At 43.1% G+C, this 56,202-nt stretch carries 59 protein-coding genes and 1 pseudogene (1 of these 60 only partly in view); 24 read left to right on the forward strand and 36 right to left on the reverse strand.

All coding sequences use genetic code 11. The features are described 5' to 3' along the window. The 13 genes from PseudUWO311_RS18330 to PseudUWO311_RS18385 form a co-directional block, all read right to left on the reverse strand. Nucleotides 1-2,274 (reverse strand): efflux RND transporter permease subunit (locus PseudUWO311_RS18330; RefSeq protein ID WP_142656679.1); only part of this gene is annotated, 2,274 nt, incomplete at its 3' end. A gap of 12 nt (nucleotides 2,275-2,286) precedes the next feature. Next, the gene (locus PseudUWO311_RS18335; protein ID WP_142656680.1) at nucleotides 2,287-3,621 is read right to left on the reverse strand and encodes an efflux RND transporter periplasmic adaptor subunit; all 1,335 of its coding nucleotides are present in this window, start codon (nucleotides 3,619-3,621) and stop codon (nucleotides 2,287-2,289) included. A 24-nt stretch (nucleotides 3,622-3,645) separates the two neighbouring features. Continuing rightward, nucleotides 3,646-3,957 (reverse strand): rhodanese-like domain-containing protein, encoded by a 312-nt coding sequence (locus PseudUWO311_RS18340; RefSeq protein ID WP_142656681.1) that lies wholly within the window; start codon nucleotides 3,955-3,957, stop codon nucleotides 3,646-3,648. An 84-nt stretch (nucleotides 3,958-4,041) separates the two neighbouring features. Beyond that, on the reverse strand, nucleotides 4,042-4,437 hold the full coding sequence (locus PseudUWO311_RS18345; RefSeq protein ID WP_142656682.1) for an SCP-2 sterol transfer family protein: 396 nt from the start codon (nucleotides 4,435-4,437) through the stop codon (nucleotides 4,042-4,044). A gap of 187 nt (nucleotides 4,438-4,624) precedes the next feature. Beyond that, nucleotides 4,625-4,930: a DUF3122 domain-containing protein gene (locus PseudUWO311_RS24655; RefSeq protein ID WP_263402982.1), complete on the reverse strand. Its 306-nt coding sequence runs from the start codon at nucleotides 4,928-4,930 to the stop codon at nucleotides 4,625-4,627. Further along, on the reverse strand, nucleotides 4,917-5,153 hold the full coding sequence (locus tag PseudUWO311_RS24660) for a DUF3122 domain-containing protein (protein ID WP_263402984.1): 237 nt from the start codon (nucleotides 5,151-5,153) through the stop codon (nucleotides 4,917-4,919). The genes PseudUWO311_RS24655 and PseudUWO311_RS24660 overlap by 14 nt, the downstream gene beginning before the upstream one ends. A 59-nt stretch (nucleotides 5,154-5,212) precedes the next feature. Continuing rightward, the gene (locus tag PseudUWO311_RS18355; protein WP_142656683.1) at nucleotides 5,213-5,509 is read right to left on the reverse strand and encodes an ArsR/SmtB family transcription factor; all 297 of its coding nucleotides are present in this window, start codon (nucleotides 5,507-5,509) and stop codon (nucleotides 5,213-5,215) included. Nucleotides 5,510-5,552: 43 nt separating this feature from the next. Then, complete coding sequence (locus tag PseudUWO311_RS18360) at nucleotides 5,553-6,857, reverse strand: NAD(P)/FAD-dependent oxidoreductase (RefSeq protein ID WP_142656684.1); 1,305 nt, start codon at nucleotides 6,855-6,857, stop codon at nucleotides 5,553-5,555. Between the two features lie 90 nt (nucleotides 6,858-6,947). After that, the gene (locus PseudUWO311_RS18365; protein ID WP_142656685.1) at nucleotides 6,948-7,154 is read right to left on the reverse strand and encodes a DUF2892 domain-containing protein; all 207 of its coding nucleotides are present in this window, start codon (nucleotides 7,152-7,154) and stop codon (nucleotides 6,948-6,950) included. Nucleotides 7,155-7,256: 102 nt separating this feature from the next. Then, nucleotides 7,257-7,667, reverse strand: coding sequence for a NifB/NifX family molybdenum-iron cluster-binding protein (locus PseudUWO311_RS18370; RefSeq protein WP_142656686.1), 411 nt, complete (start codon nucleotides 7,665-7,667; stop codon nucleotides 7,257-7,259). A 181-nt stretch (nucleotides 7,668-7,848) separates the two neighbouring features. Then, nucleotides 7,849-8,922, reverse strand: coding sequence for a Photosystem Q(B) protein 1 (locus PseudUWO311_RS18375; RefSeq protein WP_142656687.1), 1,074 nt, complete (start codon nucleotides 8,920-8,922; stop codon nucleotides 7,849-7,851). 101 nt (nucleotides 8,923-9,023) lie between these two features. Continuing rightward, nucleotides 9,024-9,560, reverse strand: a complete 537-nt coding sequence (gene petC / locus PseudUWO311_RS18380) for a cytochrome b6-f complex iron-sulfur subunit (protein WP_142656688.1) — start codon at nucleotides 9,558-9,560, stop codon at nucleotides 9,024-9,026. Further along, complete coding sequence (locus tag PseudUWO311_RS18385) at nucleotides 9,550-9,771, reverse strand: DUF2892 domain-containing protein (protein ID WP_142656689.1); 222 nt, start codon at nucleotides 9,769-9,771, stop codon at nucleotides 9,550-9,552. Before PseudUWO311_RS18385 ends, petC (PseudUWO311_RS18380) begins: the two co-directional genes overlap by 11 nt. Before the next feature lie 441 nt (nucleotides 9,772-10,212). On the opposite strand from PseudUWO311_RS18385, the gene PseudUWO311_RS18390 reads away from it, so the two are divergent. Both PseudUWO311_RS18390 and PseudUWO311_RS18395 read left to right on the forward strand, forming a co-directional pair. Then, nucleotides 10,213-10,698 (forward strand): DUF4079 domain-containing protein, encoded by a 486-nt coding sequence (locus PseudUWO311_RS18390; protein WP_142656690.1) that lies wholly within the window; start codon nucleotides 10,213-10,215, stop codon nucleotides 10,696-10,698. Between the two features lie 11 nt (nucleotides 10,699-10,709). After that, complete coding sequence (locus PseudUWO311_RS18395; protein WP_142656691.1) at nucleotides 10,710-11,210, forward strand: rhodanese-like domain-containing protein; 501 nt, start codon at nucleotides 10,710-10,712, stop codon at nucleotides 11,208-11,210. A 24-nt stretch (nucleotides 11,211-11,234) separates the two neighbouring features. Here the strand turns inward: PseudUWO311_RS18395 and PseudUWO311_RS18400 are convergent, their stop codons facing one another. The 7 genes from PseudUWO311_RS18400 to PseudUWO311_RS18430 form a co-directional block, all read right to left on the reverse strand. Beyond that, entirely contained in the window at nucleotides 11,235-11,747 is a 513-nt protein-coding gene (locus PseudUWO311_RS18400; protein WP_142656692.1) for a methyltransferase family protein, read from the reverse strand. 38 nt (nucleotides 11,748-11,785) lie between these two features. Next, complete coding sequence (locus PseudUWO311_RS18405) at nucleotides 11,786-12,883, reverse strand: NAD(P)H-dependent flavin oxidoreductase (protein WP_142656693.1); 1,098 nt, start codon at nucleotides 12,881-12,883, stop codon at nucleotides 11,786-11,788. Nucleotides 12,884-13,051: 168 nt separating this feature from the next. After that, complete coding sequence (gene psbA, locus PseudUWO311_RS18410) at nucleotides 13,052-14,134, reverse strand: photosystem II q(b) protein (protein ID WP_142656694.1); 1,083 nt, start codon at nucleotides 14,132-14,134, stop codon at nucleotides 13,052-13,054. Between the two features lie 289 nt (nucleotides 14,135-14,423). After that, nucleotides 14,424-14,984 (reverse strand): NUDIX hydrolase, encoded by a 561-nt coding sequence (locus tag PseudUWO311_RS18415; protein WP_190303559.1) that lies wholly within the window; start codon nucleotides 14,982-14,984, stop codon nucleotides 14,424-14,426. Nucleotides 14,985-15,191: 207 nt separating this feature from the next. Then, nucleotides 15,192-15,587: an ArsR/SmtB family transcription factor gene (locus tag PseudUWO311_RS18420; protein ID WP_142656695.1), complete on the reverse strand. Its 396-nt coding sequence runs from the start codon at nucleotides 15,585-15,587 to the stop codon at nucleotides 15,192-15,194. A gap of 275 nt (nucleotides 15,588-15,862) precedes the next feature. Next, entirely contained in the window at nucleotides 15,863-19,066 is a 3,204-nt protein-coding gene (locus PseudUWO311_RS18425; RefSeq protein WP_142656696.1) for an efflux RND transporter permease subunit, read from the reverse strand. Between the two features lie 62 nt (nucleotides 19,067-19,128). Next, nucleotides 19,129-20,469 carry an efflux RND transporter periplasmic adaptor subunit gene (locus PseudUWO311_RS18430; RefSeq protein ID WP_142656697.1) on the reverse strand — a complete coding sequence of 447 codons (1,341 nt, stop codon included), beginning with the start codon at nucleotides 20,467-20,469 and terminating at the stop codon, nucleotides 19,129-19,131. 268 nt (nucleotides 20,470-20,737) lie between these two features. Here PseudUWO311_RS18430 and PseudUWO311_RS18435 point away from each other — a divergent pair, with 268 nt between their 5' ends. The 3 genes from PseudUWO311_RS18435 (at nucleotide 20,738) to PseudUWO311_RS18445 (ending at nucleotide 22,429) form a co-directional block, all read left to right on the forward strand. Beyond that, nucleotides 20,738-21,577, forward strand: coding sequence for a zinc-dependent peptidase (locus PseudUWO311_RS18435; protein WP_142656698.1), 840 nt, complete (start codon nucleotides 20,738-20,740; stop codon nucleotides 21,575-21,577). A gap of 319 nt (nucleotides 21,578-21,896) precedes the next feature. Beyond that, nucleotides 21,897-22,115, forward strand: coding sequence for a ribbon-helix-helix domain-containing protein (locus PseudUWO311_RS18440; RefSeq protein WP_142656699.1), 219 nt, complete (start codon nucleotides 21,897-21,899; stop codon nucleotides 22,113-22,115). Further along, the gene (locus tag PseudUWO311_RS18445) at nucleotides 22,073-22,429 is read left to right on the forward strand and encodes a type II toxin-antitoxin system PemK/MazF family toxin (RefSeq protein ID WP_190303560.1); all 357 of its coding nucleotides are present in this window, start codon (nucleotides 22,073-22,075) and stop codon (nucleotides 22,427-22,429) included. Before PseudUWO311_RS18440 ends, PseudUWO311_RS18445 begins: the two co-directional genes overlap by 43 nt. Before the next feature lie 13 nt (nucleotides 22,430-22,442). Here the strand turns inward: PseudUWO311_RS18445 and PseudUWO311_RS24135 are convergent, their stop codons facing one another. Then, entirely contained in the window at nucleotides 22,443-22,586 is a 144-nt protein-coding gene (locus tag PseudUWO311_RS24135; protein ID WP_190303561.1) for a hypothetical protein, read from the reverse strand. A gap of 56 nt (nucleotides 22,587-22,642) precedes the next feature. Between PseudUWO311_RS24135 and PseudUWO311_RS18450 the strand changes: the two genes are divergently transcribed. Genes PseudUWO311_RS18450 through PseudUWO311_RS18465 form a run of 4 tightly spaced genes read left to right on the forward strand, consistent with a single transcriptional unit; the run spans nucleotide 22,643 to nucleotide 24,395 of the window. Next, a complete protein-coding gene (locus PseudUWO311_RS18450) occupies nucleotides 22,643-23,458 on the forward strand; it encodes a hypothetical protein (RefSeq protein WP_142656700.1) in 816 nt (271 codons plus the stop codon). Nucleotides 23,459-23,483: 25 nt separating this feature from the next. Beyond that, a complete protein-coding gene (locus tag PseudUWO311_RS18455; protein ID WP_142656701.1) occupies nucleotides 23,484-23,708 on the forward strand; it encodes a DUF433 domain-containing protein in 225 nt (74 codons plus the stop codon). Nucleotides 23,709-23,746: 38 nt separating this feature from the next. Beyond that, nucleotides 23,747-24,157 (forward strand): hypothetical protein, encoded by a 411-nt coding sequence (locus tag PseudUWO311_RS18460; protein ID WP_142656702.1) that lies wholly within the window; start codon nucleotides 23,747-23,749, stop codon nucleotides 24,155-24,157. A 55-nt stretch (nucleotides 24,158-24,212) separates the two neighbouring features. Further along, nucleotides 24,213-24,395, forward strand: coding sequence for a hypothetical protein (locus PseudUWO311_RS18465; RefSeq protein WP_190303562.1), 183 nt, complete (start codon nucleotides 24,213-24,215; stop codon nucleotides 24,393-24,395). Between the two features lie 207 nt (nucleotides 24,396-24,602). On the opposite strand, the gene PseudUWO311_RS18475 is transcribed toward PseudUWO311_RS18465, so the two are convergent. Beyond that, on the reverse strand, nucleotides 24,603-24,851 hold the full coding sequence (locus tag PseudUWO311_RS18475) for a hypothetical protein (RefSeq protein WP_190303564.1): 249 nt from the start codon (nucleotides 24,849-24,851) through the stop codon (nucleotides 24,603-24,605). Nucleotides 24,852-25,124: 273 nt separating this feature from the next. Here PseudUWO311_RS18475 and PseudUWO311_RS18480 point away from each other — a divergent pair, with 273 nt between their 5' ends. The 3 genes from PseudUWO311_RS18480 (at nucleotide 25,125) to ychF (ending at nucleotide 29,578) form a co-directional block, all read left to right on the forward strand. Continuing rightward, on the forward strand, nucleotides 25,125-26,204 hold the full coding sequence (locus tag PseudUWO311_RS18480) for a hypothetical protein (protein WP_142656704.1): 1,080 nt from the start codon (nucleotides 25,125-25,127) through the stop codon (nucleotides 26,202-26,204). A gap of 29 nt (nucleotides 26,205-26,233) precedes the next feature. Continuing rightward, entirely contained in the window at nucleotides 26,234-28,324 is a 2,091-nt protein-coding gene (locus PseudUWO311_RS18485; protein ID WP_142656705.1) for a tetratricopeptide repeat protein, read from the forward strand. A 162-nt stretch (nucleotides 28,325-28,486) separates the two neighbouring features. Next, complete coding sequence (gene ychF, locus PseudUWO311_RS18490) at nucleotides 28,487-29,578, forward strand: redox-regulated ATPase YchF (protein ID WP_142656706.1); 1,092 nt, start codon at nucleotides 28,487-28,489, stop codon at nucleotides 29,576-29,578. A gap of 520 nt (nucleotides 29,579-30,098) precedes the next feature. Here the strand turns inward: ychF and PseudUWO311_RS18495 are convergent. The 9 genes and pseudogenes from PseudUWO311_RS18495 to cobA form a co-directional block, all read right to left on the reverse strand. Then, nucleotides 30,099-32,702: a chloride channel protein gene (locus PseudUWO311_RS18495; RefSeq protein ID WP_142656707.1), complete on the reverse strand. Its 2,604-nt coding sequence runs from the start codon at nucleotides 32,700-32,702 to the stop codon at nucleotides 30,099-30,101. 140 nt (nucleotides 32,703-32,842) lie between these two features. Further along, the gene (locus tag PseudUWO311_RS18500; RefSeq protein WP_142656708.1) at nucleotides 32,843-33,196 is read right to left on the reverse strand and encodes a VOC family protein; all 354 of its coding nucleotides are present in this window, start codon (nucleotides 33,194-33,196) and stop codon (nucleotides 32,843-32,845) included. A gap of 149 nt (nucleotides 33,197-33,345) precedes the next feature. Next, nucleotides 33,346-33,828 carry a hypothetical protein gene (locus tag PseudUWO311_RS18505; RefSeq protein ID WP_142656709.1) on the reverse strand — a complete coding sequence of 161 codons (483 nt, stop codon included), beginning with the start codon at nucleotides 33,826-33,828 and terminating at the stop codon, nucleotides 33,346-33,348. Nucleotides 33,829-33,845: 17 nt separating this feature from the next. Next, complete coding sequence (locus PseudUWO311_RS18510) at nucleotides 33,846-34,358, reverse strand: DUF5958 family protein (protein WP_142656710.1); 513 nt, start codon at nucleotides 34,356-34,358, stop codon at nucleotides 33,846-33,848. 49 nt (nucleotides 34,359-34,407) lie between these two features. Continuing rightward, a complete protein-coding gene (locus tag PseudUWO311_RS18515) occupies nucleotides 34,408-34,623 on the reverse strand; it encodes a hypothetical protein (RefSeq protein ID WP_142656711.1) in 216 nt (71 codons plus the stop codon). Further along, nucleotides 34,613-34,857 (reverse strand): annotated as a pseudogene (locus tag PseudUWO311_RS24950) (BrnT family toxin). Before PseudUWO311_RS24950 ends, PseudUWO311_RS18515 begins: the two are co-directional and overlap by 11 nt. Nucleotides 34,858-35,008: 151 nt before the next feature. Then, nucleotides 35,009-37,099: a M3 family metallopeptidase gene (locus tag PseudUWO311_RS18525; protein ID WP_142656712.1), complete on the reverse strand. Its 2,091-nt coding sequence runs from the start codon at nucleotides 37,097-37,099 to the stop codon at nucleotides 35,009-35,011. Between the two features lie 129 nt (nucleotides 37,100-37,228). After that, entirely contained in the window at nucleotides 37,229-37,609 is a 381-nt protein-coding gene (locus PseudUWO311_RS18530; protein WP_142656713.1) for a DUF86 domain-containing protein, read from the reverse strand. Between the two features lie 52 nt (nucleotides 37,610-37,661). Further along, nucleotides 37,662-38,450 (reverse strand): uroporphyrinogen-III C-methyltransferase, encoded by a 789-nt coding sequence (cobA, locus tag PseudUWO311_RS18535; RefSeq protein WP_142656714.1) that lies wholly within the window; start codon nucleotides 38,448-38,450, stop codon nucleotides 37,662-37,664. A gap of 337 nt (nucleotides 38,451-38,787) precedes the next feature. On the opposite strand from cobA, the gene PseudUWO311_RS18540 reads away from it, so the two are divergent. From PseudUWO311_RS18540 to PseudUWO311_RS18560, 5 genes are all read left to right on the forward strand, one after another. Next, nucleotides 38,788-39,990 carry a pentapeptide repeat-containing protein gene (locus PseudUWO311_RS18540; RefSeq protein WP_142656715.1) on the forward strand — a complete coding sequence of 401 codons (1,203 nt, stop codon included), beginning with the start codon at nucleotides 38,788-38,790 and terminating at the stop codon, nucleotides 39,988-39,990. A 128-nt stretch (nucleotides 39,991-40,118) separates the two neighbouring features. After that, nucleotides 40,119-41,015: a pentapeptide repeat-containing protein gene (locus tag PseudUWO311_RS18545; protein WP_142656716.1), complete on the forward strand. Its 897-nt coding sequence runs from the start codon at nucleotides 40,119-40,121 to the stop codon at nucleotides 41,013-41,015. Between the two features lie 123 nt (nucleotides 41,016-41,138). After that, on the forward strand, nucleotides 41,139-41,921 hold the full coding sequence (gene pyrH, locus PseudUWO311_RS18550; protein ID WP_142656717.1) for a UMP kinase: 783 nt from the start codon (nucleotides 41,139-41,141) through the stop codon (nucleotides 41,919-41,921). Continuing rightward, entirely contained in the window at nucleotides 41,908-42,456 is a 549-nt protein-coding gene (frr, locus tag PseudUWO311_RS18555) for a ribosome recycling factor (RefSeq protein WP_181016087.1), read from the forward strand. Before pyrH ends, frr begins: the two co-directional genes overlap by 14 nt. Nucleotides 42,457-42,534: 78 nt before the next feature. Next, entirely contained in the window at nucleotides 42,535-43,110 is a 576-nt protein-coding gene (locus tag PseudUWO311_RS18560) for a Uma2 family endonuclease (RefSeq protein ID WP_142656718.1), read from the forward strand. Between the two features lie 65 nt (nucleotides 43,111-43,175). Here the strand turns inward: PseudUWO311_RS18560 and PseudUWO311_RS18565 are convergent, their stop codons facing one another. Together PseudUWO311_RS18565 and petC (PseudUWO311_RS18570) are read right to left on the reverse strand one after the other, a co-directional pair. Then, a complete protein-coding gene (locus tag PseudUWO311_RS18565) occupies nucleotides 43,176-44,159 on the reverse strand; it encodes an apocytochrome f (RefSeq protein ID WP_142656719.1) in 984 nt (327 codons plus the stop codon). Between the two features lie 86 nt (nucleotides 44,160-44,245). Next, nucleotides 44,246-44,785: a cytochrome b6-f complex iron-sulfur subunit gene (gene petC, locus PseudUWO311_RS18570; protein WP_142656720.1), complete on the reverse strand. Its 540-nt coding sequence runs from the start codon at nucleotides 44,783-44,785 to the stop codon at nucleotides 44,246-44,248. Between the two features lie 385 nt (nucleotides 44,786-45,170). On the opposite strand from petC (PseudUWO311_RS18570), the gene PseudUWO311_RS18575 reads away from it, so the two are divergent. Then, nucleotides 45,171-46,910 carry a serine/threonine-protein kinase gene (locus tag PseudUWO311_RS18575; RefSeq protein ID WP_142656721.1) on the forward strand — a complete coding sequence of 580 codons (1,740 nt, stop codon included), beginning with the start codon at nucleotides 45,171-45,173 and terminating at the stop codon, nucleotides 46,908-46,910. Between the two features lie 32 nt (nucleotides 46,911-46,942). On the opposite strand, the gene PseudUWO311_RS18580 is transcribed toward PseudUWO311_RS18575, so the two are convergent. Further along, nucleotides 46,943-49,213, reverse strand: coding sequence for an Rne/Rng family ribonuclease (locus PseudUWO311_RS18580; protein ID WP_142656722.1), 2,271 nt, complete (start codon nucleotides 49,211-49,213; stop codon nucleotides 46,943-46,945). Nucleotides 49,214-50,002: 789 nt separating this feature from the next. On the opposite strand from PseudUWO311_RS18580, the gene PseudUWO311_RS18585 reads away from it, so the two are divergent. The 3 genes from PseudUWO311_RS18585 to ribH all read left to right on the forward strand — a co-directional run bounded on the left by PseudUWO311_RS18585 (nucleotide 50,003) and on the right by ribH (nucleotide 52,381). After that, nucleotides 50,003-51,349 carry a histidine phosphatase family protein gene (locus tag PseudUWO311_RS18585; protein WP_142656723.1) on the forward strand — a complete coding sequence of 449 codons (1,347 nt, stop codon included), beginning with the start codon at nucleotides 50,003-50,005 and terminating at the stop codon, nucleotides 51,347-51,349. Between the two features lie 145 nt (nucleotides 51,350-51,494). Then, a complete protein-coding gene (gene psbZ / locus PseudUWO311_RS18590) occupies nucleotides 51,495-51,683 on the forward strand; it encodes a photosystem II reaction center protein PsbZ (RefSeq protein WP_072143510.1) in 189 nt (62 codons plus the stop codon). A 209-nt stretch (nucleotides 51,684-51,892) separates the two neighbouring features. Then, complete coding sequence (ribH, locus tag PseudUWO311_RS18595) at nucleotides 51,893-52,381, forward strand: 6,7-dimethyl-8-ribityllumazine synthase (RefSeq protein WP_142656724.1); 489 nt, start codon at nucleotides 51,893-51,895, stop codon at nucleotides 52,379-52,381. A gap of 23 nt (nucleotides 52,382-52,404) precedes the next feature. On the opposite strand, the gene PseudUWO311_RS18600 is transcribed toward ribH, so the two are convergent. Further along, a complete protein-coding gene (locus tag PseudUWO311_RS18600) occupies nucleotides 52,405-52,848 on the reverse strand; it encodes an RrF2 family transcriptional regulator (RefSeq protein WP_142656725.1) in 444 nt (147 codons plus the stop codon). Between the two features lie 57 nt (nucleotides 52,849-52,905). Further along, nucleotides 52,906-53,067 (reverse strand): hypothetical protein, encoded by a 162-nt coding sequence (locus PseudUWO311_RS24140; protein ID WP_190303563.1) that lies wholly within the window; start codon nucleotides 53,065-53,067, stop codon nucleotides 52,906-52,908. Nucleotides 53,068-53,441: 374 nt separating this feature from the next. Between PseudUWO311_RS24140 and PseudUWO311_RS18605 the strand changes: the two genes are divergently transcribed. The 3 genes from PseudUWO311_RS18605 to PseudUWO311_RS18615 all read left to right on the forward strand — a co-directional run. After that, nucleotides 53,442-54,101, forward strand: coding sequence for a sigma-70 family RNA polymerase sigma factor (locus PseudUWO311_RS18605; RefSeq protein ID WP_142656726.1), 660 nt, complete (start codon nucleotides 53,442-53,444; stop codon nucleotides 54,099-54,101). A 19-nt stretch (nucleotides 54,102-54,120) separates the two neighbouring features. Then, nucleotides 54,121-54,615, forward strand: a complete 495-nt coding sequence (locus PseudUWO311_RS18610) for an anti-sigma factor family protein (RefSeq protein WP_142656727.1) — start codon at nucleotides 54,121-54,123, stop codon at nucleotides 54,613-54,615. A 196-nt stretch (nucleotides 54,616-54,811) separates the two neighbouring features. Further along, nucleotides 54,812-56,202: the 5' portion of an alpha-D-glucose phosphate-specific phosphoglucomutase gene (locus tag PseudUWO311_RS18615; RefSeq protein WP_142656728.1), read on the forward strand. The gene runs 244 nt beyond the window's last position; only the first 1,391 of its 1,635 coding nucleotides appear in the window; it begins with the start codon at nucleotides 54,812-54,814; its stop codon lies beyond the right edge, outside the window.

Here is a 56,202-nt window from a genome sequence, read left to right on the forward strand (position 1 = left end):
ATCGATTTGTCCTTGATAATCAGGCCCATAGACTTCCGTAACTAAATTTTGCAGCACTGGGGGGCCGGGAGGGATTTCGGCGACTTGAATCCTAGCACCGTAGCGATCGCCGATTTCCTTGAGTTTAGGACGAATTGCTTTAGCGATATCATGGCTCTGACGTTTCCGTTCTTCCCTTGGTAAGAAGTTAACTTGAATATCGGCAACATTGGAACCCGATCGCAAGAAGTAATGACGCACTAAACCGTTGAAGTTATAGGGAGAAGCAGTTCCCACATAACTCTGATAGTTCAGCACTTCAGGCACAGAAGCCAGATATTGCCCCATTTCTCTGGTCGCCTTAGCAGTTTGTTCGAGGGTTGTACCTTCAGGCATATTCACTACTACCTGCAACTCGCTTTTATTATCAAAGGGCAGCATCTTCAGGATCACTAATTTAAATCCAGCTAGTCCGACTACGATAACGACTAGGGCGAGTGAGGTGGCAATCAGAAAAGTCGTACCTCTTTTGGGATAATGGATCAGAGGATACATCAAGCGGCGATATAGCTTGGTAAGCGCATCTTCCTCTCCTTCTTGATGTCCGCCATGACTACCGCCCGTGAAGACTTGCATCGTTGTCCAAGGCACGACGATGAAGGCTACTAATGCCGAGAAGATCATCGCTGCCGAAGCACCCAAGGGAATCGGGCGCATATATGGTCCCATCAAGCCGCCCACAAAAGCCATCGGTAAAATCGCGGCAATTACGGCTACGGTTGCCAAAATCGTCGGATTACCCACCTCATCAACGGCTTCGAGGACAATCTGTCTCAAAGTACGCTGACGATTTGGAGAATATTTTAAACGGGTTTTATTTTCAGGCAGTTCCAAATGGCGACCGACATTTTCCACGACCACGATCGCATCATCGACCAGAATCCCAATCGAGAAGATCAGCGCAAAGAAGGTAACGCGATTGAGCGAAAATCCGTAAAAAACAAAACTGGCAAGGGTCAGAGCTAAAGTAACGGGAATCGACACCGCTACCACCATCGCCTCTTTGCGACCCATCGCAAACCACATCAGTAACGTTACCGAACCGACCGCAATTAGCATATGAAATAGCAGTTCGTTGGAGCGTTCGGCGGCGGTTTCGCCATAGTCGCGGGTAACGGTTAAAGTGACGTTTTTAGGAAGATAGTTAGATTTAATTTCTTCTAGTTTGTGTAAGACATGATGCGATACTTGAATGGCATTTGCGCCACCACGTTTGGCGATCGAGATCGTTACGGCTTCAGTTTCACCAGTATGTTTAGGAGTATGTTCCGCCGTTTTCTCTTCTTTTTTGGCGGCTTTAGTACCATGTTCTTGCGCGACATCGCCATAGCCAAACAAGACATAACTGGCGGGTTCTTCCGCACCATCGGTGACAGTGGCGACATCTCGCAAATATACGGGCTGATTATTCGCCACGGCTACGACTAGACTTTTCGCGTCTTCAGGCGATCGCATAAAGCTTTGAGTTCGCACCAAAAATGATTGGTTATTTTGACTTAAAGCACCGCCAGCTAATTCAGAGTTTTGGGATTGAAATGCTTGCGAAATTTCTAGAGGGGTTAATCCATAAGCTTTTAAGCGCGTGGGATCGAGTTCTACGCGCAGTTGGCGCTTTTGACCACCAATAATCGTCGTTTCCGAAACATCAGGAACTTGCTTAATTTGCTCATCTAATTGCGCCGCAATTTGTCGTAATTCCGTACCAGTGCTGCCATCTCCCGACAGAGTCACCGCCAGAATGGGAACATCATCGATCGCCCGTGACTTAATTAGCGGCTGAGAAGCACCAGCAGGAATCTTGTCAAAGTTGGCATAAAGCTTGTTGTAAAGCTGCACGATCGCATCTTCCGTCTTCCTACCAACTAAAAATCTGACAATCACTAAAGATGAACCAGGGCGCGAAGTGGAGTAAACATATTCCACTCCTGGCACTTCCTTAATCAACTTTTCCATCGGTGTCGAGACGCGCTGTTCGACTTCTTTAGCTGAAGCCCCTGGCATTTGCACAAATACATCGGCGATCGGCACGGTAATTTGTGGCTCTTCTTCGCGGGGCAACATTAAGGTTGCGCCAATCCCCAACAGGAGCGCCACAATAATAATTAATGGGGTCAATTTGGAGTCAATGAATTGTTTAGCTAATTGACCGACAAAACCTAACTTATGACGATGCAGTGGTGGCGATTGAAAACCATTTTGACTATTCGGGTTTTGACCATTCGGTGAATCTTGCATGATTTCCTCCTATTACCGCGCTGTAACGGCTTGTCCGTCACTAAGTTGGGCGATATTGCTGGTAACGATGCGATCGCCTGCCTTTAAACCTGACACAATCTCAACCTGTCCATCTTGAGTTTTACCTGTTTTCACCCAACGCATCATGGCGATTGTTTTGGAGATGGCTTTATCTTCAACATTTTCCACCACATACACCCCTTGTAATTGTCCGCGTTGGATGAGAGCAGTTGTGGGAATGAGCAGCGTTTCTTTGGTTGCCCCAATAGGTAAGGCAATTCTCCCAAACATTCCAGAGATTAATTTACCCGAATTGTTTAGAGGAATTTTGACTGAAAAGCTGCGTGATTGAGCATTAGCGGCTGGCACAATTTGTTGAATCGTGGCATTGAGTGATTGATTAACAGCATCAAACTGGACTTTGACCGATTGACCGACCCGCACAAATCGCAAATTCTCTTCAGGCACAGAGATCTCTAGCTCAAGTTTATTGGGATTCTCCACTTTTAGTAATGGTGTCCCAGGAGCCGCCATTTCTCCTTCATAAGCTAGCTTTTGGACAACAACGCCATCAAAAGGCGCGAAGATCGTGCCATAGCTTTCGCTGACATCTGAAGAGATGACGCTCAGTTCGGCGCGACTCACCGCCGCTTGGGTTTGCGCGATCGCCGCCTGTGACTGACGAATACCCGCTTCTGACTGCGCGACCCTCGCTCTAGCCTGTTCGAGATTTGTATTTGCGTCATCTAATACTGATTGCGAAACTGCTCCTTCTGCTTGCAGTCGAGACATTCGCGATTGAGTCACTTGAGCTAATCGCAAAGCCGACTGTGCCTCTAATTTTTGCGATTCTAATTGATTGAGACTAGCTTGAGAGCGAAATACTTCCGCTTGGGCTTGGGCAACGCCTAACTGTGCTTGACCAGTTTGGGCAGTGATATCCATTACATCAATCCGTGTGAGGATATCGCCTTTGCGGAAGCGATCGCCCGTTTCTAGTGACAATTGCGTAATCCGCCCCATCACCCTCGTTGAGAGCGTGGCTTGCTCTACAGGGCGAATTGAACCAGAAAGCTCTAAGGTATTTGCCACGGATTGAGAACGTATAGTTAAGGTGTCAACGCTAAGAGCAGAGGTACTTGCAATTTCTGAAGGTTGGGGCGATCGGTTCTGTGACAGTACAAACCAAGTTCCTCCTGTCAATAAAAGAACACCTCCGACCAATAATCCCCAGCCCTTCCAAGACATTTTGGGTGTATGTGGTTGTTTTGGTTCTTGTTTAACGGCTTCATCAACTGGCGGATCGAGCGGTTCATGAAGTGATTCATCTGAGGTAGTGTGAGTCATGGGATTAAGCCTTATTTTTTGTGTTTAAGGACGAATGCCTCTATGTACGGAATATCCAGCACTTTGCCAAGCCAATAAACCTCCTTTTAAGCTATGGACTTTACTGTAGCCCTGAGCAACTAGCCATTGCGCTGCCATATCGCTGCGATGTCCAGACAGACAAGTAATCGCGATCGCCTGATCTTTGGGAACTTCCTTCAAAATGCGATCGCGGCTCATTTTCTTAGCTCCTGCAATATGCCCGATCAAATATTCCAACCAGCCGCGTACATCAACCACCATTAATTGATTCTGACGTGACTTTAATTGCGAGGGTGAGAGTGGAGAAGGATTCATGGATTGTTTCTGCGCTTGCTTGTTTGTTTGTTGATTTAGCTTTCATTAGTTTTTCCCTTTTTGAATTGACTTGATTTACCTTGCTTAAACCTTGCTCATTACCGCAAATGATTTAATAAATGGAGATGCCATCCGAGGGTCTTTAATCATGGCAGTGTAATCACCAACACGGAATTGTAACTTGCGACTTATATACGCCATGCTCAATCCCATCATGTCCAAGCCTTTTGTTTTCCATTTCTCCCAATGGGTGCGATCGGCGCGTAAATCCCAATTCAGCTTCTGTCCTTCATAGGCTCCCGCAGAGATAACCTTTCCTTCTTCAATCATAAGAACACCTATAGGATTTGGATCGCGCTCAAACCCATAACCGATTACAGAGTTAAAATGAATCTTCGCAAGAGCATCAGCTAGATCAGGTTCTGCATTCCATTGTTCACCAAATTCTTGCATCCATTCTGGGGAAAATAAATCTGTCATTGTTAACTCCAAAGTAATTTGATTTTGATTTTGAGTAGCCTCCTCATACCCTTTGGGAGCTACCGAGTATACACAAGTCTCATAACCCCCTTTAATTCCCCCTTGCAAAGGGGGAAGACTAGAAATCTTGTTCCCTCTCCTTTACAAGGGGAGGGCTAGGAAGGGGTTAAGGAGGGGGGTGAGGGCTTTAGTAATTAGCCACAGTTTGCCATTCTGCAACTAGCGAAGGAGGAACCGATAAACTAATCGCATCACCTTTGATCGTTGGCAAAGAAATCTTTAAAGGAATCTCAGCTTGCAACTCCGACAGCAAAGGTTGAAGATCGTACTGTCCAACATTCGCCTGCGCTCCTTCTTTGAAAATATTGCTAGACATATCGTTAGCAATGAGGGTTTTACCCAACGAGTTAGTTAAAGTCAGAGGCTGAGCATGGTCGATCGCTACCAAATTAGGAAAGCCCACTAAGCGCAGTTCAAAACTAACTATTGCCATCAGGACGAACTCGTTTGAAAGCAATGGTTTGCCAAGTATTACCATGCTGATCCTTGAGAGATTGACGCGCTTGATAAATCATTTGATTAGGAGATTCTTCCAATTGTCGAATAGCCGCCGATGCACTAGGAACATCCAGAAGTCCTAATCCGATCAGAACAAAAATCGTAATTGCACCAATCAACAATAACCAAGAGAAAAATTTGCGAGTTTGACATTTCATAACGTTTGTATCCTAATTAAGTTATGGATGATGCTTAGTGCGAAGCACTAAGCATCATCTCAAGAATTATTCCGAAATTTATGGCTAGAACTACACAGCATCAGTAACTCTGTATCAATGACTCGGTAAAATCGCCACACACTCTCTCTCCGACAGGCTACCACTCCAGCATCTTTCATCAATCGCAAATGCTTCGATACATTGCCTTGATGGAGTCCAGTGCGATCGCAGATATCCTGTACACTGCGCTCTTGGTTACAAATTGCCATCAGGATTTGCAGACGAGTTGGTTCTGCCAAAGCGCGGAATCGATTTGCCAGAATTTCCAATTCGCTAGGATTGAGAGTGATGTCCATACCTGCTCCTACTATTCAAAATTAGGATATTGCTCATTCCCATTCATGCTTTCGCTTGAACTGGATCTGGTTCTAAGCTGGGGATAATTGGTTCCACAAGTGGTAGTCCGATCGCTCTAAAGCCAATCTTCTCAAACCAAGGAATCGTCCAGCCAAAGCGCATTTTCGTGAGAAAATACTTCTCAAATCCAGCCTTCATCCAAGACACCCAGATCCCGTGATAGATAAGGGCACGTTTGCGATCACCTGCCGCATCAGGCAAAAGTGGATCAGCGAGAAATAATGCGCCCGTATTACCGAAATCCGCAAAGCAAATCGCTTGTAAGGTTGGTCTGCATTGATTTCCAGAAGTAACTCCCAACTCTAAGGCAATATTCTGGGCGACTGCTAACGCCATTTCTTCAGACATCAATCCCACCTTGGGAGCACCTGTGGGGATTGGTGTTTGTTCAACCGCTTTGAGTTGCGTAACCACACCGACAGCATAAATGGAATCAAATTCTGGATGACGATAGGTGGGTAATACGGGTACAAATCCCTTAGCATCAGTTAGCCCGACCGCATCACGGAGAAATTTGGGTCCTCGGAAAGGCGGTAGCACCATCGTAAATTTAGAAGGAATCACGCGCCCATCAACTAAATGCACAGCATCAGCTTCAAAATGGGAAATAGCAGTATTTTCCATCAGTTCGATTTCCCGATCAGCCATAAATTTACGCATCAGCCATCTGGAGGTTGCCATGCCGCCGATGCCTAGATGTCCTGCATAGGGTTCAGAAGTAATGAAGGTGATCGGAACCTGCGATCGCAGTCCTTTTCTCTTCAATTGATCATGGATCAAAAAAGCAAACTCATAGGCGGGACCAAAACAACTCGCTCCTGGGGAGGCACCCACCACGATCGGTCCTGGATTCTCTAAGAATTGCTCCCATGCTTCACCAGCTAACACTGCATGATGTGGATTACAAATTGATTGGGTATAGCCACCTTCTGGACCTAATCCCTTCAGAGCATCCAAGGCAAGTTCGGGTCCCGTGGCAATCACCGCATAGTCATAGTCCAATGTGCGATCGTCGTCCATCTTGATCTGACGCAACTTTGGATTGATCGCAGTAACCGCTGCATGAATAAACTCAATGTCATGTTTGATGACGGTTTTGGCTAAATCTAATTGAATGCTATCAAGGGATTTTAATCCTAGCGCCACCCAAGGCAGAGAAGGCACAAAGGTAAATTTTGGTTGATTGGAAATAAGCGTGATCTTATGTTCACGGGGTAATACATGCCTCAACTCGTAAGCAGCAGGTAAACCTCCTAATCCAGCGCCAATCACAACAACACGAGCCATAATCTCGACTCCAAAAAAATAATTTTTTATTAAAAATTTTTATTAAATGCTCCTAGTGTGAGGATGGTGCAAAGCATTATCCTCACACATTCACTCTCTCACTCCTAGTTTTTGCAATACCGCAATCAACGGACACCATTTAGTAAAAGCAGATTGCAGCAAATTCAGTCCGACAAATGCCGTCAAAAATAACCAATTGACTTTAATCAGCGATAGGGACAAGCTGATTAAAACCATACTGCCTGCGACTAAGCGCAACCACTGCGATTGATTCCAAGATCGGTTACTACTAATCATCGGTTTCTGCATTGTGCTTTTAAAATTAATAAAATGATTATATCACTATAAAGTAATTTAGTTAATAAATTGAAATATTTTGAAACTAATTAGTTTTTAGAATTAAATGTAGTACATCCGCACACCTTTGTGGTCATCTTCTCCACCATGTGCATGTTCCACCTCATGATCGCGATCGCGTTCCTCTTGAGTCTTCACAATTAACGAACCCGCAAGATAGTCTGTTACGGCAGTATCGGGATCGGTTTCGGAAGTGACAATTGGTTTGATATCTTTGGCTTCCAGTCGGCAAACTAATCCATTTCCCATACTGCCGCTAATCAGTACCTGCACAACGTCCAATGGATGGGTTTCTTTAGGAGAGCTTTCATTGAAGCTTTCAGCTTTAGTGAGTTGTAACAGTTGTTTATCTTGAATAAATGTGTCGTCCACATCATAGATCCAGAATTTCTGGCAATGTCCGAGATGTCCTGTTACATTGGTTTGATTTTGGCTAGACACGGCAATTTTCATTGAATAGTTCCTATTTTTTGTTTTTTAGTTGATGTTATGTGAAAGTTTCTAAGACCCTCACCCCTAGCCCCTCTCCCAAAAGGGGAGAGGGGAACAAGAGTTGGTCTTACTCCCCCTCGCCCTTCATGGGAGAGGGGGCTGGGGGGTGAGGGCAATCTTCGTTCTACTTAACATGAGTTGTCTAAGCAGAAATATCAGGAGATGTCAGAGCCAATGGAACGGGGAAATTATGTCCATTAGGCGATCGCATGACTTCAATTCCAAGGTCTGCACGATTAAGCAAATCCGCATCAGTGCGAATTGGATGACCAGAATCATCTGAAATCGATTGTTGGAAATTAAACCCATTGAGATTAAAGCTCATTGCGCCAATCCCTAAAGCGGCAAACCAAATGCCGATAGTTGGCAAGGCAGCTAAGAGAAAGTGGGTAGTCCGACTATTCCGTAGTGACAATGTGGGAATCAGCAATCTACCCAGATAACCACTGTGGCTGGCAAGTAAATTATAGGTAGTTTCTTCTTGCCCAAATTTATAGCCAAGGTTAGCTGATTCAATCTCTGTAGTTTCGCGAATTAGGCTCGAAGTAACGAGAGAGCCGTGGAGCGAACTCAAAAGCGCACCACCCAAAATTCCAGCTACTCCAATCATGTGGAACGGATGCATCAAGACATTATGCTTTGCTTGGAGCGAGAGCATGAAGTAGAAAGTACCCGAAATCCCCAAAGGCATTCCTTCAGAAAAGCTTCCCTGTCCGATTGGGTAGATGAACAGTACGGCAGTGGCTGCGGCTACGGGAGCAGAAAAGGCTACGGCGATCCAAGGACGCATTCCTAAGCGGTAGCTCAATTCCCATTGGCGACCGAGATAAGCCCAGATGCCAATCAGAAAATGAAACACGATCATCTGATAAGGCCCGCCATTATATAGCCATTCATCAATGGAGTCAGCTTCCCACACAGGATAAAAGTGCAACCCGATCGCCGCCGAAGTTGGCACGACAGCAGCAGTAATCATATTGTTGTGAGCCATCAGCGATCCCGCAATGGGAGCGCGAATACCCTCCATATCGACAGATGGAGCATTGGCGATCGCTAGTACAAAAACAATCGCTGCCACGAGCAATGTGGGAATTGCGAGAATACCGAACCAACCTATATATAGACGGTTGTTGGTACTTGTGATCCAGCCAGAAAAGACTTGCCAAGAATTTACTGGGTCAAGCTTTGACTGTTTCGGAAAGATATAAGTTGTCATAATTATTACTCTTTGTCAATACAATTCAATAGTGAATAGAATGTAACTGAACTGAGAAGTTTAAAAAGACTGCAATTAGCGATCCTGAATATGGAGATATCCTATACCCACCAAGGCTTATTACCAGTCCGAGGATCGGTTTCTGTCCATGGCGAGATTAAGATTTTGTTGTCAGTTACTGCTACTTTGACAATCTTGAGTGGTAGAGGAGCAGGACCACGCACCACGGTTCCATTGGGGGCATAGCGAGAACCATGACAGGGACATTGAAACTGCTGATCCATTGGGTTCCAAGAAAAAGTGCAACCGAGATGTGTACAGTTATCGACAATGCCGATGTTGTCGAGAGTGCGATCGGCGGTAACAATCAGATAGGTGGGTTCTCCTGCTAAACCTGCCACTAGAGCGCGAGTTTCTGGTGGCTCAGCCAAGAGTTGTGAGGCGGGAATTACTTTGCCTAAGATATCCTTAGCAAGAATAGCGCCACCTTCACCAACGGCTTCTGATGGCGGAACGAAGAAATTACCAAAGGGATAGAGTGCCGAACCTGCGGTCACGGCGATCGCCGATCCAGTGATGAAATTTAGTAATTGCCGCCTTGATAGAGAAGGGCTTTCGAGAGGGAGACTATTTTCCATGAAGAGACCCAGTAAGTTTATTGGTGCGAATTCCTAGAAGCTGATAAAGTCCACAAAAGCCTACTAGAGCAGTTACTAGCATTACGCCACCCACTGCAACTAAAGCAATACCTAATCCAGTACCGCCATAAAGGAAAAAGCCTAAATAGAACAACGCAGAAGCCAATAACAAGCGGATCAAGCGATCGATTGCGCCAACATTTGTATTCATAATGGAAATCTCCAATGTTAAACAAATTGCAAAAACTTGCAGCAATATTGGAAGACTTAATTCTTGAAGTATTGCAATGTTTTTTGTAACCTACTTTAATATAACTTATTAGTAATATAATTAAACAAGATTAATCTTAAGACTAAGTTAAGTTTGTTTTCTAGATGAGTCAACCCTATGCTAAATATAGGCTTTAGCTTTTCCATAAGTCATGAGTAGTTAATCGTTCCTTCGTAAAGAACTATATGGTTTCAGTACAATTTATGTAATTCATACAGGAAGTTATACGTCAGAATGTAATACTGATTTTTGTTCCCATCTATTTTTTTATAGGTTAGACCTAGGTATAGAGTTATAGCGATTTTCTAGCGTTATTTAATGGATGGGAAGTAGAAAAGATATCCAATCACTTTATATGCGATCGCATTGAAAACAATCGTCATGAATTCAGAAACTTTATCGCCTCTCAAGCCCTATCTCAGCTTTTTTCATCCCATTATGATGTGGATATTGCTGGGTATTACTATCTATGCGATGTATCTGGGTGTGCAAGTTCGTCGCACCAGACTAGCAGAAGGTGATATTAAGAAAGAAATGATCAAAGGTAAATTCGCGATTCGTCATCACCAAATTGGTTCTATCGTTCTAGCCATAATGGTATTGGGTGCGATTGGTGGTATTGTGGCGACATATATAAGTAGTGGCAAGATTTTCATTAACGCTCATTTGTTTGCTGGTTTAGGAATGGTAGGTGCGATCGCTGTGTCGGCGGCTCTAGTTCCCTTTATGCAAAAGCATGACTGGGTTCGCAAAGTTCATGTGGCGATCAATATGCTGGTGATGGGGCTGTTTGGTTGGCAAGCTTTTACTGGTGTACAAATTGTGCAGAAGATTTTGAGTTCGATGAATACACCTGCTGCGGGTTAATTGAAGAAATCATGAAGCTTACGAAATCGCTCTCAACTTTACTGCTCGGAATCGTTTTATCATTCTCTCTCTTGTTAGGATTTCAGACCAACGCGATCGCCTCAAAACCAATCGATATACCTAATCTGCTGTCGAGTATTCAAGGATATCCGCGACTGGAAATGGCGTTGGATAAATATCTCATGGCTATTCCATCGGGATACTACACGATCGCTAATGTCGAAGAGTTGAAAAGTTTGATGACAGATCGTCAAGCTCTATTAGTGGATGTCCGCGAACCATCGGAATATCAATCAGGACATATCCCTAGTGCCATTAATATTCCACTGCGGACAATATCGCGTAATTTAAGCAAAATTCCTAGCGATCGCCCTGTAATTTTATACTGTTCCACGGGCTATCGATCTTCGATGGGTGTGATGACCTTACATCTACTGAATTATGACAATGTGCAAGGCTTTCCGCCAAGCTTAGTTGGTTGGCAAAAAGCTGGTGAAGCGATCGCTACGTGAAAATAGGCGATTACTATTTTGACCTTAATAAATCCAAGGAATTAATTTTTTAACTTGTGATCGATATTGATCATAATCAGAGAATTTACTACTCAGCCATGATTCTTCTTTTCTGGCTTTGATGTCAAAAAATAGTAGTAGGGTTATTGCGCCGATCGCATGAACGAAACTCAACTGACAAAAACTATAGGCGATCGCCAAGAAAATCACACCGCTATAAATCGGATGCCTGACCATTCCATAAATGCCACTAGTTACCAATTCTCCATCCTGTTTGGGATGAGGTAAAGGAGTAAGGTTACTTCCTAATTCTCGGCTTCCTGAAAGTAATAATGAGGCAGCGATTAGCCCGAACAGTCCTGCCAATAACCAACCTATGTATTTCCAAAATGGCGGCAAATCATTTAAAGCGGTTTCTGGATACACAGGCAAAAGCACAAATCCAACAGAGAGAATTGTTTGACCGAGTACCCAATACTCGCCCTTCTCACCACGCCACCATTGTGCTGAAAATCCCCATTCTTTAAATTGGTTCATATCTTCCTTCTTGCTTGTGAAATTATATTGTAAGCGTTCTAAGCAACTAACTCAGCCATCAGTTCGGCAACAGGCATAATTCGTTTCGCTCGTCCAGCATTGCTTCCTGAGAAAATAAGTCCATTCTCAATATCACCTCGCGCCGCTTTGTCTAACACCTTAATAATGCAGTAATATTTCTGCTCATCGCGACATTTACAGTTATGCAGACAACTGGCTAAGCAACGTTTATCCAGATTGGCATCTCCTGCGATCGCCTTTTCCACAAAAGAATTCCTCAATGCTCTTCCTGGCATTCCCACAGGGCTAGAGATAATCACCACATCTTCAGGTTGAGCATGGAGGTGAAATTCTTTGTAGCGAATATCCGCATCACATTCATCGGTGGTAATAAATCGCGTACCGATCTGCACACCACTGGCTCCTATTGCGATCATGCGATCAATGTCGTCCCGATCCCATACACCACCTGCGGCGATTACGGGAATGGCTTTACCAAGTTCCTGTTGTAGATATGTCACTAATTCGGGAATTACCTGTTCTGCATCCAACGTGCGATCTCCTAGCTCTTCCAATTTAGCGCCTAGATGTCCACCTGCGGAATTGGGGTTTTCTACAATAAAAGCATCAGGCAACCTTCCATAATTCCGTTCCCATTTACGGCACATAATTCGAGCGGCACGGGTGCTAGAAACGATTGGCACTAATGCGACTTCTGGATAGTCGGCAGTAAATTCTGGTAATTGCATGGGCAATCCTGCACCAGAAATAATTAAATTTATCCCTTGCTCAGCCGATGTACGCACTAAGGTTTCATAATCTTGAGCTGCAACCATAACATTGACAGCCAAAATACCATCGGGGCTAAGTTTACGCGCTTTTTGAATTTCATCAATTAGCGCCAGTCGATTTGCTTCAAAAAACTGCTCTCTTCGTTTACCAACATTAGTCTGAGTAATATCAAAATAGGGTGAATTCAGCCCTAAAGCAACAGCAGAAATTACTCCAATACCACCCGCATTAGCGACCGCCGCCGCCAGATTCGCTCCAGAAATACGAATGCCCATACCTCCTTGAATAATAGGATATCGAGCAAAATAATGACCGATTTGGAGAGAGGGTAATAATATTTGCATCTTCAAAGACCGACTAGGATTTCATACTCTAAGTATACACTTGTTAGTAATTACATAACTATAAGGTTATAAAACAAACCTTAATCATTTGAATCAATTAAACTTTATAAAAAAGCCCTCTTTTCGGAGAGCTTTTTTATTTGGTAAGAGAGTGGGAAATTACAGGGATTATCCGTTGATAGCTGGAGATCTCATCCCAACAGGTGTTACGTCAAGTGCCGCCAAGTCGAGAGGGAAATTGTGAACATTACGCTCATGCATTACTTCAATACCCAAGTTAGCGCGGTTAATTACGTCAGCCCAAGTAGGTATTAAATTTCCTTGGCTGCTGGAAATTGAGTGGTTGAAATTGAAGCCATTCAGATTGAATGCAAAAGAACTTACACCCAAAGCAGCAAACCAGATTCCAACTACTGGCCATAGGGCAAGAAAGAAGTGCAAACTTCGACTGTTATTGAAGGAGGCATATTGGAAAATCAAGCGTCCAAAGTAACCGTGAGCAGCCACGATATTGTAGGTTTCTTCTTCTTGACCAAACTTATAACCAGCATTCTGAGTTTCATTTTCAGTAGTTTCACGAATCAAGCTAGAAGTTACAAGGGAACCATGCATGGCAGCAAATAATGCGCCCCCAAACACACCTGCTACTCCTAACATGTGGAAAGGATGCATCAGCACATTGTGTTCTGCTTGAAGTACAAGCATGAAGTTGAAAGTACCAGAAATCCCCAAAGGTAAGCCGTCAGAGAACGATCCTTGCCCAACGGAGTAGATCAATAGGACTGCGGTTGCTGCTGCGACAGGTGCAGAGTAGGCTACAGCAATCCAAGGACGCATACCGAGGCGGTATGACAATTCCCATTCACGTCCCATATAAGAGTAAATTCCGAGCAAGAAATGAAAGACAATCAGCTGGTAAGGACCACCGTTGTATAACCATTCATCAAGACTATCAGCTTCCCAAATGGGGTAAAAGTGCAGACCGATCGCGTTCGAGGAGGGAACGACGGCGGCGGTAATCAAGTTGTTGCCAGATAGCAAGGAGCCAGAAATAGGCTCACGGATTCCGTCAATATCTACGGCAGGTGCACCGATAAAGGCGATGATGAAACAAATGGTTGCAGTGATCAAGGTGGGGATCATGATAATGCCAAACCAGCCAATGTATAGGCGGTTTTCGGTACTAGTGACCCAATCACAAAACTGATCCCAGACTGACGCATTGTTTCGTCTTTGTGTAGCTGTTGTCATGGTTATTTTATGTGAGATTTGTTAAGCAGATTGGCTGTCTTGAATATCAATATATAGCCAATCAGTTATACGACTATACAATAAATAGGAAGACTGTCAACATAAAGTGGCTCCTAAAATGCTAAGAAAAGATAAAGTAAGATTGTGAAAGAGAAGAATATTTGGTGATTAGAGGGATTTCCTATAAGTCTTGCTAGCAAAGGTATTTAGGTTATATATAGATACAAAGATTGATCTGATATATGGATATAATGTTGGGTACTTCCCGCTCATTAATCCATATGTCAGATCAATATTGATTTAGTAATACCCACTCCAGCAAGACAGCACGGCATTGTAGACAAGTAATCTCCTTAAGTAAGTCCTTTACTCCATCTGAAGTTGCAGGATGAGTAACTGTAACTAATTCAGGGCTTAATTTTACTTTGGGTTCTATATGAGCCACAAATCCAAAAAGCTTTTGATTGGAGAAAGAACTATTCACAGCCCAACCTTCAGCATTTAAAGGAATTAATTGCGCGATCGCTGATGCCTCAATTCCTAACTCGCGCTTGAGCGTAGCGATCGCTGCAAGTTGAGGACTCTCTCCTGCGGGTACACGTCCACCAGAAAAGTCTAAAGTTATCTGCCCAATACCAGCACGATAACTTGGCTTAGGAATTAAGATGCGATCGCCTTGAATTGGCAGAACAATCACTGAATCAGCTTTCTCAATCCGCCAATACTCCAAAATCTCGCCGCGATCATCTTGCAGATATTCGCCAATTAAGGTCATCCAATGCGAATGCATTTCTAGGAAGCGATCTTGGATTTGCCAAATTTGTGGAGAGTTAGACTGTATTTTATCCATAACTGGTGTTACGTGGAACTCAGGGCATGAATTTCTTGCTGCTAGCACAGCAGGGCAACCACGGGGGGATTGCCCCTACCTGAATAATTTAAATTTTTTGTAGGGGCTGTGCCCCCGGGCCAGCCCAGATCCTTCAACATTGCAGGAATTCCTTCCACGTAACATCAGTCCATAACTTACTCCAATGGTATGCCGTTGGATAAGTCTTCAAGCGTAACTTTTAGCTTTAACTTTAGAGTTCTTTTGACTAGCCTTGATAGGTTCAGATCGTCGTAATCCTTCCAGTTGCTTTAGTTGTTGCGACTGTTCTTCCAATCGAATAGAAAGGCGATCGCTCACCAATTCACATAGATCAAAAATGAATGGTTCGATAATCTCGTAATACACGCTGACTCCTTGAGGAGTCCTAGAGACAATCCCTGACTGAGCTAAAATCTTTAGGTGTTTCGAGACATTTGCTTGCCCCAATCCTGTATCTTCCATAATTTCTGTAACATTCTTTGAGCCTGACTTCAAAGAACATAAGACTTGTAGTCGGCTGAGTTCGGATAATACCTTAAAGTAATCGGCGACTTGAGTCAGGGCAGAAGGATTGAAGGTCATGATGGTAGAGGAGAACTTTAATTATTTAATTTAATTCATTATAGCATATTACTATATAGTAATATGCTATATAGTAATATGCTAATTCACAAAAGGTTGATGACACTTCTGTGAATTGAAAAGCAAACCCTGTAGGGTTTTTAAAAACACAAAATGGCGTAGCCATTTTGTGTTTTGGTATAAATTAATGATAATCAAATAGATTAGATTGTGGCGAAAACGTATGCTAAAAAAGAATAGGTAGTACTTGTTTTGATTTTAGAGTACAAAGAGCTTTAATTTCTTGATGATGCTTTTAATGGCACTAACTTACTAACTTTAGCCCAGCTAAACTCATGTAAAAGTACATAGGAGCAGGGAATTAGGAATAAGGTAAGGAGTGTGGCAAGAGCCAACCCAGAAAAAGTGACAATCCCAAGAGGCTGCAAGAACTCGCCGCCATCGCCACCACCCAACGCTAGCGGAAAAGCGCCAATTACAGTAGTAATTGTGGTCATTAAAATGGGACGTAAACGGATTGGTGCAGCTTGCAAAATAGCCTGAATGCGACTACATTTCTGCTCCTCTCGTAATTGGTTGGCGAACTCCACCATGACGATCGCATTGTTTACGACAATACCAACTAGCAAAATTGCCCCGATTACAACAATCACGTTAATTGAGCTACTGGTCACATATAGACCAAAAATACCACCAGCCAGTGCAAGAGGAATCGTCAGCATAATTACTAACGGATCTAGCAGTGAGTTGTATTGCACCGCCATCACCACAAATACCAAGAAAGAAGCTAGTAAACCCAATACTAAAAAAGATTTTGAGAGATTATCGTTAGCTGTCTTGGCAGTACTGGGCAATACCGTTACTCCATCTGGCAACTTAACCTCCGCGATCGCCTGTTCAGTTTGTTGGAGCGCACCACTGAGACTTGCACCACGCTCCATGCTACCGAGAATTAGATAAACTTGACGTTGGTTAATGCGTTGAATTTCCCCTGGGGCGCGACCTTCGCGCAGAGTTGCCACATCCGCAAGGCGGACAGGGCGATTATTGCTGACAAATAGGGGTACTTGCTGCAATTGCGAAGAGTTTTGGCGTAGCTTAGGATCAAGCTGTACCCGCACATCGATCAGGCGATCGCCGCGTTGTAATTGCGTGGGGACTGAACCTGTAATTGCAGTTTGCAGAGTTGAGCCGATCGATTGCGTGGAGAGTCCTAGCGCTTGCAGACGTTCCCAATCAGGAATAATCTGGACTTCAGGCTGACGGGCATCGGTGTCGGGACGAAAGTTCGCGCCTTTAACTGACTTCTCTAAGGCTCCAAGAACTTCTAAACCTGCTTGCGTCAATAGTTCGGGATTACTACCTTGCAAAACGATATCAATATCCGTTCGGGGGACAGGGGAATTATTGACGATAATCCCGCGCACTTGCCCAGGGTTAACCCGAATTCGTATCCCGGCAAGATTTAACTTGGCAATTTCCCGATTCACGCGACTGACAAAACCAGTAAGATCCGCATTTGGCTTGAGCGTAATCGTACTGCCACTGCGTAAGGGATTAGCAGTAACGTTATTGCCAAAGGAACCACCGCCAATAGTGGAGAAAGCATAGGCAGTTTCAGGCTGCTTAATCAGAATTTCATCGACGATTTCCATCACCCTGCGGTTTTCGGCGAGGGTTGTACCTGCGGGGAATTGAGCATTGACGCTGACATCACCTGTTTTAACTTGAGGGATAATTTCTTGCGGCAGTTGTCTTGCCATCAGGAAGCCACCGCCACCAAGCACAGCAAACAGTCCAATCACTACCAACAGACGATAATGGATAATCTTTGCTAAGAAACCTGCATAGCCCAAGGTAGCTGCTTCAAATCGTTGCTGAAATCCACGCATAAACCAAGTTTCACTTAATCCACTTGACCAAGGGACGGCTAATAAACGTGAGGCTAGCATAGGTACTACGGTGATGGCGATCGCGATCGCGGCGATATTCCCAAAGCTAATCGTGAGAATCAGTTGATTGAATAGTAGCGACAGGAATCCACCCAGTAATAAAAACGGAAAAATTACCACAAGGTTGGTACTGGTGGACGCAACCAGTGCTGACTCTATTTCGGCGCTGCTGGCTTGGGATTGAGCGATCGTATCTTGAATTCCATTACTCTTTCGCATTTTCTCAATGCCGATTAGGATATTGTCTAACATCACGATTGAGCAGTCCACGACACCGCCCACACAGAGAGCTAGACCACCTAAACTAAATAGATTAAGTGAAAATCCGAAAATACCCATACAGATAATTGAGGCGAGGGTAGCAAGAGGAATTGCCAGCGTAATAATCAGAGTTTGTCGCACTGAGCCAAGAAATAGCAATACCGCACCTCCCGCGAGGAAGGCTCCCATAATGCCAGAGGATGTAACATTGGCTACTGAAGCTCTGATTAATTTTGACTCATCAATGGTCGCCGTTATCTCAGCGTCATTGGGAATTAAGCCGTTTTCCTGAAGGTTGGCAATCTTTTCCTTGACGCGATCGACGACCTCAATCGTATTAGCATCGGGCTGCTTAGTCACTAGTAACCGCACCGCTTCCTGTCCATTTAGAGTTGTGAAAACCCTCTGTTCTTCAGTACTATCAATAATTTCCGCAAAGTCTCGCAAATAGACTTGTCTAGGCGGAGTTGTAGTCGATGGATTACTAACCACAAAGGATAGATTTTCTAGCTCTTGAGCATTTTTAAACTTGCCGATCGCCCGAGTCAGTGGCTCCACCGTACCATTGCGTAAACGTCCACCTGAAACATCAATATTGCGATCGCGTAAGGCGTTCAAAACTTGATTAACACTTACGCCTGCTGATTGTAAACGGGGCAGATCGAGATTAACCTGTACTTCTTCCTTTACGCCTCCAACTACATCAACACCCGCAACCCCTGGTACGATTGCCAGTTCACGTCCTAACTCTTCATCAGCAAATAGCCGCAACTCTGGCAATGACGAGGAAGGCGATGTGAGCGCAAACTCATAGATGGGAAATTGTGACGGATCAAATTTAAAAATTCTTTCATTCTCGACTACATCAGGTAGACGACTACGACCACGGTTGAAGCTAGCCACTGCGTCATTCAGAGCCTGATCAACATCACTACCTGCATCAAAGAACAAATCAACTCGCACCTGACCTTCGCGAGTACGCGAAAAAAGCTGATTCACACCCTCTGTAATTGCTAGAGCTTCTTCTAGAGGTTTGGTGACTTCGGTAATGGCGACCTCTGGAGAAATCCCTGGAACATCAATCTGTACGCCGATACGGGGATAAACAATCGATGGTAGTAAGTCCACCTGCAATCGACTGATATAAAATGCGCCCATTACAAAAATGGCGATCGTTAGCATCAGCGTGCCAATGTGGCGACGAATGGCTGTGGCGCTAATACTAAATCCTGTCGGCTTCGGACTGGAAGAGTTTTGATTGCTCATAGTTACCTCTTAAAAATAATTTAAAAAAGGTGATGATGTAACGCGCAGAGCGCATTACATCATCACTTAGAAGATTCCGATAACACGCTGAGCTTTACAGAATCACCATCCTGTAATTTGCTACCACTCCTAACGACGATGCGATCGCCTTCTTTTAAGCCAGAGAGAATCACAACTTTACCGTCACGGCGATCGCCAAGGGTAACTTTACGAGCCAACACTTTTGGCTCTTTCTGATCACCCGTAATCACAAAAACTGTGCCAGTTTTGGGCTTGCCTTTGTCAGTAGCACTAGGACTAGACTTAGTATCGGTTTTCGGCTTCGTTTGGGTATTTGTATTTGCATCTTTAGGTGCTGGGGTCGGTCGTCCTGCTACCTCTAGAGCTGTCTCTGCGATGGCGATTTGACGTTCCTGTTTGCCTGAAAACTGAACTCTCGCCAATTGACCGCTACCCAGCTTATTGTCGCGATTTGGCACGATTACTTCGACAGGAATCAATCGCGCCACTGGATCGGCTACTGGCGAAATACGTCTTACTGTCCCTGTGAATTTTTGATCGGGGAATGTGTCAAAACGGATATTCACGGTTTGATTGAGACGGACTTTGCTAATTTCTAATTCTGAAATCAGCACAATTACCTTCACTTGGCTAAAGTCGCCTAATTTTACAACGTCATTCCCTGCGAATAAAAGATTACCCGTTTCACTGACCCGTTCTAGGACAATGCCATTAATCGGCGCAGTAATCGTGGTGTAGGATTGACGTTCCTGCTCTCTTAGTCGAATTGCTTCTTGTGCTAAAACCCTTTGAGAACTTGCGCCCACAGTTTGTTGCTGTAAGCTTACTTGCTGCTCAGCCGATCGCAATGATTGCTCAGCCGATCGCGCACGGGTGATCGCTGTCTCCGCAGTTTGAGAAGATACCGCTCCATCTTTAGCCAATTGGGAGAGGCGATTCGCATCAGCTTGAGCTTGTTGATATTCTAGTCTTGCCCGTTCCACTTGAGCGCGAGCATTGCCAACGGCAGCGCTGGCTTGCGAGACTTCTGCTTCTCTCGCCGCCACTTCCGCTTCGGCTTGTAGCACTGTTGCGGATAGAACTGCATCATCCAATTGAGCGATTGCTTGTCCCGCTTCGACGCGATCGCCAACATCTACATTCAAATCTAGCAAACGCCCTTCTAACCGAGATTTTACCGATACTTCCCTAATTGGGGCAGTCGTACCTGTATATTCGTTCTTGCCTTCAAGAGCCTCCAAGCTAGCGATCGCCACATCTACGGCTATAGCAGGTTTTTGGCTCTGGACTTGAGCTTGAGAGGCATCCTTGTTGCTTTGAGTGCAACTCGCAGTTACACCTGACAAGCTAGCGATCGTTGCTAATATCCAAACAGCTTTCATAGAGGTAAAGAGCGCAAGTATTGAGTTTCCTAAAGTTATTCTAAGTTATGTTCTGTAGTTTTGTGGGATTATTGCTACGGTAAATCTTTTAATTAACAAACACTTGTCTTCATGCCAATAGCAATAAACGCAAGTAGATGAAGTCGTCGCTTCGCGCCGACTTCATCTACTTGCGTTTTGATTTGCTCTAGCTATCTCTTGCATTAATATAGATTTAGGGATTGTCAGAACCCCTTGCAATTCTTTTGTTCCAGCTAGTTTAATCTCTTTGATAACTCCAAACGTTTTAGCAATAATCTTTTCTATTGTGGTCAGTGCGATCGCAATAGGAATCTTGTGCTATCCATTTTTTGTGAAGTGGCAACGCGATCGCCTCATGTTGCAGCAATTCCCTAAGTCATGGTTAAGTATTATCGAAAGTAATCTTTCTATTTACAATAATCTAGATTTTGAGCAGCAAAAAGAATTACAAGGCTATGTACAGGTATTTCTGAAAGAGAAGCAGTTTATTGGCTGTCTAGGTTTACAAATTACGGAGGAGATTAAAGTCACGATCGCGGCGATCGCTTGTTTGTTGTTATTTGGCGATCGCAAAACTTACTTTCCAAATCTGCGATCAATTTTGGTTTATCCTCACGCTTACATCGTCAATGAGATGGTAATGAGCGATCGCTATGTAGTGGAAGAACGTCGTGTGGCTAGATTAGGAGAGTCATGGACAAGAGATCAATTAGTTCTCTCTTGGCAGCAGGTACAGCAGGATATTCGCAATTGGCAAGATGGACATAATGTGGTGCTGCATGAGTTCGCACATCAACTGGATCAGGAAGATGGGCAAGCGGAAGGTGTGCCAATTTTACCGAGAGCATTAGATTATGAGGTATGGAAACAGGTGATGTCGGCGGAATATTTGCAACTATGCGGTCGCGTGGAAAATGGTAAAAAGACTGTCCTTGATGGTTATGGTGCAACTAATCCTGCGGAGTTTTTTGCAGTGGCAACGGAGACATTTTTTGAGAAGCCAAATCAGTTAAGCCAAAAGCATGAAGCTCTCTACGAAATCTTGCGAAGGTTCTATCGCATCGATCCTCGCCAATGGCAGAATTAAAGCTATATCTGTAGTCAGAGAAGTTAGGACAAAAATCAAAACTCAAAGAAGGGTTGCGGCGGCAATGGACTGTTAATGAGTGATGGGTGATGAAACATCTATATCAAGCGCGATCGCTAACAGAGCCTTGTAGACAAAAATAATTGCGGTAAAAGTCAGAATTTGCGCAAGGAAGAAATAGGCGATCACACAAATAATCTCTACAAATAAGGCGATAGCTATTTTTAAAAGGCGATCGCACTAAAATATACTCCACAAACTGCGATCGCTATTCGATGTGTGCTACCATCAGTAGTATTATGAGTAGTACAAAATAGTTATGAAAGTATCTATTTCTCTTCCAGATGAGTTAGTTCGCTACGTTGACGATCGCGTAGAAAATCGTAGTCGGCTCATTGAGAGGTTGTTGCAAGCATGGCGGAAGCAACAGGAAAAGCAGGCGATGGTTGAGGCTTGTTTGTTGTTGGATGATTTGACAAATGATGAGGATGCAGCATGGCAGCAAGCGGCGATTATCGATTGGGAAGTATCTGGATAGTAAGTTTCGATCCTTCGATTGGTACAGAAATTCGCAAAACTCGTCCTGCGGTGATTATCTCTGGTACTAGTTTTAATCGGCGTAGTAAAGTAACTGTGCTACCAATTACTTCTGCTAATCCTAGCGATCGCTTACGTCCAGTGATTGTGCCTTTGGTTCCTTCTGTTACGAATGGGCTGAGCAGTAATAGTTTTGTGGTTTGTGTCGATCCAATGACTTTTGATAAACGCAGGTTGATTCAATGTCTTGGTCAAATAGAGCTGAATCAGTTACAAGAAATACAACAGATTTTGGTTAGGTATTTAGAACTTTAAATTAGAATGATATCTAAAAGGCGATCGCCCTAATCATCTCTACAAATGGAGATCGCCTTTTGTCATCATCAAGCGCGATCGCTAACAGAGTCTTGTAGATAAAAATAATCTCTCCAAAGAAATCATTTTGTATATTACCTTTGATGACAAATCTCACAGCATTGATTGTTAAGGTACAATATTTTTAAAGTTGTGTTCATATAGTAAAACTTTATGCAAGTAGACGATAACGGGAACCTGAAAGATACTGACACAAAATTAAATTTAGGAAATTCGGGTGAAATAGCTTTGTCTGGAAGTGCTCAGGTTTTAACTCTTCTAGGAGCAATCTGTGCTGCACCTTTAGGAGTTGCTCTTACCGCTATTGGAGCAGGCACTACTGTAATACTCAGTGCTCGGCAAATGGAACAACAGAAAAAGTTAATAGAAAAAATTTCACAAGCACTCACGAGTATTGACAAAGCACAATTGAATAAAGAATTTTTGGAGTCTTCTGAATTCAGAGAGATTGTGATGCGTATTTGTAATGAGGCAAGCTTAACAGCATCACCATATAAGCATAGTGCTTTAGCCAAAGGATTGGTTCACTCTGCTATTTACCCACATAATGAGATGACTGGGAAATTGATTTTTATTCGTATAGTTTCTCAGCTGTCTGATGAAGAATTACGAATTCTTGAAGTTATGCAAAATGCTTGGGAAAACAACGTGCCAATTCTTGGCAAAAATGATTTGCAAGAGTCACTTAAAGATTTAGAGTTAGGTCAAATCCAAGTATCATGTGAAGGATTAATTCAGCAACGTGTTTTAGAGCCTATTAATTCTGATGTTTGGAGCCTAAGTATACTTGGTAGAAAATTAGTTGCTTGGTTAAGTGGAAAACAAGAGCAAGAAAGTTTTGAAGGTTTTCAGAAGACATATACATCACAACTTAAAAAAGAAATTGACTCGGCTAGAGAGTCTATACTCTCAGAAGCATTAATTCAGGGATTACGGGAACAAGCTAGAATGGCAGCTAATTATCTATAGAAAAAAGTGTTAGGGAACTCCTCAAATGCCAGAACTACTTAGAAGAATCACCATCAACCCAAAACAATGTGGCGGTCGTCCTTGCATTCGTGGCATGAGAATTCGCGTCTCAGACGTTCTCGACTTATTTGTAGCTGGACTAAGTGCGGAAGAGATTCTAGAAGAAATGCCCGATTTAGAAAGAGATGACCTAAAAGCAGCACTAGCCTACGCATCTCGTAAACTCAATCATCCCGTATTAGTCGCATGACCATCTGGATTGATGCCCATTTATAAATTGATAAAAATATGGCTGAAACAGTTACTTTACAAATACCAGAAGCATTGTACCAACGCTTAGCGATCGCGGCAGGAGCAACCCAGCGATCGCTAGAAGACATAATTTTACAAGCCTTACAAATTGGCAGCCCACCAACATGGAAAGACGTACCCGAAGAATTTCAAACTGACCTTGCCAGCTTAGATCGACTTGACGATGAGTCATTATGGCAAATTGCTCGTAGCCAAAAAACTCAATTAGAAATGGAACGCTACGAATCCCTGTTATCAAAACAACAAGATACAGAACTTACTGATTCCGAAAAACTGGAATTAGATAACCTGCGTAAAGATAGCGATCGCTTTATGTTACGCAAATCCCAAGCCGCCGCAATCCTAAAATGGCGAAAACCTATGCCTTGCCTGTCGAACTTGCAATGAATATAAATCTGACACCACAGAAGCGATCGATCCATTAACAGGCGAATTTGTTGCTTTGTTTAATCCACGCCAACACAATTGGAAAGAGCATTTTCAATGGAATAATGATGCATCTCAAATTGAAAGTTTAACAGCGATTGGACGTACAACAGTTATAGCTTTACGGATGAATAATGCAGTCATTGTCGCTACTCGTAAACGTTGGTTTACGATTGGGTGGCATCCACCAGAAAGTTGAAAACTTATTATTGACGCAGCCAAACAACATGCCGCCGTTGCCATCAATGCTGAAATTACTCTTCTCTATTGGCTAGTCGGCGATCGCTAGATGTAAAAATTTAGCGATCGCATTAACAATATGGTTGAAACGGTTACTTTACAAATACCCGAAGCATTGTAACAACGACTAGAGATCGCATCTTAAGCAACGAGAGCGATCGCTAAGTTAATCCGAATATTCGCTTGATTGTTGGATTAGTTTTGCCACCAACCCTGTCCAGCCAGTTTGATGACTAGCATCAATCCCTGAGCCATTATCACCATGAAAATATTCATAAAACAACACTAAATTCTTCCAGTTAGCATCAGTATCAAATTTTGATTTTTTACCACTTTGCGAATCATTTACAGCGCGATCTCCTTGCTCGGCTCTTACAAAGATATTAATTAATGGGAAAACAAACCCTGATTTCACTAAATTGGGACATGCTATCGTTTCAAATTCTGTAACAGAGAAATAATCTTTGTAGAATGCCCCTTAAGATTATTAGGACTTACGCAAAAGGAAAGTAAGCAATTTAATGTATTGGAATGTATAGAAATGTTACTGAAATCATCATTAAATTCAAAATTGATTGCTTCTAGCTGTGTGACTCTGCTCAGTATCACGGCACTTTTAGCAAGGCCGTTAATTAGTATTGCTTGTTCGAGAGATTCAGGTATACCCAAGCATATTGATCAACTCGTCATGTCAGATACTCAAAAAGCAAAAATCTTAGAGGATTTAAGAACTCGATTAGGATTGCCTAAACCTGCTGGCGAATATCTGAAAATTACTCAAGTCGAAGACATCCTAATTAGCGATTTTGATATTAAGATTGATTCAAAAATGGTAAGCTTTCCAATTTGGCGTGTAACCATTCAAGCGCAAGAGCAGTCTTGGGTTTATCTTGCTTATCATGATGAGTCCATTGCTTTTGATGCAGTCGCCAGTGTCCCAGAAAAGGTTCGCATTGCCTTGGCAAAAAAAATGAGAATTCCATCAGTTAAAGATCTACAGATTAAAGCTGCTGAATTGGTGACAAACATGAGGCAATGTCCAATCAATGCTGGATGCTTAGCAGGATATGAACTAAATTGGCGAATTTTGGCGGCGAATGAAAACAGTGTAAAGATCTATGATTTCGATCAAGAAGGAGCGGACTGGCAGCGCTGGTCAAAAGAGCAGATAAGTAGTAATGGACTTCCTACAAAGGTCAAATCTGCGGTAATGCAAGACGTGATTAACCGATCGCTAATAATTCCACCAAATTTAAATATTGAGAGTATCAAACCTGTTACTTGGAATGACTGTGGTAGCGCAGGTATCGATTCACCTACGCCTATGCCGAGAGGAACCTGTGCCAATGTTAGTTTCTCTGGTTGGCAAATGCGGGTGCGCTCTGGTGCTATCATTTATACTTACTATGTGCAATCTAATATAGATAGCTTGCCAGTGCCAGATGGAATGCAGAGTATTCCGCCAACAGTTTTAGAACAGGTCAAGCAAGATATCGCCCAGCGGACAAAAGCTTTAGCTCAAAACATTAGAGTGATGACAGTCTTACCTCAATATTTCGATCGCTGTTTAGATGCTGCTGGGAAAGACTGCCAGAATGGCATAATTGCTGGTTGGCAAGTAATGGCTGTTAGCGACACAGTCAGAGGGGACGGCGCTCAAGCGTCTTGGCTTTACCATACCAGTCTCAATGGGGAACAAATTCGCTTTGTTAAATTAGGCCCTTATTTCGCCATCCCAGCATTTGTCACACCAGTGTTGCCAAGATAAAGAACTTGCTTTGCTATAACTGAACCATCATGAAATCGCCAATAATTTTAGGTTTAATTTCTCTCCAAATCTTAGGTTGCGGATTTGGCGGGATTCATCCTAGCTTTGCTGAGATGCGGTTACCTGTTTCAAATTTTTGTCGCACCGAATTTCTAAATGAAAGCGAGCGTCGCTGGAATGCGATCGCTAACCCGAAACCTCAGGAGATATGGGTTCAACCACAGGAGATGTGGGCTCAGATCAGTGCGGAAATTGATGAAGCGCTAAGTCAAAATGATTCGGCACTATCGATCGCAACACTCAAAAGAACTCATTCAGCTCTGCCACATTATGCCCGATGGTTAACTGCGATCGCGCCAGATCGCATAATTTCGCTAAGCGATCGCATTGTCGCATTGGCAAAGACAATCGAGAATGGCTTACCCAAGAGCCTAGTACTGATCAATACGGCTCAAATCTATCAAAAGAATGGACAGCCAGAAAAGGCTCAGCAATCTATTAAACTAGCTATTCAATCATTGGACGGTAGACCAATTTCAGCGACTAATCCAGTCGCTTTCCCAATTGTTTACATGAAACTTGCCGAAGCGCTGGTTGAGGTTGGGAATCCAGTTGGAGCCACAAAATATTTTGATATAGCTTTTGCCCAAACCATTAAACTAGAAGATCTATTTGCGCGTAATAAATTTCTAGAAGAATTAATTGATTTCTATTTAAAAATAGAACAACCCGACAAAGCTTTAACCTCGTGGCAACAACTTCCCAAAGATGATGATTCTTATACTATCAATTTGATTAAAATTGCGGGTGGCTACGCCAAACTTAAAAATTTATCTAAGTCTGCTCAACTACTCGAATCAGTCCTCACTAAGATATATGCGATCGCAAATACAGAACAGAGAGAATCAAAATTGACGATGTTAGTTGTCAGCTATGCGTCTAGCGGTGATTTCCCTCGATTGATGTCGATCATGGCAAATATGCGTAGAGCGAATGCTGCACGCGCGATCGCATGGCTCGCGATCGCTGGCGAAGCACGTAAGGCCAATCAGCCTCAAATCGGCAAACAAGCCCTCACTCAGATGATTGCTGATGGGAAGGCGAGTAATATTCGAGGCAACTTCGACGATCGGCGAGATATGCAATGGAGTGCCGAAATGAGAAGCTTATCTAATTATCAAGGCTATACTCTAGAACTGCTGGAATTTATGAAGGAAATTGGCTCTCCAAATTCTTTGCCATTCATTATCGGCGATCTAGTTCAAAACCAAAAATTTGACGCAGCCCAAAAGTTGATCCCAAAGCCAATGATGATGCAAATCGATGCTGATGTATCTGATGTAAGTGAATTTTGGCTTGAGAAAATTGCGTTAGAGGCTGCCAAAGCAGGTCAACCTAAGCAAGCGATGCAAAGGGTTGCTAACGAAACTGATTTAAAGCGACTACTGATGTTTGCTGAGGCTTTACGGCAAGGTGGCAATACCAATGAAGCCGATCGCCTATTTAATCTCGCTCAAAGCCAAATATCTGATTCATCATCAATTAGAGATCGAGCTGCGATCGCGTCTGCTCTTTTGCAGCAACCAACTCGGGTAAATCAAGCAGAGAAATTTCTTCAGCAAATCCAAGCCCAAATTGCGATAGAGCCAGATCTGGCGAAGCGAACATCATTGCTGATTAGTATTCAGTCAGAATTTATCAATCGACAATCAGGAATCAATTTGCGATCGCGGTATTTCGATTTAGCCAAGCAGCTCAATATTCTTAATTATGTAGACTTTGCCACAACTATGGGCGAGCGGATGCTTAGTCTTCGCGATCCTATTTCGGCATCAATTTTTATCGGCTTTGCTGGTAATGCAATCAATACAAAACTAGAATTCAGTCTTCAGGTAATCGAGATGACTCTGAGCCAAGGCGACAAAATTCGAGCAAGATCGCTACTAAAACATCATCTCTCTTCGCTAATTTCAAGCTCTCAAAATTCGGCAAAATATCTAGAGAGACTCGCAATGCTTTTAGTACAGGTAGGTGATGTGACAACCGCTCAAGATGTCGCTCGCTTGATGAAGCCATCCTCAGAAAGCGATCACTTATCCAAACGGCTTCGCTGTTATTAAGTGAGGTTTGCTTAGGACATAAAACCCAAAATAAAAGTGGCGGCGCTTCGCGCCGCCACTTTTATTTTGGCAGCTATATTTTGGCAAAAGTCTCATCAAGTGAGACTTTTATGACAGAATTTATAAGCACAATGTCAAAAAGTTTTCGTTTAGATAGCCATCATGCTCAAAGCTGGGATTGTCGGACTACCCAATGTGGGGAAGTCTACGTTATTTAATGCCCTAGTTGCCAACGCCAAGGCGGAAGCAGCCAACTTTCCCTTTTGTACGATTGAACCCAACGTTGGCTCGGTGTCCGTCCCTGACGATCGCCTAAATACCCTCGCCGCAGTCGGTAAATCCGCGCAAATCATCGCCACCAGAGTCGAATTTGTAGATATCGCGGGACTGGTCAGAGGAGCAAGCAAAGGCGAAGGACTAGGAAATCAATTTTTAGGAAATATTCGAGTCTGCGATGCGATCGTCCATGTCGTACGTTGTTTTGAAAATGACGACATTATCCATGTTGAGGCTTCGATCGATCCTGCTCGTGATATTGAAATCATCACCCTCGAACTTGCGCTATCTGATTTGGCTCAAGTCGATCGCCGTATCGATCGCACCCGCAAGGCTGCCCGTGCCGATGCCGATGCCAAAATCGAATTAGCAGCCCTTGAAAAAGTCCGCGAGACCCTCGATGCTGGCAAACCTGCGCGTTTAGCTAGTCTCACCGATGAAGAAAAAGAAGCAATTTCAGTATTGCAGTTGCTTACTCTAAAACCGACGATTTATGCAGCGAATGTCTCGGAAGATGATCTTGCTACAGGTAACGCTTTTGTCGATAAAGTAAAGGCGATCGCTGCTGCCGAAAATGCTGAAGTAACAATTGTTTCGGCTCAAGTCGAGTCAGAACTTTTGGAGCTACCCGACGAAGAGCGTCAAGACTTTTTGGAATCTCTTGGAGTCAAAGAGGGCGGCTTAAAATCTTTAATTCGCGCTACCTATCACCTCTTAGGACTCCGCACCTATTTCACAGTTGGTCCTAAAGAGGCGCGTGCATGGACAATTCACGCAGGCATGAAAGCCCCTCAAGCCGCAGGTGTAATTCACTCTGATTTTGAAAAAGCATTTATTCGAGCAGAAACTGTCGCCTTTAAAGACCTTGTGGATTGTGGCTCGATGAGTGCTGCTCGTTCTAAGGGATTGCTCCGCAGTGAGGGCAAAGAATATGTCGTACAAGAAGGTGATGTGATTTTATTCCTCACTAGCGCGTAAACACTAAACCAAGAACTCAAGTTCTTGGCTAAAAGCTCAAGTCCACTGAAGTGGACTAAAGAATATTCCCAAACTATCCCGTTTCAACGGGCTTGAGCTTTTAGCCCGCACTTGAGTGCAAGGCAACTGCTTGAGCGCAAAGCACTGTATGCAAAACAAAAAGACCCAGCCAATGGCTAGGTCTTTTTGTTTCGGAATACTTTAGGATCTTTAGGTCACAGTCAACTGCTGGAAGGATCTCAGGTTTACTAGTAAATTAGGCTAGCGAACTAGAGATAATTAACTAAATACCTTACAGAACAGCCCCAGCACACAGCTCGGAAACCTGAAGACCCATACGTTTACCGCTACTACTATCTGATTGCATGGGCATCACCTCCTGTTATCTAAATGTTTATTATCAAGTGTGGTTCGGCTTGACACCGAAGGTTTATTCAACCTGAAACGTAATATAGCTGACAAATCAGGATTTGACAAGAGCTTAAATGAATTTTCAGTACTTACGGTACTGAAAATTCATTTATACAGCTTTGCGAAAAATGATGATAGTTCTGTTGCTGTTTCGAGCGATCGCATCAGGAATATTTCCATGTATAATCTGCTGCACAAGCCCCTCACGACTTGCCCCTAACATAATTACATCACTTCTCTCCTGATTAGCTAAATCAAGAATCGCATCAGCAATTGATTTAGAACAAATGGGAATCGTTCCAACAGAAAAGCGAAGCGATTTATATAAAGAATCTGCATATTTCTCTAGCTGACTTGCCTGATAATTCTCGTCCGCAGGAGCAAAGATCTGACATAGACAGACTTCTGGATAAGCAGAAAGTGTCATCAGTGCAGGGAGTAATAATAATGCACTCTCAGTATTTGGTCCTCCAGCAATGGGTATTAACCAACGATTGAAAGAAATATTTGGCTTCTTGAATTCTTGATTAAATGGATTAACTTTCTGCAAGCGATCGCTAAATTTGACAAGCATTACATCACAATTTGCTTGCCTTACCACAGTATCCACTGTGTCCCCAAATATGCGATCGGGAGATTTCGATTTACCGTACCAGCTGATTAACAGCAAATCAATCTGGCGATCGCTAGCTACTTCTAGAATCGTCTGACCCTCATCATGAGCGACACGCACTTGCGAATGGATAGAAACTTTCCTCGTCTTAGCAGCATTAGTCACCTGTTGAAATAGTTCTAAACTAGGATTTAAATCAACAGCTGTTGCTGATGGCGACAGATGGGGAGAGATAGAGATAATATGCAAACATTCTAATTCGTAGTTTTGTTTTTCTGCGATCGCAAGCGCAATTTCAATCAAATACATCGCCGTTTGAGGATTGTTCAAAGGCAGCAATAAACGCCCTTTTCCCGTCGCAGTTCCGCGTTGTTGGTAAACAAGATAGGAAGATTTAGATATTTGGGAACTGACCCCACGTAATCGCTTTGACTGAGCGCGTAAAATATCGCTACGAGTGATAATACCAACCAGATTATTGCGATCAATCACAGGTAACCGCGAAAGCTTGTAATAGGAGAGTAGATAGAGAACTTGAGAAAGGCTCTCTTCAGGACTCACCGTAATCGGCTTTTGGGTCATGATTTGGCGGATTGCTACAGAGTCCGACATCTTGCTTTCTTGAGCCTTGACTAAATCCATTTGCGTGAGAATACCGACTAGATGCCCATCAGTGACGACAGGAAAGCCACGATGTCGCGATCGCGCAAATGTCTGTATTGCCTCATTGATGATCATGTCACTGTTGAGGGTCTCTACCTGTTGCTGCATCACATCTATGGCTCTCAGCCCATCCCATAATCCGTCAGTGACAATTTCTGCTTCAAGATGAATGCCTTTCTGTTCCAATAAATGGGTGTACAAAGAGCCAGGAGCATATTTTTCTGTGCAGAGATAGGCAACTACGCTAGTAATCATCAATGGCAGGATGATATTAAAATCCCGCGTGATTTCAAATACAATCACAAAGGCGGTAATTGGTACTTTGGCGACTGCGCCAAAGAAAGCCCCCATTCCCGAAAGTGCATAGGTTGAGAGCGTCCCCATACCCAGTAGCGAATGCTCTAAATTCCCCACCAGTGAGCCAAGAGCTGATCCTAAGATCAAGCTGGGTACAAATAATCCTCCAGAAGTTTCGGCGCTACAGGCAATTAAAGTGAGCACAAATCGGACTACAAAGGTTCCAGCCGTAGCTTGCCAGTTTGATTGTCCCGTAGCCAAAAATAGCTGCAAGCCAGTACTGTCACGAAATTCACTAGGCAACATGGCGATCGCAAGTCCCGACAAACAACCTGCGATCGCAATCCGCCATGCAAATCCAATTTTAAAAAAATTGCGATTCCATTTGATTACGGCAAGTACACTGTGATTAAAGAATGCTGCAAACCATCCAACTAGCAAACCCAGTAATAGGAGAAAAGGAATTTCTTGGGCGGAGAATTGAATGATGGGAATAACTGAGGTAAGGCTATGCCCTGACAACATCAGAGAAACTACACCGCCAATAAACGAAGCAAGAATTGCAGTTCCTAAAGTCAGGCTTGAGACATCATGTAGTAATTCTTCAATTACAAATAATACGCCTGCGATCGGGGCATTAAATCCTGCGGCAAGTCCTGCGGCAGCTCCTGCGGCGATCAGTTGACGCTGATATTCAGGCGAGGTGGGAATCCATTGACTTACTTGTCCTGCGATCGCAGCTCCAATTTGCACCGTTGGCCCCTGACGACCAAGCGCTAATCCTGAACCGAGTGCCAAAATCGTACTGGCAATTTTAACAACGGCAACACGCAGATTTAGTGCGATCGGCACATAACCAAGGGCGGCTTTGACTTGAGGAATGCCACTGCCTGAGGCTTCAGGTGCAAATTGCTCAATTAAAAATCCTGAAAGATATCCGCCTGTCAATCCAATTATGGGTAATGCAAACCATGCTGGTAGGTCATTTGCAATTTGAAGTCGCCACCCTCCGATCCAGCCAATCCCCTGTTTCAACATAACAGCAGCTAGTCCAGCCACTACCCCTATCAAACAAGCTTCAAAAATGGCTAGACGTTTTGGTTTTAACCATTTTTGCCACGATGATATGCCTGAAGCCATAAAAAGTTACTGAATCTTATTTTAAAACTCATTACAGCGAATATCTAAGTAGTTTAACCGACAATGAGTAGGCGATCTTCAAATATCTAAACACCTAATTTGATGTACTTTTCATTCGTCAAGATTTCAGACCAAAGTTATTAGATCTCAGTTAACTCTACTCTATTGCCATCTGGATCTGAAACTACTGCACGCCATCCCCAAGGAGAATTTGCAGGTGCGGAAATAATTGAAGCCCCATACTTTTTAAGTTCGCTGACAGCAGCTTCTAAAGAAGTTACTTGAAATCCCAGTCGAATCGTGGATATTGATTCTGCTTCAGTTACTAATGGATATATTTCAAAGGTGATACAACCTATCTCACTAGCAAAATGCTCTAAACCTTTGCCATGTTGGTGCTTGACGAAAGACATCCCTAACAATTGATAGAATGCAGCAGATTTATCAATATTATTTGAACGGATGACAACCAGATTTAGCAAGATTTTACTCATTATTTCTATCAATTCTTAGATTTCATTCATTGTGATGTAAGCCTCGAATTATTCTCATAAAGTAGGCTGGCAAGCAATTGTTCAGGCTTTGCTCTTGTATGGTGTTAATACTGATGTTACGTGGAAGGATTTCCTGTCATAGCACAGGTCTAGGGCTGGCACGGCGGCACAGCCCCTACAGTACCCTCTAAATTGAGGTAGGGGCAATCCCCCCGTAGTTGCCCTGCTACGCTAGCAGCAAGAGGTCTACCATCTAAGTTCCACGTAACATCAGTTAATAGTCTCTGCCATTCTCCGTATTGCTCTTCAGAAAGTTTTGTTGTCGCAACTAGTTTAGCTTCTTCATCTTGCCACAACAGCACTCTTACCTCGTCTCTGATGTAAAAATAAAGAGTGTGATGTGCTTCGTATAATGAAATTACTGCCCAAACGATACATCCATCAAGTTCGCCTGCGGGCTTTCTCTTTACATCCTTTAGATTCAATATCAGCCGCTCAGCAAGGATATAAATGGCATCAGTGCCAAGAAAAATATTTGAGTCTCTAGTCAACAAATAACATTTAGCCCAGCCATTCTCATCCACAGTGATATGTAAATCGCCATCCTCTCCTTCTAACTTTAGGTCATACATACTTTTGCAAATTAGAATTAATCAAATTTATCATCATCTCTCATAGCTGTGTTGTAGAAACGCGGATTGTTGAGCAAATCTTGGACGACACGATCATTAAGTAAGTCGCGATGCCACCAATGATTGCAGTTCTCTTTTGCCTCGGCACAATATACTTTGCCTTCCGCAACACCGAAAAGAAATACAAACAACTTGAAAATAGAGTGCAATTCTTGCTCTGGCTCTTGCATTATCCATTGATAAAGACTCCATAAATCAGGATGTTTTTTTCGATGAAATGAAAAGAATTGTTCAGCTACTTGAGTACTTGATAAATCTGACAAATTAAAAGCCTCGTCGCAAATATCATCATTGACACCTGCTTGATAAGCAAACTCACACAAAGCATTTGTCAGGGTTTGCTGTTGCGGCAAAGTTAATTCTTGATACCACAAGTCGAAGCCTTTGAAATTAATATGATGTCTAACAAGTTGATTTACACGAATCAAATCGGGTAATTCTAGAATCCATTTATTTTCGTGTAGTTTCATATTTTGTAATCTTATCTACAACTCACACAGCAGTGATTACCGACCGATATTAGACTGCTATGGGCTTCATGAGCTTTGCAAGTAATCGTAGCGCATCATTTACAGAAGCTGAATCTCGAAAGATTTCCGCTACATCTGGATCGAGAATCACAACATTACTCGATCGCATATAGTCTTGATAGTACTTACCACGAACACCACCTGAAAAGTCATATTCAGATTGCAGTTCATCGTTATTATTGATTACTCCAGATTCATGACTCATAGCTTCTTTTCTCCTGTCGAGTGGCTAAACGGGCACTAATCAAACGCACTTCACCTTTCCGTTCCGTATGAGACACGACTAAAAGTCGTTGAAACCTTGTTCGACAATAGAATGATTGGGGTCAGAAATTGTACTAGCCAGTGGATCTCCAAAGACTGTCACAGCTTCTTCAAAAGATACGCCATGCTTTTTGTTATTGCTACTAGCTTTGTCTGAGTCCCACTGAAACTTCATAGATATATTTTATCGATTAGTTAGCTTTCTGTCACTTCAATATTAGACCTATAGACTATATTAAAAGAAATACCACGTTTATCGTTTATCAAGACATAAAACCAAAAAGCGAGTTGCGGCGCGAAGCGTCGCAACTCGCTAAAGAAATAGATTAGACCTTGGCTAAACCACTATGACGCAACAAAGGTGCGGTACTTGGCTCACGTCCTCGGAAGGTTTTAAAGACTTCCATGGGATGTTTGCTACCACCGAGGGCAAGTACCGTATCGCGGTAGAGTCTGCCAGTTGATGCGATCGCCTCATCATTTTCGAGTCCTACTTCCTCAAAGGCTGCAAAGGCATCCGCGCTGAGGACTTCTGCCCACTTGTAGCTGTAGTAACCTGCGGCATATCCTCCAGAGAAGATATGACCAAAAGAACAGAGGAAGTTATCTTCTGGCAGGGGTGGGATTACCATCGTCGTTTCTGCAAGACGCGATCGCAACTGGATGGGAGTTTCTGATCCACCGCTTTGATAACGATGATGCAGTTCGATATCCACAAGGCTGAAATGTAACTGACGCAACATGCCTGAACCACTCATGTAGTTTTTGGAATCGATTAGTTTTTGGTAATAGGATTCGGGTAGAGTTTCGCCAGTTTCATAGTGTTTCGCCATACCAAACAAAGTAGCGCGATCGTAGCACCAGTTCTCCATAAACTGGCTAGGAAGTTCCACCGCATCCCATTCAACATTATTAATGCCTGAAGCACCTGAATAATCAACCTTAGTCAGCATGTGCTGCAAGCCATGTCCGAATTCATGGAAAAGGGTTTCTACTTCCCCAAAAGTCATCAGGCTAGGCTTGCCATCAACTGGAGGAGACTGGTTGCAAATTAGATATGCAACGGGTAACCGAGTAATGGGCTGACCATCTTCGATTACTTTGGCGCGTCCGATGCAATCATTCATCCATGCACCGCCACGCTTTTCCGCAGGACGACTATAGGGATCGAGATAAAAATAGGCGATCGCTTGATTTTGTTCGTTTTGAATTTCAAAGAAACGGACATTCTCATGCCAGATTGGCGCTTTGCCATCCGCCGCAACTACTGTCACGCCAAACAAGCGCTTTACAAGGGCAAATAATCCTTCCAAAACTTGAGGAAGTGGGAAATAGGGACGCAACTCTTCCACAGTAAAGTTGAACTTAGTTTCCCGCTGACGTTCCGCCCAATAGGAGGTATCCCAATGCTTAAGATCACCTAAGGTCGATGAGCCTTGAGCCTTTGCGAATTCCTTTAACTCTGCATACTCGGCTACTGCGGCAGTATAACTAGACTGACGCAATTCTTCTAGCAATTTCTCAACTGCCTCAACATTAGGAGCCATTTTTCGAGCAAGACTGAGTTCTGCATATGTCGGATATCCGAGCAGTTCTGCCTTTTGCTTACGCAATTCCAGAATGCGATCGATTAATGGAGAGTTATCAAACTCACCACTGGCGGCACGGCTGACAAAGGCGCGATAGAGTTTCTCGCGTAGATCTCGGCGGCAGCTATGCTGCATGAATGGAACATAGCTAGGATAGTCAAGGGTAATGCACCAAGGCCCATTTTCAGGCGTGGCTTTATCATCACCGTCCAGACGAGCCGCTTGGGCGGCTTGAGCAAGAAGACTAGGAGGCAAACCTTCGATTTCTTCGGGCAGCGTCAAAGTCATGCTAAAAGCTTTGGTGGCATCAAGTACATGATTTGAGAAATTAGTGGAAAGTTCGGCAAGTTCCATTTGGATCGCGTTGAACTTCTCTTTCAATTCCCCTTCTAAACCCACACCCGACAATTCTGCATCCCGCATCGCGGCTTCGACGATCCGTTTTTGGGCGGGGTCAAGGTTATCCCATTCCGATGATCCATAAATTGCTTTATAGGCTTTATAAACTGGCTGGCTCTGGCTAAAGCGATTAAAAAATTCAATTACCTTAGGTTGCACTACCTTATGAGCTTCGCGCAATTCGGCACTATTTTTGACACTAAGTAAATGCTCGATCGCACCCCAGCTCCAACCAATGCGCTCAGTCAAACGCTCTAATGGATCTACTAGCCCTGCCCATGTCGGCTGGAGATTGGCTTCGAGTTCGGTCAATCCCTTGCTTGTCTCTTCGAGCAATTGAGTAATTGCAGGAATGACCTGTTCGGGCTTGATATCTGGAAATGGCGGTAATCCTTTGCCGATCAGGAGAGGATTATTAACTTCACTCATAAATTTTCTTTCAAGTAATCTTTAAGATTTGTAAATAGTTACATTAATTATATATCAATGCAGAGTCGGGACTTAGGGTGGCGACTCCATCGAGTTATGGCGGTTATTTCGACAATTAGACCTTGTGCTCTATAGATTGGCGATCGCCTTTTGCATTAGCTCTTTAATAAACGGCACATCTTGCTGGATCAACTCCCATAAAGTATTGAGATCCACTTCTAAATATCCAAACATCAAGCTATCCCCAACACTAGTCAAACGTCGCCAATTAATTTCGGGATACTGATCCATAAAATTAATCGGCAACCGCTTCGCAGTTGCGCCGATCAGACCGATCGCCCTTTCTACAGCAAAAATTGTTTTTTGATCGCAACTAAACTGCATAAAATTTATCCCTGATACAAATGACTCCGTAGCTGCGATCGCTTCTAAAATGTCCTGAATTTGAACTTCCAGTCGATGGTTATTATTCTCGATTTCCGCAGGAATACTCACTTCACTTATATTCATTAGCTTTTTTCCATATATTGAGAACTAGGGACCTTGTGAAGAGCCACCTGTGTTAGACATCTCGAAAGTTTACAATATTACCAATGACCGCGATCGCAGGTGGGGCAAAGTTATTTTCTTGCACAAGTTTAACAATATTACCCAAACAGCCAATTAATTCTGACTGATCTGTACGTGTTCCTTGGCGGATTAAAGCTACAGGTGTAGATTCAGACAAGCCTGCTGCAATTATTTTAGGGACAATTTCACCTAAATTATGTAATCCCATGTAAACCACAATCGTCTCAGCAGCTTGAGCGATCGCTGTCCAATTGATCTGTGGGCGATATTTCCCAGCCGACTCATGCCCAGTCACAAAAATTACCGACGAACTAAAGTCGCGATGAGTCAGCGGAATTCCTGCATAGGCTGGAGCCGCAATCCCTGAAGTAATTCCTGGGACAACCTCAACCGCAATCCCAGCCGATCGCAAATCTGCCATCTCTTCACCACCACGCCCAAAGATAAACGGATCACCCCCCTTCAAGCGCACCACGATCGCATGAGTTTTCGCCTTCTCTATTAATAACTGCGTAGTCTCCTCTTGCAAAAGTGAATGATTGCCACGGCGCTTACCCGCATGAATTTTTTCGGCGATCGGATTAATCATGGCAAGGATTTCATCACTAACTAAAGCATCGTAAAGCACTACATCACATGTTTCTAGCAAGGATTTGCCCTTAAGTGTCATCAATCCTGCATCACCAGGTCCCGCTCCCACCAAATAAACCTTACCTAAAACCCGATCTAAGGCAGGCTGAATAACTTCTTGTAAATCTGTTTGTAAATCTGTATTTGTCATTCGTTATCAAAACTTTAATCAAAACTTGAGTATCTAAGCCAAATATTGCAAGGCGATCGCATCTTCATTTTCCTCATGTATTCTATTTGTTATAGCAATTTATTGAGATTTTCAATTTGTCACAGACAATTTGGAGAGATCTAGATTAGCGAAGCTTTTATTCGCAAATCTAGATCGTTAAAAATGTTGAGACGCAGCCATCTTGTCAAGCCAAATCAAGGAGAACAGAAGAACACTCACAGAATTAATTGATTAATTTAATTAAATTTAATTAAAAGGGTATGTCTAAAAATCTTCTTGAGCTGTAACGAGTACAACGAATCAAAATGAGGCAGGCGTGAATCTTACTGACTTTACCAAAGCAAATCTTACCAAATCAAGCCTAGAAGGAATCAACCTCAAGGGAGCAGATCTAAAGCGCGTTAATCTTAGTAACGCCAAACTTGCAGACTCTATGCTTTCCAAAGCAAACCTCAATGGCGCATTTCTCCATCGAGCCGATCTCAGCCGAGCCAATCTAGTCGAAGCAAATTTAACTGAAGCAAATCTTACATCAGCATTCTTAATTAGTGCTGACCTTCAACGAGCCTGCCTCAATGAAGCTTATCTAGTTGCCGCCAATCTCAATTCGGCAAATTTAACTAGCGCATCTCTGATTAATACCGATCTCAGTCTTGCCACCCTCACAGGAGCCTGTCTCAATGGCGCAAATCTCAGCCGAGCCAAGCTGAATGGCGCATTTTTTATTGAGTCGAACTTATTGGGAGCCGATCTCAGTGATTCTGACTTTACTGGGGCACTAATGATCAAGGCGAATCTCAGTGGAGCTAATCTCAGTCAAGCTTGTTTGATGAATGTTGATTTGACAGAAGCTAATCTTACAGGCGCGGAATTGCATGGAGTTGATCTTTGTGGCGCAATCCTAAATGCAGCAAATCTCAATGCCGTCGATCTTGTCGAGGCAAATTTGAGTGGTGGTTCACTTAGTCGCGCTAACTTGGGCTGGGCAAATTTATTGGGCGCAAACTTAGAAAAAGCTAATTTAGTTGGTTCTGACCTGAGCTGGGCAAATTTGAACGAAGCCAACCTGACCGAAGCAGATTTGAGCTGGACCAATTTGACGGGTGCATTTTTGATGAAATCTAATCTCAGTGGTGCAAACCTCAATGGGGTTAATCTTTCTAATGCAAATTTGAGTGGCGCAAATTTGAGTGGCGCAAATTTGATGGGTGCGAATTTAAGTGGAGCTGATTTAAGTAATGTTGATCTGCGTGGGGCTTACTTAATCCGCACCAATTTACATAATGCAATTTTAAATGAGGCTAATTTGACTGGTGCAAATCTCGATGAAGCGATATTAAATGGAGCCAGCTTAAATAGGGCAAATCTCAATCGGGCAAATCTCACTAGAGCCAGCTTAACAGGCGCAAACTTGAAAGGAGCTTTTATGTTGTGGACAAACTTAAGAGGGGCTTTTATGTTGTGGACAAATTTGGATGGCGCAAATATGACAGGCGCAATTTTGCCTACAGACAAATAAAAAGTTTTTAGACTCTCGCCCCCTAGCACCCTCTCCCAGAGGGTAAGAGAAAGACTCTGGTTCCCCTCTCGCTCAGAGAGATTGGCTAGGGGTGAGGGTTCCACGTAACAATATGGTGTGAAATAGTAATGAAAGCTAGAGAACTTGTCGATCGCTATAATCAAGGCTTTCGAGATTTTAGTGATACCGATCTCAATCGTGAAAATCTCAGTGGTATGGGTTTGACCGCGATCGATCTGGCTAATGCCAATTTGAGTGAAGCGAACCTATCCTCCACCACTCTAAATGAAGCGAATTTATATGGTGCAAAGCTAAGTAAGACCATCCTACACCGTGCTAGTCTCAGTGACGCAAATCTCTGTGATGCGGATCTAAATGGTGCTAGTCTGATTAAGGCTGATTTGCATGGTGCTAGGTTGGAACGAGCGAATCTAAGAGATGCAGACCTAACTGGCGCAAATCTCAATGCGGTGAGTCTCGCTAACTCTGACTTGACTGGAGCTAATTTAAGTTGTGTGTCTCTAGTCGGAGCCAACCTAGAGGGAGCGAATCTTGCAGAAGCATTTTTGAAAGGAGCAAACTTTGATGGGGCAAAACTAAATGGAGCTAATCTTGAAGGTGCGAATCTAAGTGGTGCAAGTTTTAGTGAAGCTAATCTTAGCCATGCAAATTTTTTGGCATGTGATCTTTCCCATGCAAATTTATATGCAGCCAATCTTAGTGATGCCTTATTAGTCAAAGCTGATCTAAGTGGGGCAAATCTAAGTGGGGCAAATCTTAATGATGCCAACCTTAATGATGCCGATCTTAATGGTGCATTTCTGGTTGATGCACAGCTAGGTCGAGCCTATCTAGATGGAGCAAATCTTAGTAAATCCAATTGCTATAAAGCGAATTTTAAAGGTGCATTTTTACTAAGGACAAATCTAAATGGTGCAAATTTAAACTGTACAGATTTCTCCAATGCTTCTCTGCAACCAGTCGATCAAGAGGCAGATCGAAATCCAGAGTATGTAACTGAGTAGAACGGTTCGTAAAAATTAAGCCATTTGCAGTAGAAACTGTAATGGTATGTAGGTACGTCTTGTCTAGAGAGAGAAAACCATAAAAAGCGATCGCACTAGAAAATAATCAGTTAGGAATGAAACATGAACGTAACTACAAAAGAAATTGAAAAAGAATCAAAAAGTGCATCAACAAGCCCAAAATATAAACGCATTTTACTAAAACTCAGTGGCGAAGCTCTTATGGGCGATCGCAGTTTTGGGATCGATCCTGAAGTTGTCCAAGACATTGCCCTACAAGTAGCCGAAATTGTTAAAGATGGGACTGAGGTAGCGATCGTTGTTGGTGGCGGCAATATTTTTCGCGGTATTAATGGTGCTGACAAAGGTATGGATCGTGCCACAGCTGATTATATTGGCATGATCGCTACTGTAATGAATGCACTGACTTTGCAAGATGCATTTGAACATCTGGAGGAACCGATTCAGACAAGAGTGATGTCAGCGATCGCCATGCAGGAGATCGCTGAACCATATATCCGCCGTCGTGCCATTCGCCACCTTGAAAACAATCGGGTGGTTATTTTTGGCGCAGGCTCAGGTAACCCTTATTTCACCACTGATACGACAGCGGCTTTACGTGGAGCGGAAATTGATGCGGAGGTGATCCTGAAAGCAACAAAAGTCGATGGTATTTACGATAGTGACCCGAAGAAAAATCCTGACGCAAAACGCTTTAAATCTGTAAGTTTTGACCATGCTTTGATCAATGATTTAAGAGTGATGGATGCAACAGCCTTTGCTTTATGCAAAGAAAATGGTATTCCAATTATTGTGTTCGATCTCGGTGTTACAGGTAACATTCGTCGCGTCATCATGGGAGAATCGATCGGTACTTATGTTGGAGGCTCTTGTGAAATTAACTGATGTTGAGGCGCGAATGCAGAAAGCTGTAGAAGCGACCCAGCACAATTTTAATAGTGTGCGAACGGGGCGTGCTAATGCTTCGCTATTGGATCGAATTACGGTGGAATATTATGGGGCAGAGACACACCTCAAAGCTTTGGCAAATATTTCTTCGCCTGATGCTACGACCTTGATGATTCAGCCTTTCGATCGCAGTAGTATGCGAGCAATTGAGAAGGCAATCTCTGAGTCGGATATTGGGCTAACCCCAAACAATGATGGCAGCAGTATTCGTCTAAATATTCCACCATTGACTACCGATCGCCGTAAGGAGTTGGTAAAAATGGTTTCTAAACTTGCTGAAGAAGGCAAGGTCGCAGTGCGTAATGTGCGTCGTGATGCGATCGACTCATTGCGGAAGCTAGAAAAGGCAAAAGAAATTTCTGAAGATGATTCTAAAAGCCAACAAGAACAAGTAGATAAGTTAACGGATAAGTTCGTTAAAAATATCGATAAGGTTACAGCCGAAAAAGAAAAAGAAATTTCCACAATCTAAAAACAAAAAGCGGCGCGATGCGCCGCTTTTTGTTTTTAGATAAGATAAGATTGTAAGCTCAAAATTTGCTAGGTAAATATGAACGCTTTAACCATCAGCCTAGATTCTGTAATTGATCTCACCGATGAGCAGTTTTTTCAGCTTTGCCGCCAAAATAGCGACCTTAGATTTGAGCGCAATGCTCAAGGGGATATGACAATAATGGCTCCAGCAGGTAGTGAAACAAGTTCACGAAATTCAGATTTAAATGCCGATTTAGTGTTCTGGAATCGTCGCACCAAGTTGGGTATTGTCTTTGATTCTTCAGGTGGCTTTAAGCTTCCTAGTGGCTGCGATCGCTCTCCCGATGTCTCATGGATCTTAAAGGAACGTTGGGAATCATTAACATCAGAACAACGCGCAAAATTTGCTCCGATTTGTCCAGATTTTGTGATTGAGTTGATGTCTCCTAGCGATAGTCTCAAGGTGACTCAGGCAAAGATGCAGGAATATCAAGATAATGGCGCAAGGCTTGGCTGGCTGATTAATCGCCAAGATCGGGAAGTAGAAATCTATCGGATTGGAAAACCCGTAGAAGTTTTAAAATCCCCTGATTTTCTCTCAGGTGAAGATGTGTTGCCTGAATTTATCTTGAATCTTGAGGAAATTTGGTGAATATATTCAAAAACAAAAAAGAAGCACCCAAAGGGTGCTTCTTTTTTGTTTTTGAATTAGGGATTTTAGAAATTCATTTCTGCTGCTTGGACTTTTTCGACTTGCTTCTTCTTCAGTACCAACAAAATTTGGGTAACGATAACAGAAGCAAAGAATGCTAGCAACCACTGAATGCGGCGAGGATCTTGCAAGACGATTTCGCCATCATGCTGACCAAACCCACCAACATTAGGATTTGTGGTTAGAGGAGAACCAACTCTAACATCACTACCAGGTTCCACAACTAGTTCAGCACCAGCAGGAACCTTCTCAACAGCAATGCTGCCATCAGTAGTTTGGATCGAAATTTCATAACCACCGTAGACATCTTCATCTTCATTTGGTGCGATCGGGCTGATCTGAGTAACTAGACCAGAAACCGAAGAGTTATATTCGTTGTTATTGCTCTTTTCACCAGTAGGATAAACCTGTCCACGACCACGGTTACCACCAGCGCTTACAGAATATTTCAAGAAGTGAATGTTCTTATCTTTAGCAGGATCAGGAGCAAGTACTGGGAAAACAATTTCCGAATAATCATCACCAGATACTGGTCCAACTAAGACGATATTTTCTTGAGTATCACTGTAGGGTTGGTAATAGGTATCCTTGACTTTTTCCTTAAGCTCCTCAGACAAGCGCTCTTCAGGGGCAATCTTGAAGCCTTCAGGTAATACTAAAACTGCGCCAACATTTAAACCTGTTTTGCTGCCATCAGCGCTTACTTGTTGTTTGGTGTGGTCGTAAGGGAGTTTGACAACAGCTTCAAACACAGTGTCTGGAAGAACAGCTTGAGGTAGTTCTAACTCGATCCCTTTTTGGGCTAGGTGACAGTTAGCACAAACGATACGGCCAGTGGCTTCACGAGGATTTTTATATGCTTCTTGAGCAAAATAAGGATAAGCCTGAGCTGATTCAGTATTCAGCCCAAAGAGTAAAGTTAAACTTGTGAGGATGCACAGACTGACTCCCACAATCAAACGGTTGGCACGGAACAAAGCTTTTTTCATGTATAAGTTCAAATGTATTTCAAAGACCAATTTGGATATGTTTAGGATAGACGGCGCGGAGCGCTGTCTATCCTAAACCCTTTATTTTAAGACCACCAAGGCGATTCGTTGGTGCGGAAGTCAGTTTCTGTCCAAGTGCTAAATTGCACAACATCATCGGAGACTGTGGCATGGGCAAGAGCGAGAGATAGTGGCGCAGGACCACGTACAACTTTACCTTCAGCGTTGTACTGAGATCCATGGCAAGGACACATAAATTTGTTCTCGGCAACATTCCAAGGTACAACGCAACCAAGGTGAGTACAAACTGCGTTTAGTCCGTAAGAGGCAATTTCTTTGTTGTCGGTAACGACAATATAAGTGGGGTCGCCTTTGAGTCCTTGGGCAAGTACGCGATCGCCTGCTTGATGACTAGCTAAGAAAGCCGAAGCAACAACATCATTACCAAGCGCATCTTTAGCTGCAACACCACCGCCCGTACCGCCACGAGAAGGAGGTACAAAATAGGCTAAGAAAGGAACAGCCGCACCAAGGGTGGTTACTGCCGCAGCGCCCCCCAAAATTAAGTTCATAAATTGGCGACGACCCATGCTAGGGACATCGGCGGATGTAGAAGCTTGACTCATAAATTTGACTAAGGATTTTGCTGAGAAATATTACGTTTTATATATCGCTTCCTACCATGATATCGACAATCTTTGGACATCTCTCTAGTTGTTTTGCAACGAAATGTTAAGCACTGTGATTTTAGCGAATATTGTTAAGCTTAACGTCAGCAAGTAATTCTAATTGTAAAACTGATTTTGGTGTTTTGAAAGCCAAAGGCGCTGGAAATACCAAAATCGTTTTTTTGAAAGCCCACTATCGGTGGGCTTTCAAAAAAACGATTTTTATAATGAGAATTGCTAAAACGTCATTTCTGTTTAAGTGTTTTGGGTTGAGAAAGGTTACGCTTAGCGTAACCTTTCTCAAAAACTAGTTATAAATTTTCTGAGACTTGATTATGCCCATATGAATGAAAAATTCACGTCGCAGTTTTCTAAATATCGGATATTGGGTTTAGTTGGCAGGGGGCAATTTGGCAAGGTCTTGTGCGCGCGGATGCGAGATACAGGAAAATTGGTCGCACTTAAGGAACTAGAGCATAAGCGATTTCCCACTAGTAAGCTCTTACGCGAACTACGATTTTTGTTGACTTTACAGCATGAAAATATAGTTACTTGCACTGCGCTTATGCATCACCAAAATTATCGCTATTTGGTGATGGACTACTGTGAGGGTGGGACATTAAGAGATCTAATGAACCATAGCAAGACATTATCAGTCCAGCAATGCTTTGATTTGATTAATGAGATTCTGCTGGGGTTAGAACATGCCCATGGGGAAAATATTATTCATTGCGATATCAAGCCTGAAAATATATTGCTAAAAATTACAGCTAAGGGATGGCTTGCCAAAATTTCTGATTTTGGGATTGCTCGTCTTAGCCAAGAAATAGGGCTTGACAGCAATAATACTGGTTCCCCAGGATATATGGCTCCTGAACGATTTTATGGTCAGTTTTCGGCAGGTTCAGATATTTATGCGGTTGGGATTATTTTGTATGAGCTTTTTGTTGGTAAGCGCCCTTTTTCAGGAATGCCCAACGAGTTAATGAATGCTCATTTAAATCATCGGATTACTATTCCCGATCGCTTGCCCCGATCGCTTGCCAAGATTATTACAAAATCACTCGAGAAACTGCCAAAGCGCAGATATACTTCGGCAAAAGAAATGCGGCAGGATCTTGAGGAAATTCGTTCTGAAGATTTTAGCCAGATTAAAATGGGGGGCGATGTCGAAAGTTGTGCGACTATCCTCTTCTCTAATAAGTCTGAACATTTCGCGCAGAAAAAAACAGATGCAAAAATTATTGGGCTAGTTGGCGCGGAAAAATCTCGTTTTTATAGTACTTCTAGTTTTCTTTTGCATTGGCATAGGTTGAGCCTTGATCAGTCAGAACAAATTGCTAAATCTGAATATGAGATTGAGGCGATCGCTTTTGCCCGTAAGACTTTATTTGCGATCACTAACCGATCCATCTATCAATTTGGTCAGGGAAAGCCAAAATCTTTACATCATTCAGTCCAACCATTTAAATGGGCAATTTCTCCCCATGGTGACTGGTTTGCCGTATCTACGGGGAAACAATTAGAAATCCGAAATTTAGTCTATAACCGAGCCATGCGCTTGGAGTTCGCAACTAGGGACTTAAGCTGCATAATTGCCTTTGATCAACATCATTTATTGGCGATCGCTAATAAATCAGAAACTAATGAAAGTCGGGTGATCGTCATTTCTCGTCGCTGTAATGTAATGTACCGATTGCCTCTGCCTATCGCAATCAATTCTGGGATTGCGACATTTACTCAGAATCGTGTACTTCTGCTAGAAGCTGGCAATCATAAAAATATCTTTTTGCTTGATCTCACCCCTTATCGACTTATACGGATTCCCTTAGAATACGAAGCCATACTTATGGTGGCAACGCCTTGGGGATATGCGATTACAGCTAATTACAATGAGCAGCAGACAATTTTGATCTTGTTAGATTTGCGCGGTAACAATATCAATAATTTGATTATTGATGGTGAAGTGACAGCGATCGCGCCAGTTGATATTAATTTATTAGCGATCGCCACTTCAGAAATATCTGGTTATAAGCTTTATGCGATCAATCTTAAAAAGCTAGAAGTTAATCTTGTCTTTTAAAACAAAAAAGGCGGCGCTATGCGCCGCCTTTTTTAGATTTGTGAAGCGGAGGATCGCTTACGTCGTGAAGCTTCAGGAGATTGAATTGGCACAAATTCCTTGGAGGCTTCTGACGGCTCACCCCTTAGATCAGAATTTTCATCCGTATCCGCTGAATCAACGGATTGCGCCCTATTCACCCTCAAAATTACTCCGTTAGAAGTGCCATTAGTCTTTACAGGGACACTGACTGGACTGCTGTTTAACACTTCAGATGGTAACTCGGTAATTTCTGATTCTGCAAATCTTTCCTCAAAGTCATCTTCTCGATCTGCCGAATTATTTGTTTCAGCGGTTGAATCAAATCTTGATTCTGAGCTTGATTCATTATTTGATTCTGCACTAGATCGTAGGTTGCCCATATTATTAGCAATCTTAGGAGCTTGACCTGGCAAAGCAACTGTCACAATTACATTGCGCGGATCTTTAACTTCGCGATCAAGCAATACCAAGGGAGAAACGCCAATTAGGGAATAGACATCTTGCTCTTCTTCGGTCATCTCCACCACAATTAACTCTGGTGGCTCAATGACTTTGGTGCGAATTTCGCGCTTATTAGGACGCTCAGGTAAATTTTCAGCAATAACTACAGGTGTAGCATCAGTTACTTCAACCAATTCTTCGCTTGGTTCTGCGATCGCTTTAGTTGCAGGAATGTTGCTAGCAATATTGGGCAAAGACAATTTCGCTGGAACAGATCGATCAACGACAATTTCACGTTCAACGCGGGGCTCAAAACGTGGCTCAATTAATGGTTCAATGCGCGGCTCAAAGCGCGATCGCACATCTACAACAGGAGCTACTTTTTCTGGCTCACGAGACTCGCGTGAATCTTTGTTAAGCATCGCCCGTTTACCGCGTCTACGCAAATTCCCACGCTCTTGATAGCTCGGATGGTTTACCAAATTAGGTTCCAGCCCACCACCCAAATCAGAATCCCCATCTTCATACTCAGAGGTAAAATCAAGCTGATTAGATTGCTTCGATTCCCAAGTCCGTGATGTCGCATCAACAGGTTGTCCTGCTGCTTCCCCAGGTAAATGCATTAAATGTCCTAAGCCCCCACAGGTAGAGCAAGGACGACCAAACAATTCATAGATGCTTTGACCTTGACGCTTACGTGTCAGCTCCACTAGCCCCAACTCCGTAAGCTGCGCAATTTGAGGACGAGATTTGTCCGATTTTAAAGATTTATTAAAATGCTCAAGGAGCTGTAATTGATCGCGGCGAGTGTCCATATCAATGAAGTCCACCACAATTACGCCAGCAATATTTCGTAAGCGCACTTGACGAGCAATCTCTACAGCAGCTTCACAGTTTGTCCAAAGCACCGTTTCGCGGGAGGTTTGGGACTTGGTAAATGAGCCAGAGTTAACATCAATTACGGTTAAGGCTTCAGTTGGCTCAATAATAATGTAGCCGCCACTGGGCAGATCGACTCTAGGCTTGAGCGCCTCACGAATGCCAGCATTAACCCGAAAGTATTCTAAAATTGGTGTGCGTTCACGATGGTGATCCAACATCAAACCGCTAGGAATTTTGCCGTCACCCCAGCCCAGCAAATGTTGTTTAATGCGGCGTAGACCATCACTAGTATCGGTAACGATCCGATTAACTTCAGTGCTATACAGGTCTCGTAAAACCCGTTGGACAAAATCTCGTTCGCGATCGAGCAATGTTGGCTGGCGTGTAGTGGCGACATCTTGCTGGATACCTTCCCACTGGCGCTGTAAATTATCGAGATCTTCAATAATCTGCTCCTCAGGCATCCCATCTGCCTCAGTCCGTACCAAAACGCCCATACCCGCAGGCTTAACCAAAATGGCAAGGGCGCGTAGACGATTACGCTCAGCCTCACTACGAATGCGTCGAGATAGGTTTACGCCACGACCAAAGGGCAGCAGCACCACATAACGACCTGGCAAGGAAATATTTCCCGTTAAGCGGGGACCTTTGTTGCCTGTTGGCTCTTTCATTACCTGCACCAGCACTCGCTGTTGCGGTACGACTAGATCGCTGATCGAGCCAGACGATCGCCTCATTTTTAAGGGACCGAGGTCAGTAATGTGAATGAAGCCATTGCGATCGCCGTCACCAATATTTACAAACGCCGCATCAATACTGGTTAAAACATTTTCGACAACGCCCAAGTAAACATCCCCAACTTGGTGAGTTCCTGCGGCAACAACAATTTCTTCAATTTGATCTTCGCTAAATACAGCAGCAATTCGATACTGCTCGGCAATAATTATTTGCTTTGGCATTCAATTTCCTCAGAATTTCTTCGATTCAAGAGAGCCAGCCTAAGAACCTACCTGAAAAAAATTTTTTCTAAACTTCATATAAAAAATATTAAAAAAAATATCTTTCAAACCCTTTATATAAGTAAGTTGACTTAATTAAAATTCGGATTCAAAACCTATGTCGCCCACTGCGCAGGTGGCACAGGTTTTGGGCTTTTATATTTAATTGTGCTTACTTACTTAAATAGACTAAAAAAATCTAAATAGGGGTTTCACAACAGAAAATACCAATAACGAAAACAAGAAAAAATTTCGATTGCAACCTGTCTCTATCGTCAACCGATTACTTAGCTATGTACCGAAGCTAGTAATCAGCTGTTGTGCCTGCTCTGACATCACGATAACAAGACATATTGCTTTGTATGGAAAATTGGTGGGATTTCGTTAAAAGAATTAAGTTATTTCTTAGACTGGCGTTTATTAGACTATCTAAAAGGTGCTTACACCATTTGCCCACAGCATTCAGCCTGTAGGTAAAACAGCGTACTTGATAATTCAAGTTTATGATTATGGTATGTAAGCTTGATCGCTTAACTAACAGCTAGATGCGTTTTAGCTAGCAGTCAGCTTAAGCCTATCGTAGTATTATAGCGCAGCTTTGAGCGTAACTATTTCTTAATAGTGTTTTAATATTGATAGTTATGTTGGGGATACGGCGCAGCTGCATCACCAACTTTAAAGTGGTTACGACGGAAATACAGCTGGGCTATATTTCCAACTTTAAAAAATAAAGAAAATGAGGGTAAGGTTCTGAGTACGCGAGTAGTTATCGTCCGTCACGGTGAGAGTAATTTCAACATCCTAAGCAAAATCCAAGGAAGGGGGAATTATGATCGCCCAGAATTGCAGTCTGTATTGACCGACAAGGGCAAACAGCAAGCTAAGCTCGCGGGAAAAGCTCTGGCAAACCTAAGTATCGATGCTGCCTACGCGAGTCCTTTAGTCCGCGCTCAGCATACTGCCAGACTCATTTTGGCTGAAAATTTTAATCCACCTGAGTTAGTTGCTACTGAAGGTCTATTGGAGATTGATCTTAGCGAGTGGGAATCGATGATTTCTCGTGACGTTAAAGCGCAGTTTCCTGAAAAATATCATCTCTGGCAAAATGAGCCAGAGAAATTTCAGTTAGGCGATCGCTACCCAATCCTCGATTTGTTTGAGCAAGCCAAGACCCTATGGGCAGAAATTTTACCTAAACATCAAGGTAAAACGATTTTGCTTGTGGGGCATAGTGGTATTAATCGCGCTTTAATTTGTTCGGCGATCGGTATACCCGTTGACCTCTATCACAATATTCAGCAAGTCAACTGTGCTATTAGCATCCTTAATTTTCAAGGTGAAAGTATTGATGACGGCGTGCAACTTGAGTCCCTGAATCTTGCAAGTCATCTTGAGGATATTTCAGGCTCACCACTACCTCCTGTCAAGAAAAATCACAACGGGCCACGTTTATTGCTAGTCCGTCATGGTGAAACTGAGTGGAATCGCCAAAAACGTTTTCAAGGACAAATCGATGTGCCACTTAATAATAATGGTCATGCTCAAGCTAGACGCGCCAGTGAATTTCTAGCAAAAGTTAAAATCGATAAAGCCTTTAGCAGCCCCATGTTGCGACCTAAAGATACTGCTTTAGAAATTTTAAACAAGCATCCCCAGATCAAGCTTGAGCTTTTTGATGAACTCAAAGAAATTTCTCATGGCTTATGGGAAGGCAAATTTGAGCATGAAATCGAAGCTGAGTTTGCTGGGCAGTTAGCTCTCTGGCAAGCCAAGCCTGAAACTGTGCAAATGCCTGAGGGCGAAAATTTACAGCAAGTTTGGGATCGGGTGGCGATCATTTGGCAAAAAATTGTTGATTCAGTCCCTGCTGGTGAAACTGCCCTAGTTGTCGCCCATGATGCTGTAAACAAAGCGATTCTCTGTCTATTATTTGACTTTACACCTGAGCAATTTTGGGTCTTTAAGCAAGGAAATGGTGGAGTAAGCGTAATCGATTATCCTCAAGGAGCACAGGGCTCTCCAGTTTTGCAGTCTGGGAATATTACCACTCATCTATCTGAGGGTGTGCTCGATCGCACCGCCGCAGGCGCTCTTTAAATACAATTGAGGCGAATGAAACCGATTTTCATGATGGGAATTGCTGGTTTCATTTACCTCAAACTGAAGAGAGACGCATTTTCTGCTAATTTGGTGTAAAGGATTTTTCTTAGTATCTTGTTTTAGTATTCGGAGTTTAAATAAAGTGACTATTCTATTCCAACTTTTATTGGCAGCTTTTGTCTTGTTTTCCTTCGTTTTGGTGATTGGTGTACCTGTAGCTTACGCATCCCCTAGCTCTTGGAACCAAACAAAGCCACTTTTATTTCTTGGCTCTCTAATTTGGCTAGCATTCGTAATTGTCATCGGCATTTTGAACGCTTTTGTAGCTTAGATATAGCTAATAAGTCCCTCAACATAATTAAAAAAACAGAGCCAAAATCTGCACCTCCCGCTGCGCGGGCGGTGCAGATTTTGGGGTTTTATATTTAATTTTGCTTAGCTACTTAAAACCCATAAAAAACTTCCAAAAATCTTAATCAGCAGGGCTTTTGGAAGTTTTCTCCTTGATTAATCACTTAAAAATCCCTATAAATTAATTCTATGACCGTTTTTGAAGGTAGTTTTACTAACACAGATAGTTTGCGCTTTGCGATCGTGGTAGCTCGGTTTAATGACCTGATCGTCGGTAAGCTTCTTCAAGGATGTCAAGATTCATTACTGCGCCATGGTGTTGATATTTCGGAGACTGGTAGCCAAGTTGATTATGCCTGGGTGCCAGGGAGCCTAGAAATATCGATGGTCGCAAAAGAATTAGCAACTTCGGGACGTTATGACGCAATCATTTGCCTAGGTGCAGTCATTCGTGGGGACACTCCACATTTTGACTATGTGGCTAATGAGGTTTCTAAAGGTGTAGCCGCAACTTCTTTTCAGACTGGTGTACCGATTATTTTTGGGGTGTTGACAACAGACACAATGCAGCAAGCTCTAGAACGCGCTGGCATTAAAGGTAATAAGGGTTGGGAGTTTGGCATGGGTGCGATCGAAATGGCTAACCTAATGCGCCAAATTCGCTCGAAATCTGTTTAAATAAGCGAGCTTTGCTCTCTTATTTAAACTATAAATCCTGCACTTTGTCCTTGGGATGCTTGCCAACTGCGGGCATCGTAATATAAGTCCTCTAAACAAATACTATAAAGAGCATCCTTAAACTTCCGATCAAGTCTTTGCCAAAGCGCAAATGTTACCCAATCAGAGGCAAGTTTTTCCTGTGGCTTTAGTCTGGGCAAGGGATAAGTATCTTCGCCCACTGCCGACAAAATTTCGCCTAGAGAGATGTCTTTAGGCGATCGCTTTAGCTTATATCCACCTTGCACCCCACGAACTGACTCAACTAAATCCGCTTGGCGCAGTGCCATTAAAATTTTTTCTAAATATGGGGCAGGAATCGATTGGCGATCGCTAATTTCACGAACTGATACAGGTTTACGTTTTGCCCAAACCACCAGATCGAGCATCGCCTTCACACTGTAATGACCTTTTCTGGTTAGTTTCATCGGCTTGCTTATCAGAACATACTACTTCGCAGCACGTTCTGATCTTTTCTGGCTTTTTTAAGTTTGCAAAAATTCTTGAATAATCGAAGACAAATCGACAGGAGCAGGCAACATTTCACCGCCGCGCCAATCTAGTACTTGTACCAAAATCAAATAGCCAACACCCAAAATCACGGCGACAACGCCTGTAAAAACTGATATCCATTGCGATCGCTGCATAAGTTAAGTCTAAATGAAAAATTTAAGTAAATCGATGAATTAGAAAAAACATCCTAACTAACTGCTATTATCCCTCTTGAAATATCTTTAATCATTGATATTTAAGTAAAACCTGATTTAGGTAAAACTTACAATAATTTGCATTGATTTGCATTGATTTGCATTGATTAATGACAGATTCCCTGAGAAAGTTCTGCATGACAGGACTTTCTCAGGAAATCTGTAGGTTTAGCAAATCTGCAAAGTGCTATGTATCAATTAAAGCTCTATTTTGATAGGAACAAACTTTTCTATTCTCCGTCCTAAACCTTGAACATAAAGACACAGGCTTTTAAGTCATGTGCAGATTCAAGTCCAGTAGGAGCGAGTAATTGATGAGTTATAGCCTATCTTGGTCAACCAGCATCGGAGGGTACGCGCCCTCCAACTCCGTGTCCGTTGATAAGCTCCCCATCGTTGAATTGGTACAACTGTGCCAAACTGAATCGCAAACCAGCAGGTCTGCGTTTGCAGAACTCATGCGACGTAATCAATCCTATGTCGATCAAGTTTTGTATAAACTTGCTCCTGACTGGCAAGATCGTGCTGATCTTGCTCAAGAAGTCTGGTTGCGCGTATATCGTAATATCAAGCGCTTGCAAGAACCTGAAAAGTTTCGTGGTTGGCTGAGTAGAATTGCTACCAACTTGTTTTATGACGAGTTGCGTAAGCGGAAGCGCGTTGGCAGATCAGTTTCCCTCGACGCACCATTTATGTCTGGTGATGGTGATGAAATGACTTGGGATTTGCCTAGCGCTGCCCCTAGTCCAATAGACAATATGTCTACGCAAGAGTTTTATGAACAACTTCGTAAGGCTATTCAAGATTTACCTTCTAGCTTCCGTGAAACCATTGTGTTAAGGGAAATCCAAGGTTTGTCCTATGAAGAGATTTCTGAATTAACAGGTGTATCGCTTGGTACAGTAAAATCACGTATAGCTAGAGCAAGATTGAAACTACAAGCGCAACTACAACCCTATTTGTCAAATATGTAACGAGGGGTGTATTTAAGTTATGAGTGCTAACCAAATTTTTAATAGTTCTATGATTATTCCAGAGGAGCGCTTTGAGTTACTCAGTGCGTATATAGATGGCGAAGTAACTGAAGCTGAAGAGCAACTTGTCGAACAGTGGTTGTCCGATGATGTTGATTTCCGTCGCCTCTATCAACAACAATTAAAACTGCGCCAATCGCTAATTGATCTTCCAGTGCCTGTGGCTGCGCATTCATCGGTCAAAACAGAGACAGATGTGATGATTAATCGTGTCTTTGCCGAGATTGACAAGCGATCGCAGCGTCGTAAATGGAAATTGGCAGGTATTGGTATATCCGTTGCCGCTGTAGTTGGAGTATTCGGCTCGATGTTCACATTTAACTCTGGTCCTCAATTTAGCCCAGTGTCAAACAGCATCAAGTCTCCTGCTCCTACCCAAGTAAAACCAGAACCAATCTTAATTGCTATGGAAGAGCCATTGGTTCCTTTACCCAAGTCGATGAGTTCTAAATAAAACCCAACAAAAAGGTTACGACGGGCATAGTCCGCCGTAACCTTTTTGTTGGGTTTTATTATTGTGAGGCGACTTATTTGTGTAGCCTCTTTTTTGCTTGACTGACCAATGACTCGTAAAATGAAAGCAAGCCTAAAGGTATGGGCATTTCAGTATTTAGAGCATTTACTCAGAGCATTTTTAGCTAGCAATTTTAATGAGCATCAAAGTCGTTCCTACAGTCCCTTTTTCTGATCAGAAGCCCGGTACTTCTGGACTCAGAAAAAAAGTTACCGTTTTTCAAACGCCTAACTATCTCGAAAATTTCGTTCAATCAATATTTGACAGCCTCGAAGGATTTCAAGGACAAACTCTTGTCGTCGGTGGCGACGGACGTTACTATAATCGCCACGCGATCCAAGTAATTCTGAAAATGGCAGCAGCCAACGGCTTTGGTAAAATCCTCGTTGGACGTGGAGGGATCTTATCGACACCTGCCGCCTCTTGCATTATTCGTAAATACAACGCCTTTGGTGGCATTATCCTCTCGGCAAGCCATAATCCCGCAGGCAAAGATGGCGACTTTGGCATTAAATACAACACTGGCAACGGTGGCCCCGCACCTGAGAAAATTACTGATGCGATCTACAACATCACTAAGAGCATCACTGAATATAAGATTCTGGAAGCTGATGATCTTGATCTTGACCAGATTGGTGAATCTCAATTGGGCAATACCACGATCGCAGTGATCGACTCTGTTGCTGACTATGCAAAGCTAATGGGCGAGTTATTTGATTTCGCTCGCATCAAATTATTGTTAGCATCCCCAAACTTTCGGATGTGCTTTGATGGAATGCACGCGGTAACTGGCCCCTATGCTCAAGAAATTCTGGTTAATCACCTTGGCGCAACCGCTAGTGCTTTGCAATGTTGTGTACCTCTTGAAGACTTCGGTGGTGGGCATCCAGATCCGAATCTTGTTTACGCCCACGATTTAGTCGATGTTCTCTATGGTGAAAATGCTCCTGACTTTGGTGCTGCTTCTGATGGCGATGGCGATCGCAACATGATTTTAGGCTGCAAATTTTTTGTCACCCCTAGCGACAGCTTAGCCATCCTCGCGGCTAATGCTCATCTAGTTCCCGCTTATAAAGGTGGACTGGCTGGTATTGCCCGTTCCATGCCCACCAGCCAAGCTCCCGATCGCGTAGCGGCACGTTTAGGCATTGAATGCTACGAAACCCCTACAGGCTGGAAGTTCTTTGGTAATTTGCTCGATGCAGGTAAGGCTACTCTCTGCGGTGAAGAGAGCTTTGGTACAGGTTCCAATCATGTCCGCGAAAAGGATGGACTGTGGGCAGTACTTTTCTGGCTCAATGTTTTAGCGGCTCGACAACAATCTGTTGAAGCGATCGTTAAGGAGCATTGGCAACTTTACGGACGTAATTTCTACTCTCGCCATGATTACGAGGGTGTAGATAGCGATCGCGCCAATACCCTGATCGACAATCTCCGCAATAAATTTGCCGATTTACCGAGCCAGAAGTTTGGCAATTATGAAGTTGCCTTCTGCGATGACTTTAGCTACACCGATCCTGTGGATGG

Origin of the sequence: Pseudanabaena sp. UWO311 (assembly GCF_006937785.1) — a bacterium.
Lineage (GTDB): Bacteria > Cyanobacteriota > Cyanobacteriia > Pseudanabaenales > Pseudanabaenaceae > Pseudanabaena.

Excerpts from the sequence above, each read along its gene's own strand:
- PseudUWO311_RS18335 (WP_142656680.1), bottom strand. The coding sequence starts at position 3,621 with ATGACTCACACTACCTCAGATGAATCACTTCATGAACCGCTCGATCCG.
- PseudUWO311_RS18340 (WP_142656681.1), bottom strand. The coding sequence starts at position 3,957 with ATGAATCCTTCTCCACTCTCACCCTCGCAATTAAAGTCACGTCAGAAT.
- PseudUWO311_RS18345 (WP_142656682.1), bottom strand. The coding sequence starts at position 4,437 with ATGACAGATTTATTTTCCCCAGAATGGATGCAAGAATTTGGTGAACAA.
- PseudUWO311_RS24655 (WP_263402982.1), bottom strand. The coding sequence starts at position 4,930 with ATGGCAATAGTTAGTTTTGAACTGCGCTTAGTGGGCTTTCCTAATTTG.
- PseudUWO311_RS24660 (WP_263402984.1), bottom strand. The coding sequence starts at position 5,153 with ATGAAATGTCAAACTCGCAAATTTTTCTCTTGGTTATTGTTGATTGGT.
- PseudUWO311_RS18355 (WP_142656683.1), bottom strand. The coding sequence starts at position 5,509 with ATGGACATCACTCTCAATCCTAGCGAATTGGAAATTCTGGCAAATCGA.
- PseudUWO311_RS18360 (WP_142656684.1), bottom strand. The coding sequence starts at position 6,857 with ATGGCTCGTGTTGTTGTGATTGGCGCTGGATTAGGAGGTTTACCTGCT.
- PseudUWO311_RS18365 (WP_142656685.1), bottom strand. The coding sequence starts at position 7,154 with ATGATTAGTAGTAACCGATCTTGGAATCAATCGCAGTGGTTGCGCTTA.
- PseudUWO311_RS18370 (WP_142656686.1), bottom strand. The coding sequence starts at position 7,667 with ATGAAAATTGCCGTGTCTAGCCAAAATCAAACCAATGTAACAGGACAT.
- PseudUWO311_RS18375 (WP_142656687.1), bottom strand. The coding sequence starts at position 8,922 with ATGACAACTTATATCTTTCCGAAACAGTCAAAGCTTGACCCAGTAAAT.
- petC (WP_142656688.1), bottom strand. The coding sequence starts at position 9,560 with ATGGAAAATAGTCTCCCTCTCGAAAGCCCTTCTCTATCAAGGCGGCAA.
- PseudUWO311_RS18385 (WP_142656689.1), bottom strand. The coding sequence starts at position 9,771 with ATGAATACAAATGTTGGCGCAATCGATCGCTTGATCCGCTTGTTATTG.
- PseudUWO311_RS18390 (WP_142656690.1), top strand. The coding sequence starts at position 10,213 with ATGAATTCAGAAACTTTATCGCCTCTCAAGCCCTATCTCAGCTTTTTT.
- PseudUWO311_RS18395 (WP_142656691.1), top strand. The coding sequence starts at position 10,710 with ATGAAGCTTACGAAATCGCTCTCAACTTTACTGCTCGGAATCGTTTTA.
- PseudUWO311_RS18400 (WP_142656692.1), bottom strand. The coding sequence starts at position 11,747 with ATGAACCAATTTAAAGAATGGGGATTTTCAGCACAATGGTGGCGTGGT.
- PseudUWO311_RS18405 (WP_142656693.1), bottom strand. The coding sequence starts at position 12,883 with ATGCAAATATTATTACCCTCTCTCCAAATCGGTCATTATTTTGCTCGA.
- psbA (WP_142656694.1), bottom strand. The coding sequence starts at position 14,134 with ATGACAACAGCTACACAAAGACGAAACAATGCGTCAGTCTGGGATCAG.
- PseudUWO311_RS18415 (WP_190303559.1), bottom strand. The coding sequence starts at position 14,984 with ATGGATAAAATACAGTCTAACTCTCCACAAATTTGGCAAATCCAAGAT.
- PseudUWO311_RS18420 (WP_142656695.1), bottom strand. The coding sequence starts at position 15,587 with ATGACCTTCAATCCTTCTGCCCTGACTCAAGTCGCCGATTACTTTAAG.
- PseudUWO311_RS18425 (WP_142656696.1), bottom strand. The coding sequence starts at position 19,066 with ATGAGCAATCAAAACTCTTCCAGTCCGAAGCCGACAGGATTTAGTATT.
- PseudUWO311_RS18430 (WP_142656697.1), bottom strand. The coding sequence starts at position 20,469 with ATGAAAGCTGTTTGGATATTAGCAACGATCGCTAGCTTGTCAGGTGTA.
- PseudUWO311_RS18440 (WP_142656699.1), top strand. The coding sequence starts at position 21,897 with ATGAAAGTATCTATTTCTCTTCCAGATGAGTTAGTTCGCTACGTTGAC.
- PseudUWO311_RS18445 (WP_190303560.1), top strand. The coding sequence starts at position 22,073 with ATGGCAGCAAGCGGCGATTATCGATTGGGAAGTATCTGGATAGTAAGT.
- PseudUWO311_RS18450 (WP_142656700.1), top strand. The coding sequence starts at position 22,643 with ATGCAAGTAGACGATAACGGGAACCTGAAAGATACTGACACAAAATTA.
- PseudUWO311_RS18455 (WP_142656701.1), top strand. The coding sequence starts at position 23,484 with ATGCCAGAACTACTTAGAAGAATCACCATCAACCCAAAACAATGTGGC.
- PseudUWO311_RS18460 (WP_142656702.1), top strand. The coding sequence starts at position 23,747 with ATGGCTGAAACAGTTACTTTACAAATACCAGAAGCATTGTACCAACGC.
- PseudUWO311_RS18480 (WP_142656704.1), top strand. The coding sequence starts at position 25,125 with ATGTCAGATACTCAAAAAGCAAAAATCTTAGAGGATTTAAGAACTCGA.
- PseudUWO311_RS18485 (WP_142656705.1), top strand. The coding sequence starts at position 26,234 with ATGAAATCGCCAATAATTTTAGGTTTAATTTCTCTCCAAATCTTAGGT.
- ychF (WP_142656706.1), top strand. The coding sequence starts at position 28,487 with ATGCTCAAAGCTGGGATTGTCGGACTACCCAATGTGGGGAAGTCTACG.
- PseudUWO311_RS18495 (WP_142656707.1), bottom strand. The coding sequence starts at position 32,702 with ATGGCTTCAGGCATATCATCGTGGCAAAAATGGTTAAAACCAAAACGT.
- PseudUWO311_RS18500 (WP_142656708.1), bottom strand. The coding sequence starts at position 33,196 with ATGAGTAAAATCTTGCTAAATCTGGTTGTCATCCGTTCAAATAATATT.
- PseudUWO311_RS18505 (WP_142656709.1), bottom strand. The coding sequence starts at position 33,828 with ATGTATGACCTAAAGTTAGAAGGAGAGGATGGCGATTTACATATCACT.
- PseudUWO311_RS18510 (WP_142656710.1), bottom strand. The coding sequence starts at position 34,358 with ATGAAACTACACGAAAATAAATGGATTCTAGAATTACCCGATTTGATT.
- PseudUWO311_RS18515 (WP_142656711.1), bottom strand. The coding sequence starts at position 34,623 with ATGAGTCATGAATCTGGAGTAATCAATAATAACGATGAACTGCAATCT.
- PseudUWO311_RS18525 (WP_142656712.1), bottom strand. The coding sequence starts at position 37,099 with ATGAGTGAAGTTAATAATCCTCTCCTGATCGGCAAAGGATTACCGCCA.
- PseudUWO311_RS18530 (WP_142656713.1), bottom strand. The coding sequence starts at position 37,609 with ATGAATATAAGTGAAGTGAGTATTCCTGCGGAAATCGAGAATAATAAC.
- cobA (WP_142656714.1), bottom strand. The coding sequence starts at position 38,450 with ATGACAAATACAGATTTACAAACAGATTTACAAGAAGTTATTCAGCCT.
- PseudUWO311_RS18545 (WP_142656716.1), top strand. The coding sequence starts at position 40,119 with ATGAAAGCTAGAGAACTTGTCGATCGCTATAATCAAGGCTTTCGAGAT.
- pyrH (WP_142656717.1), top strand. The coding sequence starts at position 41,139 with ATGAACGTAACTACAAAAGAAATTGAAAAAGAATCAAAAAGTGCATCA.
- PseudUWO311_RS18560 (WP_142656718.1), top strand. The coding sequence starts at position 42,535 with ATGAACGCTTTAACCATCAGCCTAGATTCTGTAATTGATCTCACCGAT.
- PseudUWO311_RS18565 (WP_142656719.1), bottom strand. The coding sequence starts at position 44,159 with ATGAAAAAAGCTTTGTTCCGTGCCAACCGTTTGATTGTGGGAGTCAGT.
- petC (WP_142656720.1), bottom strand. The coding sequence starts at position 44,785 with ATGAGTCAAGCTTCTACATCCGCCGATGTCCCTAGCATGGGTCGTCGC.
- PseudUWO311_RS18575 (WP_142656721.1), top strand. The coding sequence starts at position 45,171 with ATGAATGAAAAATTCACGTCGCAGTTTTCTAAATATCGGATATTGGGT.
- PseudUWO311_RS18580 (WP_142656722.1), bottom strand. The coding sequence starts at position 49,213 with ATGCCAAAGCAAATAATTATTGCCGAGCAGTATCGAATTGCTGCTGTA.
- ribH (WP_142656724.1), top strand. The coding sequence starts at position 51,893 with ATGACCGTTTTTGAAGGTAGTTTTACTAACACAGATAGTTTGCGCTTT.
- PseudUWO311_RS18600 (WP_142656725.1), bottom strand. The coding sequence starts at position 52,848 with ATGAAACTAACCAGAAAAGGTCATTACAGTGTGAAGGCGATGCTCGAT.
- PseudUWO311_RS24140 (WP_190303563.1), bottom strand. The coding sequence starts at position 53,067 with ATGCAGCGATCGCAATGGATATCAGTTTTTACAGGCGTTGTCGCCGTG.
- PseudUWO311_RS18605 (WP_142656726.1), top strand. The coding sequence starts at position 53,442 with ATGAGTTATAGCCTATCTTGGTCAACCAGCATCGGAGGGTACGCGCCC.
- PseudUWO311_RS18610 (WP_142656727.1), top strand. The coding sequence starts at position 54,121 with ATGAGTGCTAACCAAATTTTTAATAGTTCTATGATTATTCCAGAGGAG.